Genomic DNA, 57,671 nt, shown 5'->3' with positions numbered 1-57,671 from the left:
CTTTCCTGGCAGTAGATAACCACAAGCAGGTAGCGGTGTTGGTGCCTACCACCCTTCTTGCGCAGCAGCATTACGACAACTTCCGCGACCGTTTCGCCAACTGGCCGGTACGTATCGAAATGATCTCCCGTTTCCGCAGCGCCAAAGAGCAGACGCAAATCCTTGCGGAAGTGGCGGAAGGGAAAATCGATATTCTGATCGGTACGCACAAACTGCTGCAAAGTGACGTCAAGTTTAAAGATTTAGGCCTGCTGATTGTCGATGAAGAACACCGCTTCGGGGTGCGTCATAAAGAGCGCATTAAAGCGATGCGCGCGAACGTGGATATTCTGACGCTTACTGCAACGCCGATCCCACGTACGCTGAATATGGCAATGAGCGGAATGCGTGACCTGTCGATTATCGCCACGCCGCCCGCCCGTCGTCTGGCAGTTAAAACCTTTGTCCGTGAGTATGACAGCCTGGTGGTCCGGGAGGCGATCCTGCGTGAAATTTTGCGCGGAGGACAGGTTTATTATCTCTACAATGATGTGGAAAACATTCAGAAAGCCGCCGAACGGCTGGCAGAACTGGTGCCTGAAGCACGGATTGCCATCGGTCACGGGCAGATGCGCGAGCGCGAACTGGAACGGGTGATGAATGATTTCCATCATCAACGTTTCAACGTGCTGGTTTGTACCACCATTATCGAAACCGGGATCGACATCCCGACAGCCAACACCATTATCATTGAACGTGCGGATCACTTCGGTCTGGCGCAGCTGCACCAGTTACGCGGTCGCGTCGGACGTTCACATCATCAGGCATATGCATGGCTGCTGACGCCGCATCCAAAAGCGATGACTACCGATGCACAAAAACGTCTTGAAGCGATTGCCTCGCTGGAAGATCTCGGGGCAGGTTTTGCGCTGGCAACGCACGATCTGGAGATTCGCGGCGCGGGTGAACTGCTTGGCGAAGAACAAAGCGGCTCAATGGAAACCATCGGTTTCTCGCTGTATATGGAGTTGCTGGAAAACGCCGTCGATGCACTGAAAGCCGGACGCGAGCCGTCGCTGGAAGATCTCACCAGCCAGCAAACAGAAGTCGAGCTGCGGATGCCGTCGCTATTGCCAGATGATTTCATCCCTGACGTGAACACGCGTCTGTCGTTCTACAAACGTATTGCCAGCGCCAAAACGGAAAACGAACTGGAAGAGATCAAAGTCGAGCTTATCGATCGCTTCGGCCTGCTGCCAGATCCGGCGCGTACCCTGCTGGATATTGCCCGTCTGCGCCAGCAAGCGCAGAAACTGGGGATCAGGAAGCTGGAAGGTAATGAGAAAGGCGGGGTGATCGAATTTGCCGAGAAGAATCACGTTAATCCGGCCTGGTTGATTGGTTTGCTGCAAAAACAGCCGCAGCATTACCGCCTTGATGGTCCGACGCGCCTGAAATTTATTCAGGATTTGAGTGAGCGGAAAACGCGTATCGAATGGGTACGCCAGTTTATGCGTGAACTGGAAGAGAACGCGATCGCTTAATGTAAATCGGGGGCGTTTCTGCGCCCCCATCTGCAACATTTACAAATTCTTTGCACTTTCCTGCACTATCCGACACTGTCACCATCCATAATTCAGGCTTATCTGTTTATTACAATAACCTTATATTTATTATGTATTTTTGGTGATGATCAAAACGCGTTTTTCTCGCTGGCTAACGTTTTTTACGTTCGCCGCTGCCGTGGCGCTGGCGCTACCGGCAAAAGCCAACACCTGGCCGCTGCCGCCAGCGAGCAGTCGTCTGGTTGGCGAAAACAAATTTCATGTGGTGGAAAATGACGGTGGTTCTCTGGAAGCCATCGCCAAAAAATATAACGTCGGCTTTCTCGCTCTGTTACAAGCTAACCCCGGCGTTGATCCTTACGTACCGCGCGCGGGCAGCGTGTTAACGATCCCGTTGCAAACCCTACTTCCAGACGCGCCGCGCGAAGGCATTGTGATCAACATTGCGGAGCTGCGTCTCTATTACTACCCGCCGGGTAAAAATTCGGTAACCGTGTATCCAATAGGTATTGGTCAGTTAGGTGGTGACACGCTGACACCGACAATGGTGACCACCGTTTCAGACAAACGTGCAAACCCAACCTGGACGCCAACGGCAAACATCCGCGCCCGTTATAAAGCACAGGGAATTGAGTTGCCTGCGGTAGTGCCGGCTGGACCGGATAACCCAATGGGCCATCATGCGATTCGTCTGGCGGCCTATGGCGGCGTTTATTTGCTTCACGGTACGAACGCCGATTTCGGCATTGGCATGCGGGTAAGTTCTGGCTGTATTCGTCTGCGGGATGACGATATCAAAACACTCTTTAGCCAGGTCACCCCAGGCACCAAAGTGAATATCATCAACACTCCGATAAAAGTCTCTGCCGAACCAAACGGTGCGCGTCTGGTTGAAGTACATCAGCCGCTGTCAGAGAAGATTGATGACGATCCGCAGCTGCTGCCAATTACGCTGAATAGCGCAATGCAATCATTTAAAGATGCAGCACAAACTGACGCTGAAGTGATGCAACATGTGATGGATGTCCGTTCCGGGATGCCGGTGGATGTCCGCCGTCATCAAGTGAGCCCACAAACTCTGTAAATCCTGGATAAAAAAAATCCCCGCGACACGGCATGTCGCGGGGAAAAAATCAGCAGTAGCAGGCATTAATGAGGGTTAATGCTTATTTATAAATTACTGCTGTTCCATGGAGGGTATTCGGACCGGTTACAGAAGTAATACGGAAAGATTTTGCGCCCATCTCATCCGCTTTTTGCGCCAGCTGCTCTTCCAGCGATCCCAGATTTGTCCCCGCGTTAGCACTGATAGTACCGACTTTTTGTTGGCCTTCTGGCGTTGACTGAACTTCGACAGCCGCAAAGTTGGCAAATGACATGGAGCTTAAAATCGCCGCAGCGATGAGGTTTTTACGTTTTTCATAATAGTGGCCTTATGCAGATGAATGACGTCGCAAGAAATTACTTAACGATCGATAACTAAATGATAGATGTGATCTGGATCACATACAAGATATTTTTTATAACAATCATTAATTAATTTAAAAATCTTTAAATTTCAGTCAAATAGAAAGCAATTATTTTTATGGGATCTGGACTGGTGAACGGAGGTGATTATTTTTATAATAACCTTTCATTCACAGTCACCAGGTACAACGGCATCATGGCAACTGACTCAACACAATGTGTAAAAAAAAGCCGTGGCCGCCCAAAAGTGTTCGACAGGGATGCCGCGCTTGATAAGGCCATGAAATTGTTCTGGCAACACGGTTATGAAGCGACTTCTCTTGCGGACCTCGTCGAAGCAACCGGAGCCAAAGCGCCCACGCTATACGCGGAATTTACCAACAAAGAGGGGTTATTTCGTGCCGTTCTCGACCGCTATATCGATCGTTTTGCCGCTAAGCATGAAGCACAGCTGTTTTGTGAAGAGAAAAGCGTGGAGTCTGCGCTGGCTGACTATTTTGCTGCCATCGCCAACTGCTTTACCAGCAAAGACACCCCGGCAGGCTGCTTCATGATCAACAACTGCACCACCCTCTCCCCAGATTCAGGAGATATAGCCAATACGTTGAAATCACGCCATGCGATGCAAGAGCGCACTTTGCAGCAGTTTTTATGTCAACGACAAGCGCGCGGGGAAATCCCGACCCACTGTGACGTGACACATCTGGCAGAATTCCTTAATTGTATTATTCAGGGGATGTCGATCAGCGCACGCGAAGGTGCATCGCTGGAAAAACTGATGCAGATTGCCGGAACGACTTTGCGTTTATGGCCCGAACTGGTGAAATAAGTCGCAAAAAAGGCCCCTCAGCCTGAGCGAATGAGGGGCCAAATTGCAGAGTACAGCCTTGTTATACTTTGTTATTCAAAATCAGTTGCCCGTTACTATCTAGCGGGATCTGCGTACCCGGATCGCGGTCCATGCGGATTTTGCCCTGCTGATCGCCAATCTTATAGGTCACATCATAACCGAGCATTTTTTCTGACTTGTCATACACCGTTTTACAACGCTGTTGCGTAGTCGTGTAAGTATCGCTTTCCTGGAGAGAGCCCTGGATCTGGTTACCGGCATATCCACCACCCAGCGCCCCCACAACAGTGGCGACATCTTTACCGCGACCACCACCAAACTGATGCCCTATCACGCCACCAGCAACAGCGCCGAGCACCGACCCGGTAATGCGATTTTCATCCTGCACCGGTCGACGATGGGTCACTGTGACGTTGCGACACTCCTGACGCGGTGTTTTAACCGTTTCCTTGATTGGGGTTGCAGAAACAACCTGAGCGTATTGCGGGCCCCGTTCAAACACGTTCAGACTGGCCACTGCCGCTACGCCCAACGCAGCTGCGACACCAATCCCGATACCCGCCAACATTGATTTATTCACGGGAACACCTCCTTCTTTGCAGTTATGCCAATCATGCAAGCGAAGGAGAAAAGCAGCTATCAGACAGAAGATGAAAAGCGCGGGAATGACTGGAAATACTTAAGGATTCGGAGGAGTCTGAAGGAATGCCTGATGCGACGCTTAACGCGTCTTATCAGGCCTACCGCTCGTACCATTTGTCCAGGGCGGATAAGGCGTTTATACCACATCCGCCAGTGTACGTCGATTAATGCAACTTCAAACGCGGACGGATAACGCGGTTAATACTCCCCACCAGCATCATTAATCCGGTTTTAAAGTAACCATGCAGCGCAATCTGATGCATTCGGTATAGCGAGATATATACAAAGCGCGCAATTCGTCCTTCAATCATCATTGAGCCGCGCGTCAGGTTACCCATCAGGCTACCAACGGTGGAGAAGTTCGACAGCGATACCAGCGAACCATGATCTTTATACTGATAATTTTTCAGCGGCTTACCGTTCATCTGCGCCAGAATGTTGTTCATTGCGCAAGTCGCCATCTGGTGTGCAGCCTGAGCACGCGGCGGAACAAAGCCCCCTTCCGGACGCGGGCATGACGCGCAGTCGCCAATAGCGTAAATGTCTGGATCGCGAGTGGTTTGCAGCGTCGGTTCCACCACCAGCTGGTTGATACGGTTAGTTTCAAGACCACCGATATCTTTCAGGAAGTCTGGCGCTTTGATCCCGGCTGCCCATACCATCAGATCAGCCTCAATATATTCGCCATCTTTAGTGTGCAGGCCGCCTTCATCAGCACTGGTGACCATGGTTTGCGTCAGCACGCGAACGCCAAGTTTCGTTAGCTCGTTGTGGGCCGCAGCAGAGATACGTGGCGGTAATGCAGGCAAAATACGTTCTCCCGCTTCTACCAGCGTTACGTTCAGGGCTTCGTTGGTCAGGCCTTTGTAACCGTAGCTGTGCAGTTGCTTGATCGCGTTGTGCAATTCAGCGGAGAGTTCTACACCCGTCGCGCCGCCGCCGACAATCGCAATGTTCACTTTGCCATTTGCGCCCAGGTTGGCAGAGTATTTCAGGAACAGATTCAGCATCTCCTGGTGGAAGCGACGCGCCTGGTGCGGGTTATCGAGGAAAATGCAGTTCTCTTTGACGCCTGGCGTATTGAAATCGTTAGAGGTGCTACCCAGCGCCATGACCAGGGTGTCATAGGCGATTTTACGTTCCGGAACCAACAGTTCACCTTTCTCGTCGCGTAGTTCTGCAATAGTGATTGTTTTCGCTTCACGATCAATATCAATGACGGAACCCAACTGGAACTGGAAACCATGATTGCGCGCATGGGCCAGATAGCTCAACGCATCGACGCCTTCATCAAGCGAGCCAGTCGCCACTTCGTGCAGCAGTGGTTTCCACAGGTGGCTGTGGTTACGATCGACCAGCGTAATTTTGGCTTTTTTCTTACGTCCCAGCTTATGCCCCAGCTGTGTTGCCATTTCCAGCCCACCAGCACCGCCGCCGACAATCACAATCTTTTTCAATGGCGTAGTCAACGTGCCCCCCTTAAATTTATTAACCAATTGTTAATTAATGGTTATTAACATAGCTCTTAATTAACAACAGGTTACAGCAATGAAAATGTTCTTCGCTATTGAGAATAACATGAATGGTGCATTGGTCATACCAAAATTGATGTTAATCAAGTTTTGTTGCTTAAAAGATAGGCAACTTTACCGGGGGAGATCAAAAAATAGAGTTTATTGTTTATTATTTGAGCAAATTCGGAAGGGTAATATAGGGTGAAGCGTATATCGAGGGCGTTTGGTCGTCCTGATAAGATGCGCAGCATCGCATCAGGCATTGATGCTCGACTGTCGGATGCGGCGTGGACGCCTTATCCGACTTACAGAATTCGGAGCGCATCAGGTACCGGCAAGGTTACCTGATGCGACGAGGGCATTTACCCGAGGGTTTTGAACGCTTTAATGCGCTGTAAATGCGGGGAGATATTCTTGAATTTGTGCGTCTGCTCTTCGTCCCAGACAATCTCGTAATAATGATGCAACTCTTCAGATGTCCGCTGGCTGTTAAGTGCTTCATCATTACGCGACAAAATAACCAGACAACGATCGCGATTCTTCTCGCGGAAGTTGGTCACACACTTAGTGGCAATATCGGCATACTCTTCCGGGCGATCAATCTTGCCTTCCATGTTCTCATAAGGGAACAAATTAGGGTTGAAGATCACCTGGCGGATATCGCAAAGAAAACCAATCCGTTCCGCCCAGTATCCGCCCAGGCCAACGCCGCAAATTAGCGGACGCTCGTCAACGTTCAGTTGCAACATTTTGTCCACTTCTTTAAGCAGATGCTGCATATCATGTTTCGGATGCCGCGTACTGTAGCTTATCAAGCGTACATCCGGGTCAATAAACTGCAATTGTAAGACTTTCTCGTGGTTACCCGGACTGTTAGAGTCAAAACCGTGTAAATAGATAATCATCGCTTCCTCACATAAGCCAGGGTTAGTGACCTACTTTCTCTTCCTGCCAGCGTTCATGTAACTGATTCAGACGGGTGCTGATCGCTTTCCAGCGAGCCGAGTCCATCAGTTCCTGTCGCGAAAATGAACCTTTATGATACAAACGTGTAACACGTTCTGCCTTGATCGGTGACAGATTATCTAACACGCTGACGGCCCCTTTACGATTATTGCAGACCAGGATCATATCGCAACCCGCATCCAGTGATGCCTGCCCGCGTTCGGCATAACTGCCCATAATCGCGGCACCTTCCATCGATAAATCGTCAGAGAAAATCACGCCGTCAAACCCCAGTTCCTGACGCAAAACGGTTTTCAGCCAGTAGGGAGAACCGCTCGCCGGACGCGGATCAACATCACTGTAGATCACATGCGCAGGCATAATGGCGTCGAGTTTATTTTCGCGGATTAAGGAACTGAAGACCGACATATCTTTAGCGCGAATCTCCGCTTGTGGACGTGGATCGCACGGTGTTTCTTTGTGTGAGTCTGCCGTTACTGCACCGTGTCCTGGGAAGTGTTTCCCGGTCGTTTTCATTCCGGCTTCATGCATACCATCAATAAACCGGCTGGCAATTGCCAGGGCTTTTTGTGGATCGGCATGATAAGAACGCTCGCCAATCGCCGCGCTGATATGCCCGACATCCAGCACTGGCGCAAAGCTGATATCAATATCCATAGCGATCATTTCGCTGGCCATCAGCCAACCCGCCTCTTGCGCCAGTTTGCCGCCCTCTTCCATTCCCAACAGCGCAGCAAAGGATTGTGCTGCCGGTAAGCGGGTAAAACCTTCGCGAAAACGCTGCACGCGTCCACCTTCCTGATCTACCGCCACCACCAGATGATTGCGCGATGCTGCGCGGATCTGGCGCACCAGTTCACGTAACTGGGCAGGATCATGATAGTTACGCGTAAAGAGAATCAGCCCTCCCACCAGCGGATGCGCCAGTATTTCACGCTCTTCCGCGTCCAGTTCGTAACCTTCGACATCCAACATTACTGGACCCACACTGCTCTCCTTATTGTTTTATTAATAGCTGCCGCCAGGTGTCATCGGCCAGCCTGATAAATTGTTGATCGCCGGTTTGTCGCCAGCGGTACTCAAACCACCCTCCTTTGAGCATCAGCAGCCAGGGAAACCATCGCCTGACCTGACGCCATAATTGCGCCGGATAAATCTTCGCGCGAGTGGCATAGTCATTGACCAATTGCCGGTGCTGTTCAGTATTTTCCACCCACACCGCCGCCAGTTCCAGCGCGATATCACCATCTCCAGCATACTCCCAGTCGATGAGTTTTAACCCTGATGCGCTATGCACTAAATTTCCGGCGTGGACATCCATATGCAATGGACTTAAGCGTAAAGGTCGTGGTTCCCGCGCTTTGCGCAGACGTTTTAACATTCGCAGCCAACCCACAGTCCGCCGCGCCGGATCGCTTTGCTGCCAGTACAGTTCCAGTAAGGGCAACAGCGTTATTCGCCAGCCAAAACGTGGTTGTTGATGTAGATAATACAGCAAGCCTGCCAGTTCGTTGGTATCCGGCAAATACGTTTTTACCGCACCGGGCAGATAGTCGACTACCATCCAGTCACGGAGATATAAATGCGGCTTCGGTGCAATGCTTGCGGGTAGTTGTGATAAAGCCCGATACTGGCGCAAGAACGCGGACTGCGGCGCATCAGGATCGTGCGGCTGACGCACAACAAAACGCTGGCCCTGATGTTCAATGAGAAAACTACCGCCACTAAGCCCACTATTAAACGTCGTGACGGGATGAAACTGCGGGAAAAAGCGCGACAGCAATTCGTCGCGCGTGATGGGATTATTGCTGCGAAACGGCACCTTTACCTGACCAGATAATTTCGCCCGTCTGCACCAGCATCAGCTGCATTTGTAGGGTCGGAGCGTTAACGTTGCCAGAGGCGCAGGAGTACAGCACGTAATGAGCGCCGACATTGCGGGCAATGCCTATGGCTTTACTACGGGTGCCTAAACTGTCCTGCGGCGACAAACCTAACTGTTGCTTAGCCATCGACAGTTGCTGGGCGGAAACCAGGGTAAATTTCCCGTTATTAGCCAGCGCATTTCGCAGCGTTTCGGTCGCTTCTGCGGCATTCAGCGAACCGTTAGTACGGTTGTTAACGCTATCAACCAGCAGGACGCTACCCGCAGTCACCCCGTCAGCCCCAAGCATCTTACTGACCATCGGCTGCATTGCGCCATTCCAGTCATAATGGCGAATATGCGGCGCAGGCGGTGCCGTTCGATCTTCGTGCTCAATTGGGCCTGGCTGCTGCGGGATCGTCGGCACCGAGGGCACTGTGGGGACAGGCTGTTGTGGCTCGGCTGGTTGTTCCGGCGCTGGTTTCACTTCTTCTACCGGTGCAGGTTCACGTTGCCCCACACACCCGGCGAGAAACATCGCCAGCGCGGTAATCAAGGCGTAGCGACTCATTTTTGTCATCAAGATTCACCCCTTTACAAATATAGATAAAGTCTGACTTTGTGCGCCCCCAGAAAATTGGCGCTGCCGTACAGCGTTACCGCCGAATGTGCGGGAATGGTAACGCTGCGTGGCCTTTCCAGAGGATGCATCTCCAGCCCTCTGGCGTCATACCAGTAAAAACGATAATGAACGGTAACGGGTTCTTGCCTTTCGTTATAAATCGTTGAGGATGCTGAAGGTTGAATATCAGACGTCGAAAGGACGGGCTTTTCTGCACTGATGCCCGCAGCCAATAAAGATGACTCCATCACCAGCGATTGCTCATCATTCACCGGAATTTCCGGATGTGAACGACAGCCCACCAGCAGTAACAACACCAGAGACACCAGCCCAAAGCATCCTTTTCTCATCGTTACAGACCTTTATGCGCCAGCATTGGTCCCAGCGGACGGCCACCCAACAAGTGCATATGGATGTGGTAAACCTCTTGTCCGCCATGGCGGTTGGTATTCATGATCAGACGATAGCCATCTTCGGCAATACCTTCTTGCTCAGCAATTTTTGCCGCTACGGTGATCATGCGTCCCAGCGCCTGCTCATGCTCAGCTGACACGTCGTTCACAGTCGGAATGAGAATATTCGGAATGATCAGAATATGCGTTGGCGCTTGCGGCGAAATATCGCGAAACGCCGTTACCAGATCATCCTGGTAGACGATATCGGAGGGGATCTCACGACGAATAATTTTGCTGAATATAGTTTCTTCTGCCACGACATTTTCCTTTTTCAAATAGCCATGCGTTGCGCCATGCTACGCCGCGCCACACTGCGAGTATAGAGTATGGTCGAGTTAAACCTGCTCTTTCAATCTTAACTCACGATTTCTTAAGCAAAAAATCGTTTTGCTGCCGTATATATCGCCATTATTCCCATTTCTGCCTGCGAATGCGCTGAAAAGACATTCTCTGTTTGGTTTACACGACAAATATGAATGCGTATATTTCTCATTTGCATTTGCAGCAAAATTATTCGCACACTAAATATAACCGCTCATCACCCTCCTCCGGCATGAGCCTGACGACAACATAAACCAAGAGATTTCAAATGCTTTCAACACAATTTAACAGGGATAATCAATATCAAGTCATCACCAAACCGTCACTACTTGCCGGTTGCATAGCACTGGCACTATTACCTTCTGCCGCTTTTGCTGCACCAGCCACTGAAGAAACGGTGATTGTTGAGGGTTCAGCCACAGCTCCAGATGATGGCGAAAATGATTACAGCGTAACGTCTACCTCTGCGGGTACCAAAATGCAGATGACTCAACATGATATTCCTCAGTCGGTCACTATTGTTAGCCAGCAGCGGATGGAAGATCAGCAGTTACAAACGCTGGGCGAAGTGATGGAAAACACGCTGGGGATCAGCAAAAGTCAGGCGGATTCCGATCGTGCTCTTTATTATTCCCGCGGATTCCAGATCGATAACTATATGGTTGATGGTATCCCCACCTATTTTGAATCGCGCTGGAATCTGGGCGACGCACTTTCTGATATGGCACTGTTTGAACGCGTAGAAGTAGTGCGTGGCGCGACAGGACTCATGACCGGGACGGGTAATCCATCTGCGGCAATTAATATGGTTCGAAAACACGCGACCTGTCGTGAATTTAAAGGCGATGTCTCGGCGGAATACGGTAGCTGGAACAAAGAACGGTATGTGGCGGATTTACAAAGCCCACTCACCGAAGACGGTAAAATCCGCGCGCGAATTGTCGGCGGCTACCAGAATAACGACTCATGGCTGGACCGCTACAATAGTGAAAAGACCTTCTTCTCGGGCATTGTCGATGCTGATTTAGGCGATCTTACGACGCTTTCAGCCGGTTACGAATATCAGCGCATTGATGTTAATAGCCCAACCTGGGGCGGTTTACCGCGCTGGAATACTGATGGCAGCAGCAACAGTTACGATCGCGCACGCAGTACCGCACCTGACTGGGCGTACAACGATAAAGAGATCAACAAGGTCTTTATGACCCTGAAGCAGCGGTTTGCTGATACCTGGCAAGCGACACTGAATGCCACCCACTCTGAAGTCGAATTTGACAGCAAAATGATGTATGTCGATGCCTATGTAAACAAAGCGGATGGTATGCTGGTTGGGCCATACAGTAATTATGGACCTGGCTTTGATCATGTCGGCGGCACCGGTTGGAACAGTGGCAAACGTAAAGTTGATGCGCTGGATTTGTTCGCTGACGGTAGTTATGAATTGTTTGGTCGTCAGCACAATCTAATGTTTGGTGGCAGTTACAGCAAACAAAACAATCGTTCAGTTCATGGGCCAACATCTTCCCGGATGAAATTGGCAGTTTCTACAACTTTAATGGCAATTTCCCACAAGCCGACTGGTCATCACAGAGCCTGGCGCAGGACGATACCACACATATGAAATCGTTATATGCTGCCACTCGTGTCACCCTTGCCGATCCGCTGCATCTGATCCTCGGCGCACGTTATACCAACTGGCGGGTTGATACGCTGACTTACAGCATGGAGAAAAACCACACCACGCCTTACGCTGGTCTGGTGTTTGACATCAATGACAACTGGTCGACCTACGCCAGCTATACCTCTATTTTCCAGCCGCAAAATGATCGTGACAGTTCAGGCAAATATCTGGCTCCAATCACCGGTAACAACTACGAGCTGGGTCTGAAATCGGACTGGATGAATAGCCGTCTGACCACCACGTTAGCCATCTTCCGTATTGAGCAGGATAATGTCGCTCAGTCCACCGGTACACCTATCCCCGGCAGCAACGGCGAAACCGCCTATAAAGCGGTGGATGGGACAGTCAGTAAAGGGGTGGAATTTGAACTCAACGGCGCAATTACCGACAACTGGCAGCTGACATTTGGCGCAACGCGCTATCTTGCAGAGGATAACGAAGGAAACGCCGTTAATCCTAATCTGCCACGCACCACGGTTAAAATGTTCACCAGCTATCGGTTGCCTGTCATGCCAGAGTTGACAGTCGGCGGTGGTGTTAACTGGCAAAATCGCGTGTATACCGACACCGTGACACCGTATGGCACCTTCCGCGCCGAGCAAGGTAGCTACGCGCTGGTGGATCTCTTCACCCGCTACCAGGTGACGAAAAACTTCTCGTTACAGGGGAACGTCAATAACCTGTTCGACAAAACCTACGATACCAACATGGAAGGTTCTATCGTCTACGGCGCACCGCGTAATTTCAGCATTACCGGCACGTATCAATTCTGAATAACACCTGTAAAAAAGGCAGCCATCTGGCTGCCTTAGTCTCCCCAACGTCTTACGGATTAGTGGTTACGGATGTACTCATCCATCTCGGTTTTCAGGTTATCGGATTTAGTACCGAAAATAGCCTGAACACCAGAACCAGCAACCACTACGCCCGCTGCGCCCAGTTTCTTCAGGCCAGCCTGATCCACTTTAGACACATCAGCAACGCTGACGCGCAGACGGGTAATACATGCGTCGAGGTTAGTAATGTTTTCTTTACCACCAAATGCAGCAACCAGAGCCGGTGCCATTTCGCTGGTACCTGTTGCTTTTGCATCTTCAGTCGCGTCTTCACGACCCGGCGTTTTCAGATCCAGTGCTTTAATCAGCACGCGGAAGATGGTGTAGTAAACAATCGCATAACCGATACCGACGATCGGTAACAGCCACAGTTTGCTGCTGTTACCAGACAGAACGATGAAGTCGATCAGACCGTGCGAGAACGACGTACCGTCACGCATCCCCAGAAGAATACAGATTGGGAATGCCAGGCCTGCCAGAATCGCGTGGATGATGTACAGGATCGGCGCAACGAACATGAAGAAGAACTCGATCGGCTCGGTGATACCGGTCAGGAACGAGGTCAGCGCCGCGGAGATCATAATACCGCCCACTTTCGCGCGGTTTTCTGGTTTAGCAGAGTGCCAGATAGCAATTGCGGCAGCTGGCAGACCGTACATTTTGAACAGGAAGCCACCAGACAGTTTACCCGCAGTCGGGTCACCCGCCATATAACGCGGAATGTCGCCGTGGAAAACCTGACCTGCTGCGTTGGTGTATTCACCAATCTGCATCTGGAAAGGTACGTTCCAGATGTGGTGCAGACCAAACGGTACCAGGCAACGTTCGATGAAACCGTAAATGCCAAACGCAACTACCGGGTTCTGGTAAGCAGCCCACTGAGAGAAGGTCTGGATTGCAGAACCAATCGGCGGCCAAATGAAGGACAGCACAACGCCAGTAAAGATGGCAGCCAGGCCAGAAATGATCGGCACAAAGCGTTTACCGGCAAAGAAGCCAAGATACTCAGGCAGCTTAATACGGTAGAAACGGTTAAACATGTACGCTGCAATCGCACCGGAGATAATCCCTCCGAGTACGCCAGTATCCGCCAAGTGTTTAGAGGCGATTTCTTCAGCAGGTAAATGCAGTACCAGTGGCGCAACCACGGCCATGGTTTTAACCATGATGCCATAGGCAACAACTGCGGCCAGCGCGGATACGCCATCGTTATTGGTAAAGCCGAGGGCGACACCGATCGCAAAAATCAGTGGCATGTTTGCAAAGACGGAACCGCCTGCTTCTGCCATAACATGCGATACAACGGCGGGCAGCCAGCTGAAATTCGCGGAACCGACGCCCAGCAGAATACCTGCGATAGGTAGTACGGATACCGGCAGCATCAGCGATTTACCGACCTTTTGCAGGTTAGCAAATGCATTCTTAAACATAATTGAGAGTGCTCCTGAGTATGGGTGCTTTTTTTACGTTCTCACGCGTGGCAAGGGGGGAGAGCCTCGCCGTGTACAGGGCATCTAAGCGCCCTTTATTTATTACACAGAGTAAAATAATTCAGTGCCAATTTGTTTGACGGCTATCACGTTTCAACTTCAGATCATTGGAGAAGTTGCACATTTTGACAAAACATATGTCACAATATTTCAAACGCGGTTATTCACCGCCCAATTTTCGGCGGTGAACTTTACTCGTTTTAGCCATTAATTACGAGCTTTAAAAAAACTCATTCAACGGATGGATTGAAGGCGGGAAGCGTCGATGTGAAACAGACGGGCGAAGTTATCGGTGGTTACCTGCGCCAGTTCTTCAACGGCAACACCTTTCAACACAGCCATGTATTCTGCAACGTCACGAACCATCGCAGGTTGATTCTCTTTTCCTCGATGCGGTACCGGCGCAAGGTAAGGTGAGTCAGTTTCCACCAGTAATCGATCCAGGGGGACATAACGCGCAGCATCGCGCAGTTGCTCCGCATTACGGAAGGTCACAATGCCGGAAAAGGAGATGTAAAATCCGAGATCCAGTAATTTACCCGCCGTTTCTCTGTCCTCTGTAAAACAGTGTAGTACGCCACCGCAATCCGTCACTTTTTCTTCGCGCAGAATTGCCAGCGTATCGGCACGGGCGTCACGGGTATGGACGATAACCGGCTTGTTCAGTTCACGACCAATCTGGATATGATGGATGAAGGACTCTTGCTGACGTACTTTAGTTTCCGGTGTGTAATAATAATCCAGCCCGGTTTCACCCAGCGCTACAACACCCTCTTCTGCCGCCAGACGGCGTAAATCTTCTACATCGTAGGGATCATTCTGGTTGAGTGGATGCACGCCACAAGAAAATACGACGTTGTCACGTTCGCCTACCAGATCCCGCATATGTAAATAACCCGGTAATGTTGTGGCGACTGCCAGACAAAATTTCACATCGCGTGCGGCGGCTTTCGCCAGAACGTCATCCACGTCCTTATGCAAAGATTCATAATCCAGACCATCGAGATGGCAGTGTGAGTCGACTAAAAACATGATGTCTCTCTTAAAGATGAGGAACCGGTAACACAACGCCCGGTTGCAGGTAATGCTCAATACGCAGTAAAAGATCGGTGATGAGAAGCTCGCGGTTGATGCCTGTGACAGACATTAACTGTTCACGAATGTGGCAAACATCCCCCAGTATAGCCTGCAGGCACGAGGGAGAAAGATGGTTTGCCAGTTCGGCGACCAGGCCCGGCACATCAACATTGGTCACCTGCGCAGCGCCATGATGGCGTTTTAGCGCATCCATCAGCAACGTTGCCAGCCAGTGTAAACGCGCCGGAGCTTGTTCATGATTAAGGGCCGCCAGCAGCGAATACCAGTCGCCCGATGGCACGCTATATGCCAACGCCTGACACAATGTTTCACGAGCCTGCCAGTTATCTCCCTGAAACAACGCCAGTGCCGCGCCAGGCGAACCGGCGCTTAAGCGCAATGCGGCAAGTAATGCATCCTGTGACATTGTCACTTCGCGTGAAAGCCAAGTCACGGCGTACTGTTCTGGAGGCGGCGCAAGGTAATGTAACCGACAACGACTACGTAATGTTGCCAGTAAACGTTCAGGCTCGCGGGTAGCCAGGAAAAACCAGGTTTCTGCTGGTGGCTCTTCAAGCGTTTTCAGCAATGCGTTAGCCGCGGCGTCGGTCAGTAAGGCAGCATCGGTTACCCAGACAACTTTCGCACCACCTAGGCGTGCGTGCTCATTCAGCTTTTCGGTGACCTCACGTACCGCATCAATGCCCAGCGTATTTTTCCCTTTTTCGGGAGCCAGGGTGTAGTAATCGGGATGCGTGCCAGCCTGCATCAACTGACATCCACGACAGTGACCGCAACTTTTGTGGCCCTGCGGTTGTTGGCAGAGTAAATAACGGCTCAGGGCGTAGATTAAAGCATCATCGCCCATGCCCGGTAACGCCTGAATGAGTAGCGCATGGTGACCTCTTCCGGCCTGATAGCTGGCTACCAGTTTTTCGAAATCAGGTCGTAACCATGGATACCATCTCATGCGTCCAACTCCTTCACCCAGTGGGTCACGGTAGTGCGGATTGCATCCATCACGGCCTCCAGCGGCTGGGTGGCATCAATGGTATGAATACTTTTATCTTGTGCAGCCAGTTCCAGATAGCGGGCGCGGGTGCGATTAAAGAAATCGAAAGACTCTTGCTCAATACGATCCAGCTCGCCGCGCGCACGCGCGCGTTTTAAGCCAACTTCCGGGGTAACATCGAGATAGAGCGTTAAGTCTGGGCGAAAATCCCCGAGAACAGCATCACGCAGTGTTGCCAGCATATGTTGGTCAATACCACGTCCTCCGCCCTGATACGCCTGAGTGGAAAGATCGTGGCGATCGCCAATCACCCAGGTGCCGTTAGCCAGCGCAGGTTTGATGACCGTTTCTACCAGTTGAACGCGCGCGGCATAAAACATCAGAACTTCGGCTTTATCGGTAATGACTTCATCGCCTACCGATTTGATATCCAGCACCAGGCTTCTTAACTTTTCGGCAAGTTGCGTACCGCCAGGTTCCCGAGTGAAAACCATGTCGCGGATACCCAGTTGCTCGAGCGTCTCAACCACCACATTACGCGCGGTAGTTTTGCCTGCGCCTTCCAGCCCCTCAATGACGATATACTTACTGCGCATTTTTTTCCTTAAGCACTTTCAGATAATCCTGCACAGACTTGTTATGACTGGCAAGATTGGTATTAAACGTGTGACCACCTTTACCATCGGCCACAAAATAGAGATACGGCGTTTTTGCCGGATGCGCAGCAGCCTTCAGCGAATCCGCCCCCGGCGTAGCTATCGCACCCGGCGGCAAACCGGTAATGGTATAGGTGTTATACGCTGTCGGCGTTTCCAGGTCTGCACGAGAAAGTTTGCCATTATAACGCTCTCCCATCCCGTAAATCACGGTTGGGTCGGTCTGCAGGCGCATACCAATGCGTAAACGGTTGATAAATACCGAGGCAACCTGATCGCGTTCACTGGCAACGGCGGTTTCTTTTTCGATAATTGATGCCATCGTCACCAGCTGATTTTTATCTTTATAAGGCAGACCGTCCGCACGCCCTTCCCAGGCGCTATCGACCGCTTTCACCATTTTCTTGTGAACTCGCTTGAGTAACGCGACATCGGTGGTATTGGCGGTATACATCAAGGTGTCTGGCCAGAACCAACCTTCAATCCACTCCGGGTTTTCCAGTTCAAGTGCCTGCGCTACGGTGGCGTACTTATCGTCACTCAGCGTGTGCTTGATATACGGAGCCTCACGCAATTGCTTGAGGTAGTCGCTCAGACGCATCCCTTCTACCAGTCGCAGCGGGAACTGTGCTTCTTTACCGCTTTCCAACAATTTCAGCATCTCGCGCACGGTCATCTGCGGTGTAAAGCGGTAAGTCCCGGCTTTAAAGTGAGAAAGATCCGGTTCGATACGCAGCAGCCATTGAAAAACCCGTGGGCGATTGATGATCTTATCAGCATAAAGCTGTTCACCGAGCGCCAGACGTCCGGTCCCTGGCTTCAGGGTAAATATCGTCTCTTCTTTGATAAGCAATTTGCTGTCGGCAAGATGGCGAACCTTCCAGACGCCCACACCAGCGGCGATACCCAGTACCACCAGCAATAACAAGATAATCAATAACACTTTTTTCATGACTAATTCGGGCGCTCACAAAGTGGGGCTAAATATTCATATAACGTTGCTGACGAAAAGGTGACATCGCCACAGGCACGTACGGGCATCACTGGCATTAACGCATTACAAATAACCATCTCATCTGCCTGCAACGCCTCCTCCAGCGAGGCTTGCACTTCGACAAGCTGATAAGAGGATTGTGCCAGTAAACGGATACAGAATTGTCGCATAATGCCGTTAACACCTGCCTGATCCAGTCGCGGCGTATAAACTACATTGCCCTTCCGCCAGAACAAATTAGCCGCACAGCATTCCGTAACCCACCCTTCGCTGTCAAGGACCAGCGCCTCATCAGCGTTTGTCTGCTCAAGATGAGAGCGAATCAATACTTGCTCAAGCCGATTAAGATGTTTAATACCTGCAAGATGAGGATTGCGCCCCAGCCGCACCGGGCTTAGCGCCAACGTCATCCCTTCGTTACGCAAACGGTCGTAATGTGCAGGATAAGCCGTAACGGAGAGAATCCGCGTTGCTGGTCCGCTGTTCAATGTGCTGTACCCTCGCCCGCCACTACCGCGACTGATCACGACTTTCAGCACACCATTTTGCTGTTCTGCTGCCAGCGTTTTCATCTCTTGTTCAAGCTGAGGCCAGAAGTCACAGGAAATCATCAACCGCTGACAAGCATCCTGTAGTCGCAGGATATGCGCCGATAACAAACTGACTTTACCGTCGATAACTCTGGCGGTGGTAAAACAACCATCACCAAACTGCGTTGCCCGATCGCTTACTGCCAGCGATTCCTGCTTATAACCGTTAATTAAGAACATACCGGCTCCTTATCAGAGAATTGTTAGTGTGGCAGCATGTTCACTACGGAACAAGTCGGAATAAAAGCTAAGAAAAAAGGCCCGCAAGCGGACCTTTTATATGGGTGGAAAATGACAACTTAGATCTTTTTAAAGATCAAAGAACCATTAGTGCCACCGAAGCCGAAGGAGTTACACAGCGTGTATTCCATTCCGCTGACCTGACGTGCTTCATGCGGTACGAAATCCAGATCGCAACCTTCATCCGGGTTATCCAGGTTGATGGTTGGCGGAACAGCCTGATCGCGCAGCGCCAGGATGGAGTAGATAGATTCTACTGCACCCGCCGCACCTAACAGGTGACCGGTCATAGATTTCGTGGAGCTTACCAACACACGGCTTGCAGCTTCACCGAAGATGGTTTTCACCGCCTGCGCTTCAGCTTTATCGCCAGCCGGCGTAGAAGTACCGTGCGCGTTAACGTAGCCAATCTGACTCGCTTCAATGCCTGCATCACGCAGAGCATTTGCCATTGCCAGAGCTGCGCCTGCGCCATTTTCTGGCGGTGACGTCATATGATAAGCATCGCTGCTCATACCAAAGCCGACGAGTTCAGCGTAAATTTTCGCACCGCGTTTTTTCGCGTGTTCGTACTCTTCAAGTACCAGCATACCGGCACCATCGCCCAGTACGAAGCCATCACGCTCTTTATCCCACGGGCGGCTCGCCGCTTGCGGGTTATCATTGCGGGTAGATAATGCACGTGCCGCGCCAAAACCACCAACGCCCAGCGGCGTACTGGCTTTCTCTGCGCCACCTGCAACCATCACGTCAGCATCGCCATACGCGATAATACGCGCAGCATGGCCAATGTTGTGCACGCCGGAAGTACAGGCGGTCGCGATAGAGATGCTTGGGCCACGCAGGCCATACATGATAGTCAGATGACCTGCCACCATGTTCACAATCGTTGACGGAACGAAGAATGGGCTGATCTTACGTGGACCACCGTTCATCAGAGATGTGTGGTTTTCTTCGATCAGTCCGAGGCCGCCAATCCCGGAGCCAATTGCGGCACCAATGCGGGTTGCGTTCTCTTCCGTTATTTCAAGGCCAGAATCCTGCATGGCCTGAACGCCAGCGACAATTCCATATTGAATGAAGGCATCCATCTTGCGCTGTTCTTTGCGCGAGATAATGTCCTCACAGTTAAAATCCTTTACTAAGCCAGCAAATTTCGTTGCATAGGCGCTAGTATCGAAATGGTCGATTAGGCTGATGCCACTCTGACCGGCAAGCAGAGCTTTCCAGGTAGACTCTACGGTATTGCCGACAGGAGACAACATGCCCAGTCCGGTCACAACTACACGACGCTTAGACACGTTTGTCCTCCAAGGAGGGAAAAATGATTCTAGTGGGACAAAAAGATAAAACTCAGGCGGTCGAACGACCGCCTGGAGATGTTCACTTACGCCTGGTGGCCGTTGATGTAATCAATGGCAGCCTGAACGGTGGTGATTTTCTCAGCTTCTTCGTCCGGAATCTCAGTATCAAACTCTTCTTCCAGAGCCATTACCAGCTCAACGGTGTCAAGAGAATCCGCGCCCAGGTCTTCAACGAAAGAAGCATTGTTGGTAACTTCTTCCTGCTTAACGCCCAGCTGTTCGCCGATAATTTTCTTAACGCGTTCTTCGATAGTGCTCATACTCTTAAATTTCCTATCAAAACTCGCTTTCGCGATGGTTTTCGTAGTGTATAAAATGTTGAAAAATTTGCAACTAAATCCCGGCAGGTCTTACCACGATTTTACGTTATTTTGAGGCCTTACCCCCCAATAACGCAAATCATTTTGCACTAATTATTACTCATAACCACGCAGACTGCGCGCAACATGAGCATTTTGTGCAAATCGCGGTCAGACCATGTACATCCCGCCGTTCACATGCAAAGTTTCACCCGTGATGTAAGCTGCTTCGTCGGATGCCAGGAATGCAACCGCGTTGGCGATTTCCTGTGCGCCGCCGAGGCGACCCGCAGGAACCTGCGCCAGGATACCCGCACGCTGGTCATCGCTCAGCGCACGTGTCATGTCCGTTTCAATAAAGCCCGGAGCAACAACGTTTACAGTAATACCGCGTGACGCAACTTCGCGCGCCAGTGATTTACTGAAGCCGATCAAGCCCGCTTTCGCCGCAGCGTAGTTGGCCTGACCGCCATTTCCCATGGTACCAACCACAGAACCGATAGTGATAATACGACCATGACGCTTTTTCATCATAGCGCGCATTACCGCTTTTGACAGACGGAAAACAGATGAAAGGTTAGTTTCGATAATATCGTTCCACTCTTCATCTTTCATTCGCATTAACAGGTTATCACGAGTGATACCGGCATTATTGACCAGGATATCCACTTCACCAAATTCTGCGCGAATTTTTTCCAGAACAGATTCGATAGATGCCGGGTCGGTCACATTCAACATCAGACCTTTGCCGTTGGCACCTAAATAATCACTGATCGCCTGAGCGCCATTTTCACTGGTCGCAGTGCCAATAACTTTCGCGCCACGGGCTGCGAGCGTTTCAGCAATTGCGCGGCCAATTCCGCGGCTTGCACCGGTTACCAGTGCGATTTTTCCTTCAAAATTCATGATTTTCCTCTTTTAAAGCTCGAGCGCCGCTGCCATCGCTGAAGGTTCGTTCAGCGCCGAGGCGGTCAGGGTGTCGACAATGCGTTTCGTCAGGCCAGTAAGCACCTTGCCCGGGCCGACTTCATAGAGATGTTCTACGCCTTGCGCTGCCATGTACTCAACAGACTTCGTCCACTGAACCGGGTTATACAACTGACGTACCAGTGCGTCACGGATGGCATCACCATTGGTTTCGCATTTCACATCAACGTTATTCACAACAGAAACTGTTGGTGCGTTAAAGGTGATTTTCGCTAATTCTACTGCCAGTTTGTCGGCTGCTGGTTTCATCAGCGCACAGTGAGACGGTACGCTCACTGGTAACGGCAGCGCGCGTTTTGCGCCAGCAGCTTTACAGGCAGCGCCAGCACGCTCAACCGCTTCTTTATGACCGGCAATAACCACCTGTCCCGGAGAGTTAAAGTTTACCGGAGAAACGACCTGACCTTCTGCAGCTTCTTCACACGCTTTCGCAATAGGCGCATCATCCAGACCGATGATTGCCGCCATAGCGCCCGTGCCTTCCGGTACGGCTTCTTGCATGAACTTACCGCGCATCTCAACCAGACGCACCGCATCAGCGAAATCAATCACGCCAGCGCAAACCAGCGCGGAGTATTCCCCCAGGCTGTGACCGGCCATCATTGCCGGTGCTTTACCGCCCTGCTGCTGCCATACGCGATACAGCGCAACAGATGCAGTCAACAGCGCTGGCTGGGTTTGCCAGGTTTTATTCAGTTCTTCAGCTGACCCCTGCTGGGTCAGCGCCCACAGGTCGTAGCCCAGCGCCGCAGAAGCTTCAGCAAACGTTTCTTCGACAATTGGATAGCTCGCCGCCATATCAGCCAGCATTCCAACGGTTTGAGAACCCTGTCCAGGGAACACAAATGCAAATTGCGTCATGTTTTAATCCTTATCCTAGAAACGAACCAGCGCAGAGCCCCAAGTGAATCCACCGCCAAAGGCTTCAAGCAGAACCAACTGCCCCGGCTTAATGCGCCCGTCGCGTACAGCTTCATCCAGCGCGCACGGGACAGAGGCCGCAGAGGTATTACCGTGGCGATCCAGCGTCACCACGACATTGTCCATCGACATACCGAGTTTTTTCGCCGTTGCACTGATAATACGCAGGTTAGCCTGATGCGGAACCAGCCAGTCCAGTTGAGAACGGTCAAGATTATTCGCCGCCAGCGTCTCATCAACGATGTGCGCCAGTTCCGTTACCGCAACCTTGAAGACTTCGTTGCCCGCCATCGTCAGATGAATTGAATTCTCTGGATTCACGCGGTCGGCGTTTGGCAGCGTCAGCAATTCACCATAACTACCGTCGGCATGCAGATGGGTGGAAATGATTCCCGGCTCTTCAGAGGCAGCCAGCACCGCAGCGCCCGCGCCATCGCCAAAAATAATAATAGTCCCACGATCTGTTGGATCGCAGGTGCGCGCCAGTACATCGGAACCGACGACCAGAGCATACTTCACCGCCCCAGATTTCACGTATTGATCGGCTACGCTTAATGCATAGGTGAAACCTGCACAGGCTGCTGCAACGTCAAATGCCGGGCAACCTTTAATGTCCAACATGCTTTGAATCTGACAAGCTGCGCTCGGGAAAGCGTGCGTAGCAGAAGTCGTTGCCACAACGATCAGGCCAATCTGGTCTTTCTCAATGCCCGCCATCTCAATTGCGCGTGTCGCCGCTTCAAAGCCCATGGTTGAAACGGTTTCGTTTGGCGCGGCAATGTGGCGTTCGCGGATACCGGTACGAGTGACAATCCACTCGTCAGAGGTGTCCACCATTTTTTCCAAATCGGCGTTTGTCCGCACTTGTTCGGGCAGATAGCTGCCAGTACCAATAATCTTCGTATACATGTACGCTCAGTCACTTTTCGGTTATATACCGTCACTTGCAAACTGCGAGTTCGCTGGCAGCGTCCTGCTACCGCAGAGTTCCGCTTTTGCCACCGTCCAGCAGCTCAAAACCAGCTGGGTATACAGATTCCAGGCGAGCGGCAATTCGCTGAGGAACTTGTCGCTGCACCGCCTGCACTGCCTGTTCAATCGCGACCGCAAAAGCTCGCTGATTGGCTGCACCATGACTTTTTATCACCGTGCCGCGCAATCCTAACAGACAGGCGCCGTTATACTGGTCGGGGTTGAGGTGACTGAATCGCCTCGTCAGGCTCTTTTGTAGCCAACGCTTTAATAACAGTAGCCACCACGACCGTTTTTTCCCTTCACCCTGAGATTTCAGCAGAGAAAGGAACATCCTGACAACACCTTCCATCGTCTTTAACGTGACATTTCCTGTAAAGCCGTCACAAACCAGCACATCTGTCTTGCCAGTTAACAACTCATTGGCTTCAAGATAGCCGATATAATTGATAGAAGGGATTGTTTTAAGCACCGCTGAGGCATCCCGAATACTGTCAAGACCCTTTACTTCTTCTTCACCAATATTGAGCAACGCCACGCGAGGATTGGGAATTTCCACCACCTCTTCAGCCAGAACTGAGCCCATAATGGCAAATTGCACCAACATTGTGCTGTCACAATCGACGTTGGCCCCTAAATCGAGGACCACCGTTTTGCCCTTTTGCTGATGTGGTAATACCGTCACCAGCGCCGGACGCTCAATCCCCTCCAGGGGCTTGAGTAATAATTTTGCCAGCCCCATCAGTGCCCCGGTATTACCGGCACTGACACAGGCTTGCGCTCGACCTTCTTTCACCAGCTCCAGGGCCATACGCATTGAACTCCCACGGCTGGCGCGGATAGCTTGCGAAGGCCGGGCATCACTGGCGATAACTGACTGCGCAGGAATAATCTGCAGACGCGAACGTTGTTCAAAGTCAGCTTTAGCAAGTAATGGCGTGATGGCGTCGGGATTGCCGACTAAAAGAAGAGTGAGTTGCGAATTAGAATTCAGTGCCTGCAATGCTGCAGGCACTGTCACGGAAGGGCCAAAATCCCCTCCCATGACATCTAACGCCAGGGTTAGACGTGTCAAGGTATCGTCGCCGCCCGGTTTGGTCTTTCCCCAGTTGCCTGGGGAAAATCCTCACTAAGCTTCATCACGCAGACGCGTGATTACTTAGCGATGACCTTGCGGCCGCGGTAGTAACCGTCGGCAGTGATGTGGTGACGCAGGTGTTTTTCACCAGAAGTTTTGTCTACAGACAGGCTGGTGACTGCGGTCAGCGCGTCATGGGAACGACGCATGCCACGTTTGGAACGGGTTGGTTTATTCTGTTGTACGGCCATGGACCTTACTCCTCAATTACGGTTTATCCCCGATCCAACGGGGAGCACCAATTACTTACGCTTTAAGCTGGCTAATACGGCAAATGGGTTTGGCTTTTGCACTTCTTCAGGCAGTTCACCAAAGACCATGTCCGCTTCGGACACTTCACAGTGTTCAGAATCATGCACCGGAACTACCGGCAAGGCGAGGATGATTTCATCTTCAACCATTGCAAGCAGATCGATTTCACCGAATTCGTTAACCTCAATCGGTTCATACGCTTCCGGCAGTGCTTCAGCCTGTTCGTCTGAACGCACAGGACTAAAACAATACGTTGTGTAGACCTGATGAGTAAACGGCTTCCCGCAACGCTGACACTCGAGCGTTACCGTCACCTTCGCATCGCCGTTTAACACTGCGAGACGTTGGTTATCGATAGCGAACGACATGGAGCATTCCACATCACTGTCCACACTGACTACGGATTCGGCGACGCGCTCAACCTGATCAGGGGTATAGATACCCTGGTAATCAAGGCGTTTTTGAGCCGTACGAACCGGATCGAGAGTCAGGGGTAATTTTACCTTTTGCATAGGGCGCGCATATTAACTTTGTAACGTCATAGAGTCAAAGAAAAAGGCAGCCTGTGGTTGCCTTTTGCCAATAATTCGCACACATTGCGGGTTACTGCTTTATTTTCGTTCAGTGCTGATAACGAACATCAACCTGCAAAACGAAGCGCATAGTTTAAAATGGCTATCATCAATACGCTATATCTGATGGAAAAAAATATGCCTAAACTTATTTTAGCCTCCACCTCGCCATGGCGTCGCGCTCTTCTGGAAAAACTGCAAATCTCTTTTGAATGTGCAGCACCTGAGGTCGACGAAACCCCACGCAGCGACGAATCACCGCGACAGTTGGTGCTTCGACTGGCACAAGAAAAATCGCAATCTCTGGCGTCACGTTATCCGGATCATTTAATTATTGGTTCAGACCAGGTATGTGTTCTTGATGGCGAAATCACCGGTAAACCGTTAACGGAAGAAAATGCCCGTCTGCAATTACGCAAAGCCAGCGGCAATATCGTCACCTTCTATACTGGACTGGCGTTGTTTAATTCGGCGAATGGGCATCTACAAACAGAAGTGGAGCCTTTTGACGTCCATTTCCGTCACCTAAGCGAGGCGGAGATTGATAATTACGTGCGTAAGGAGCATCCCCTGCACTGCGCGGGTAGCTTTAAGAGTGAAGGATTTGGCATTACGCTGTTTGAGCGTTTAGAGGGACGTGACCCTAACACGCTGGTTGGTTTACCGCTAATCGCGCTGTGTCAGATGTTACGTCGGGAAGGGAAAAACCCGCTGATGGGATAGTTGTTTGCGCCGGATGCGGTTACGTCGCATCCGGCAATCGGTGCAGGCGGCCTGATGCGGCGTAAACGCCTTATCAGGCCAACCGCCCATTATCAGGCTTATATGCTTGTATTAGCGCGCGTTACGCAGCTTTTGCAAACAACGCTTCAAACCTTCATCCATCGGCGCTTCGATACGCATCACCTCACCGGTCCCCGGATGGGTAAACTTCAACGCTGCGGCGTGCAGGAACAGACGATTTAATCCCGTGCCTGCTTCAGTGAGCTGTCTGTCAAATTCACGGTCACCGTAGCGATCGTCAAAGGCAATCGGATGACCCGCATACTGTGTATGCACACGGATCTGATGAGTACGTCCGGTTACCGGGCTACAACGCACCAGGGTGGCAAATGCATAGCGTTCTTCCACTTTAAAGCGTGTTTCCGACGGTTTGCCTTCCTGACTGACACGCACGATACGTTCGCCGCTTTGCAGAATATTTTTCAATAACGGCGCTTGAACGCTCTTCACATGCGACTGCCACTGACCGCGCACCAGCGCCAGGTAATCTTTTTGCATTCCTTTTTCACGTAATTGCTCATGCAGAGAACGCAACGCCGAGCGTTTTTTCGCTACCAGCAACACACCTGAAGTGTCCCGGTCGAGACGATGAACCAGTTCAAGGAACCGCGCTTCCGGGCGCAACGCCCGCAAACCTTCGATAACGCCGAAGCTTAAACCACTGCCGCCATGTACCGCCGTACCGGAAGGTTTATTCAGCACCAGGATATGATCATCTTCATATAAGATGACGTCCGCCAGCGCCGCCACCTTTTGCAGATGTGGCGAAACCGCCTCTTCTTCCCGCTCAGCAACGCGAACCGGTGGGATACGCACCTCATCACCCGCTTCGAGTTTATATTCAGGCTTAATACGTTTTTTGTTCACCCGCACTTCACCTTTACGCAAAATACGGTAAATCATACTTTTTGGTACGCCTTTCAATTGGGTACGCAAAAAGTTATCGATACGTTGCCCCGCTTCGTCAGCGGTGATAGCAACAATTTTTACGGATGGAGTCTCTGTTTTCATGGTGGGCGATTCTAATTAGCCAACAGGATTCGCGCCACTCATTTTTCTATGCTTATTTTTAGTTTTGCACCTTATTACTTCACTACGTGATCACTTTATTGATGGTTATTAAACCAATCACCAGCAAGAAGTGAAAAAACTGTGAGTAAGCGGGTGATAAATGGTAAAAGTCATCTTGCTATAACAAGGCTTGCAGTGGAATAATGAGGCCGTTTCCGTGTCCATCCTTGTTAAAACAAGAAATTTTACGGAATAACCCATTTTGCCCGACCGATCATCCACGCAGCAATGGCGTAAGACGTATTGATCTTTCAGGCAGTTAGCGGGCTGCGGGTTGCAGTCCTTACCGGTAGATGGAAATATTTCTGGAGAGTAATACCCAGTCTGTTTCTTTGATAATTGCGCTGTTTTTCCGCATGAAAAACGGGCAACCGACACTCTGCGCCTCTTTGAGCTGACGATAACCGTGAGGTTGGCGACGCGACTAGACACGAGGCCATCGGTTCACACCCGGAAAGGCGTTACTTTGCCCGCAGCTTAGTCGTCAATGTAAGAATAATGAGTAAGTTACGATGAAAAGAATGTTAATCAACGCAACTCAGCAGGAAGAGTTGCGCGTTGCCCTTGTAGATGGGCAGCGTCTGTATGACCTGGATATCGAAAGTCCAGGGCACGAGCAGAAAAAGGCAAACATCTACAAAGGTAAAATCACCCGCATTGAACCGAGTCTGGAAGCTGCTTTTGTTGATTACGGCGCTGAACGTCACGGTTTCCTCCCACTAAAAGAAATTGCCCGCGAATATTTCCCTGCTAACTACAGTGCTCATGGTCGTCCCAACATTAAAGATGTGTTGCGTGAAGGTCAGGAAGTCATTGTTCAGATCGATAAAGAAGAGCGCGGCAACAAAGGCGCGGCATTAACCACCTTTATCAGTCTGGCGGGTAGCTATCTGGTTCTGATGCCAAATAACCCGCGCGCAGGTGGCATTTCTCGCCGTATCGAAGGCGATGACCGTACCGAATTAAAAGAAGCACTGGCAAGCCTTGAACTGCCGGAAGGCATGGGGCTTATCGTGCGCACCGCTGGCGTAGGCAAATCTGCTGAGGCGCTGCAATGGGATTTAAGCTTCCGCCTGAAACACTGGGAAGCCATCAAAAAAGCCGCTGAAAGCCGCCCGGCTCCGTTCCTGATTCATCAGGAGAGCAACGTAATCGTTCGCGCCTTCCGCGATTATTTACGTCAGGATATCGGCGAAATCCTTATCGATAACCCGAAAGTCCTCGAACTGGCACGTCAGCATATCGCTGCATTAGGTCGCCCGGATTTCAGCAGCAAAATCAAACTGTACACCGGCGAGATCCCGCTGTTCAGCCACTACCAGATCGAGTCGCAGATCGAGTCCGCCTTCCAGCGTGAAGTCCGTCTGCCATCCGGTGGTTCCATTGTTATCGACAGCACCGAAGCGTTAACAGCCATCGACATCAACTCCGCACGCGCGACCCGCGGCGGCGATATCGAAGAAACTGCGTTTAACACCAACCTCGAAGCCGCCGATGAGATTGCTCGTCAGCTGCGCCTGCGTGACCTCGGCGGCCTGATTGTTATCGACTTCATCGACATGACGCCAGTACGCCACCAGCGTGCGGTAGAAAACCGTCTGCGTGAAGCGGTGCGTCAGGACCGTGCGCGTATTCAAATCAGCCATATTTCTCGCTTTGGCCTGCTGGAAATGTCCCGCCAGCGCCTGAGCCCATCACTGGGTGAATCCAGCCATCACGTCTGCCCGCGCTGCTCCGGTACCGGTACCGTGCGTGACAACGAATCGCTGTCGCTCTCTATTCTGCGTTTGATCGAAGAAGAAGCGCTGAAAGAGAACACCCAGGAAGTTCACGCCATTGTTCCTGTGCCAATCGCTTCTTATCTGCTGAATGAAAAACGTTCTGCGGTGAATGCGATTGAAACGCGTCAGGACGGTGTTCGCTGCGTGATTGTGCCAAACGATCAGATGGAAACCCCGCACTACCACGTGTTGCGCGTGCGCAAAGGGGAAGAAACGCCGACCTTAAGCTACATGCTGCCGAAGCTGCATGAAGAAGCGATGGCGCTGCCGTCTGAAGAAGAGTTCGCTGAACGTAAGCGTCCTGAACAACCTGCACTGGCAACCTTTGCCATGCCGGATGTACCGCCAGCGCCAACCCCAGCTGAACCTGCCGCGACTGTCGTAGCCCCAGCACCGAAAGCTGCAACGGCAACACCAGCAGCTCCTGCACAACCTGGGCTGTTAAGCCGCTTCTTCGGCGCACTGAAAGCGCTGTTCAGCGGTGGTGAAGAAGCCAAACCGACCGAGCAACCAACACCGAAAGCAGAAGCGAAACCGGAACGTCAACAGGATCGTCGCAAACCTCGTCAGAGCAACCGCCGTGACCGTAATGAGCGCCGCGACACCCGTAGTGAACGTACTGAAGGCAGCGATAATCGCGAAGAAAACCGTCGTAATCGTCGCCAGGCACAGCAGCAAACTGCCGAGACGCGTGAGAGCCGTCAGCAGGCTGAGGTAACGGAAAAAGCACGTACCACCGACGAGCAGCAAGTGCCGCGTCGTGAACGTAGCCGCCGCCGTAACGATGATAAACGTCAGGCGCAACAAGAAGCGAAGGCGCTGAATGTTGAAGAGCAATCTGTTCAGGAAACCGAACAGGAAGAACGTGTACGTCCGGTTCAGCCGCGTCGTAAACAGCGTCAGCTCAATCAGAAAGTGCGTTACGAGCAAAGCGTAGCCGAAGAAGCGGTAGTCGCACCGGTGGTTGAAGAAACTGCCGCTGCCGAACCAATTGTTCAGGAAGCTCCAGCTCCACGCACAGAACTGGTGAAAGTCCCGCTGCCAGTCGTAGCGCAAACTGCACCAGAACAGCAAGAAGAGAACAATGCTGATAACCGTGACAACGGTGGCATGCCGCGTCGTTCTCGCCGCTCGCCTCGTCACCTGCGCGTGAGTGGTCAGCGTCGTCGTCGCTATCGTGACGAGCGTTATCCAACCCAGTCGCCAATGCCGTTGACCGTAGCGTGCGCGTCTCCGGAACTGGCCTCTGGCAAAGTCTGGATCCGCTATCCAATTGTACGTCCGCAAGATGTACAAGTTGAAGAGCAGCGCGAACAGGAAGAAGTACAAGTGCAGCCGATGGTGACTGAGGTCCCTGTCGCCGCCGCTGTCGAACCTGTTGTTAGCGCGCCAGTTGTTGAAGAAATGGCTGAAGTCGTAGAAGCCCCCGTACCGGTTGCCGAACCGCAACCGGAAGTGGTTGAAACGACGCATCCTGAAGTGATTGCCGCCGCGGTAACTGAACAGCCGCAGGTGATTACCGAGTCTGATGTTGCCGTAGCCCAGGAAGTCGCAGAACACGCAGAACCGATGGTTGAACCGCAGGAAGAGACGGCAGATGCAGATATTGAAGAAGTTGCCGAAACTGCTGAGGTTGTGGTTGCTGAACCTGAAGTTGTTGCTCAACCTGCCGCGCCAGTCGTCGCTGAAGTCGCAGCAGAAGTTGAAACGGTGGCCGCGGTTGAACCAGAGATCACCGTTGAGCATAACCACGCTACCGCGCCAATGACGCGCGCTCCGGCACCGGAATATGTTCCGGAGGCACCGCGTCACAGTGACTGGCAGCGCCCTACTTTTGCCTTCGAAGGTAAAGGTGCCGCAGGTGGTCATACGGCAACGCATCATGCCTCTGCCGCTCCTGCGCGTCCGCAACCTGTTGAGTAATAATTAGCTCAAAGTAATCAAGCCCTGGTAACTGCCAGGGCTTTTTTATTTCATGTTTGAATCAACATATTAAAATTCATCAAATGGCATCCTTGCTAACCAACAATGCAAAATAGGCAAAAAAAATGCCCGCCCCGGCGATCCCAGAGCGGGCAGACAAAACATACCCAGTTTCATGATATGTTTTAAAGCGAGCTTATTTGTTGAGCTGGAAGAGCGACAATCCCTGCATATCGGTAAATGCTTTATACGATGCCTGCAATGCCGTTTGCTGCATGATGTAAGATGAAATAGTTGCATTCCAGTCCACATCAACCAGATCGCTCATCTGCTGCGTTTGCCCTAAAGCGCGATCGCTACCTAAGGAATCCAGCGACTCCAGTTTGTTCAGCTGCGTGCCTAATTCCGCGCGAACGGCAAGGACATTATTCAGCGAGTTTTTCAGTCCACGGTTGGTTTTATCCAATGCCGCAGCGGCGATTTCTTTATCCGCTTCGCTATCCGCGACCGGCGTTTTCAGGGCTGCGATGGCGCTATCCAGCATGGCAAAAAGATTGGTTTCAGAAGCGCTACCGTCTGGTTCCGCTACCGCGTTACTGGTAATACTGTCGAAAATTTTGTCGCCCGTATGTCCTATCACCATCGAACGCGAAGCATCGACCTGTTGCTTAATACTTTCTGTTCCGCCAACATAATCACCGTTAGCCTCACTAAACGGCGCAGTCTCTGTTTTATATGTAGCGCCCATTACCGTCAGTGGTGTTCGCCAGATTCAGCAACTGGTCACGAAGCCCCTGAATATCCGTAGCCAGCGAGGCCCGGTCATCGTCACTCAAGGTGCCATTGCTGGCGTAGACAATTTTTTCCTGAGCATTCTGGATAGCAGTGGTGACCTGGCTAAGTACACTCTCTTCCAGTGACACTTTTTGAGTGGCGAAAGTACGTGCCAGCGTGTACTGGCTGTTTTGCGCCTGTGCCTGGGAGAGAACAACAGCTTGTGATGCAGCAATGGGATCGTCTGAAGGGTTAACGACTCGCTTACCCGTCGACATCTGCTCGCCGTACTTCATCCATTCTGCCTGAGAATTGGTGATGCCGCGCATGTTTTGCTGGTACATCATCTGGGTACTGAAACGCATTTTATCTCCCCTTAGCGAATGTTAATCAGCGCATCAAAAATCGCGTTTGCCGTCTGCAGAACCTGCGCATTCGCCAGGTAATACTGCTGAAAACGTTGCAGATTTCCGTACTCCTCATCGAGATTGACACCGGAAATCGACTGCTGCTGATTGGAAAGCTGCGTCACCACATTACCTTGCGTGGTGCTACTGGTTTTCAACGTCGCGGTTTTATTACCGATATCACTCACTAACGAGGCATAAGCGTCGTTAAAGGATTTCGCACCGCCCACCGTTTTACTGTTGCTTTGCAGATCCAGCAGGGCCTGACCGTTGCGGTTGTCGCTATCACCCGCATCTTCTTCGCTCGCCATCGCGATTTTCGCTTCGTCGGTGATTAATACATCCATGTTGACGATGGCGTCACTTACTGGTTTCAGCGTGAAGCTGTCGTTAACGGCAGGCGTTCCTGTAAACGTCAACTCCAGACCATCAAATGCCACTTTACCGTTGGCATCTGGTGTCGCCGTAAAAGTGGTATTGCTGGCAAGGCGGGTGACCTGCCACTGATTATTATCGAACGAGATTTTGTAATCTGTCGCCAGTACCACGGAGGCATCAGTTACCGTGGCACCGATCGCAACGTCACCTTTGTTTTTCGTGTTTTGCAGAACCGCGGGCTTACCGATAGTAAAGAAATCTTCACCAGCATCGCCGTTAGCATCAAATCCGGCTTTGTGTTGGCTGTTGAAAGCCTCGGCAAATGCCAGCGCCAGTTGTCCAAGCGTATTACGCGTCTGGTCCAGATCCTGAGAACGGAATGTCAGAATGCCGCCCAGCGACCCGGTATTCAGTAATTTCTCCGGGATCTCAATATTGCCTGCCGTCCCATCAACGTAAGCGACAGTCGTACGAGAAGGGTCGGCGCTGGAAGGAACTGCCGCCAGTTGCCGCGCCGTACTTCCCTGAACCAGTGAGTAACCATTGGCATCGTGATGTTATAAGTACCGCCATCCTGAACGCTGACTTCTACGCCAACAATCTGGTTTAATTCGCTCACCAGTTGATCGCGTTGATCCAGCAGATTGTTAGGTGACGCCCCTGCCCCCACGCCTGTCAGGCGCGAGATTTGATCGTTCAGGCTGGCAATTTGTTTAGCGTAATTGTTGATCTGATCAACGCTGGCACCTATCGCGATATTGACCTGTTTGTCCTGGTCGCGCAGATATTGATCGGTGGTTTTAAACTGATTCACCAACCCTTCTGATTTCCCAATCAGCGCCTGGCGCGCCGCCGGGTCTTCCGCGTTACTCACCAGCGTTTGCAGGCTGGTGAAGAAATCCTGCATCTGTGTTGCCAGCGAAGAGGTACTGGTGGAGAGCATATTGTCGATTTTCGACATCTGCTCATAGCGGGCGGTCAGGCCGCTACTTTGCGTCTGCGCAGCACGTAACTGGTTGGTAATAAACGTATCATACTCACGCTGCACACCAGAAACGTAGACGCCATTGCCAACCCAGCCGCCAGCGCCCAACGTGCTATTGGCCTGCGCCATAATAGTGGTTTGGCGGGTATATCCGGCAACGTTATAGCTGGAGATATTATTACTTGCCGTATTTAACGCCGCCTGGGCCGCGTTCAGTCCGCTCATGGCGTTATTGATCAAGCTGGACATGGAGGTTCCTTATAAGCCTTCAATTACAGAGTATTATCGGCAGCGACCCGCCGGACTTGAGTTATTCAGAACAGATTATCAATGTTCATGCTGTAGGTTTTGCTCACCTTGTCGCTTATCGATTTCATCTGCTGGATCATGTTGGTGAGTTTACGGGCATAGTGAGGATCGGTAGCATAGCCCGCGTCCTGTAGGACCTGCGCCCCCTGTTCCGCACTCGCGGCGGTCGTCACGGCGGCGTAGCGCGGGTTACGTGTTAACAGCCCAACGTAATCCGACAATGCTTCCAGATACGAGCTGTAGACCCGAAACTTCGCTTTTACTTTCTTCGCTTCGCCGTTTTCATATTCAGTCGTGGTGATTTCAGTGACTTGCCCTTTCCAGTTGCCAGAGGCTTTGACACCAAACAGGTTATAGCTTGGCTCGCCGTTTTCGCGGCGGATTTGCCGTTGCCCCCAACCAGATTCAAGCGCAGCCTGAGCGAGGATCAAATGATGTGGCACACCGCTTTGCTGGCTTGCCAGTTGGGCGGGCAGCGAGAGTTGCGCGAGGAATGCTCTACTGTCACCCGGCAGCGAATCATCGTAGTTACGTGGTACGGCCTTTTGCACCAGCTGCGAAAGCGTCTGGTTTTGATAACGCACCACGGTTTCGAGCGGGAATTTCATCGGTGCTGCTGGCGTGGACTCCTCTGGCAATGGTTGTTCTGGCGTCATCTGTTTAACCATCATCTCTGCAAGCCCCAGACCTTTGCCCGCCGTCATCTGTTGGGCAATTTGCTGGTCATACATACTGGTATACAGACGAGTGTGCTCGCTGCTGAACAGGCCATCTTTTGGTAAAGCGTCGCGCATGCTTTTCAACATCATCTGCACGAACATCCCTTCCACCTGACGGGCCACCGGACGGATATTTGCCGCCGGATCTTCGCTCGCTTTCGCCTTTAGTTCGTTGAGTGATTGCGCATCCCAGGCCGCACTTGCCAGTAGTTTGCTGTCGCTGATCATCAGATGATTTCCAGTTTTGCCCGCAGACATCCCGCACTTTGCATTGATTGCAAAATAGACATCAGATCCATCGGCGTAGCGCCCAGCGCATTGAGCGCACGCACCACGTTATTGAGGCTGGCGCTGGAACGTACGCTTTGCAGCGAACCGCCGCTCTGGCGTAAATCGATCTGCGTTTGTGGAGTAACAACAGTCTGTCCACCACCAAACGGTGTATCTGGCTGGCTGACATTGGCCTGACGATTAACTGTTACTGAGAGATTTCCCTGCGCTACCGCGCAGCTGTCGAGGGTCACTTCGCGATTCATCACCACCGAACCGGTGCGCGAGTTAATCACTACTTTAGCGTCCTGCGGGGTGACATTAACCTGCATATTCTGGATATCGGCAAGGAAACGGACCTGGGAACTGTTGCCACTTGGTACGCGCACCTGAATAGTCCGCGCATCTAACGCGGTGGCGCTGCCATATCCACGCACGCGGTTGATGGTGTCAGCGATTTGCTGCGCCATGCTGAAATCTTCGTCGTTAAGTTGCAAATTAAGGGTATTCCCGACGCCAAACTGGCTGGGCAATTCACGTTCAATAACCGCACCATTGGTGATCCGTCCACCGTTCAGTTGGTTAACCTGAACACTGCTACCGCCTGCGGAGGCTCCTGCGCCGCCAACCAGAATATTGCCCTGCGCCAGCGCATACACCTGACTGTCAACGCCCTTAAGCGGAGTCATCAACAACGTACCTCCACGCAAGCTTTTGGCATTACCCATGGAAGAAACCACCACATCGATGGTTTGCCCCTGACGTCCAAACGGAGGAAGTGACGCTGTCACCATTACCGCAGCGACGTTTTTTAGCTGCATATTGGTGCCCGTCGGAACGGTAATTCCCAGCTGTGAGAGCATGTTATTAAGCGTTTGTGTGGTAAACGGCGTCTGGGTTGTCTGGTCACCAGTGCCATCCAGCCCCACTACCAAGCCATAGCCAATCAGTGAGTTTTGCCTTACCCCCTGAACACTGGTGAGATCGCGAATACGCTCAGCCTGAGCCGCCGTCGTAACCAGTAGAAGAATTAATGCAGAGAGAAATTTAATCACCACAGCCTCACTTACATTGGCGACAGGTTAAGGAAGAAACGCTGCAACCAGCCCATATTTTGCGCTTCGTTAATGTAGCCATTGCCTACGTATTCAATACGCGCATCCGCCACCTGAGTAGACGGTACGGTATTGCTGCCGCTGATAGTGCGTGGATTAACCACGCCCGAGAAGCGAATAAATTCGGTACCCTGATTAATGGCAATCTGTTTTTCACCCACCACATGCAGGTTGCCGTTGACCAGTACCTGGTCAACCGTCACCGTCAACGTGCCGCTAAAGGTATTGCTGGCATTGGCCCCGCCCTTTCCGTTGAACGTGTTACCACCGGAGGCTTCGACATCGGCACGAGCGTTACCAAACAGCCCCTGCAAATAGCGCGGCACAGTATCAAAGCCAAAATTAGTTTTACCGTCACGGCTGGCATTCGCAGAGGAGCTTTTGCTGGCGCTGACGTTCTCCTGCAACACGATGGTCAGCGTATCGCCAATATTGCGTGGTCGACGATCTTCAAACAGCGGTTGATAGCCATAGTTAATCGGCTGAGCAGACTGGAAAATAGAACCGTTGGCGACGGGCGTCGGACCGGGAACCGGTTGTGCACTGGTCGCCCCCTGCACCAGCGGCGTGGAGGGTATCCAGGCGCAGCCGGTTAGTGAAAGCACCAACAAGCTGGAAATGGCATAAGTATGCGCAGCGTTTTTTTGCATGGCTATCATCTTCAAAAATCAGTAAACCGGTGAACCTGCCACCGGTTATGCCTTAGAGTTGCGTCAGTTTTTGCAGCATCTGATCGGTGGTGGACACCGCTTTACTGTTGATTTCGTAAGCGCGTTGCACCTGAATCATATTGACCAGTTCTTCCGCCACGTTGACGTTAGACGTTTCAACATACCCTTGATACAGCAGTCCCGCGCCGTTCAGGCCCGGCGTGCTTTCGTTCGGTGCACCGGAGGATTGCGTTTCGGTGTAGAGGTTTTCGCCAATGCTCTCCAGTCCGGTATCATTCATAAAGGTGGTGAGATTGAGCTGCCCAACCTGAACCGGAGCTGCCTGGCCTTGTTGGGTTACGCTGACCACGCCATCACGACCGATGGTGATACTTAACGCATTCGCCGGAATGGTGATCGCTGGCTGCACCTGAAAACCACCAGCCGTCACCAGCTGCCCGTTCTGATCCACCTGGAAAGAGCCGTCACGGATATAGGCTGATGAGCCATCTGGCAACATTACCTGGAAAAAGCCCTGCCCTTTAATCGCGACATCTTTGCTGTTATTGGTCTGCGACAGATTGCCCTGGCTGTGTAAGCGTTCAGTGGCGACCGGGCGTACCCCCGTGCCGATTTGTAATCCGGAGGGTAAGGTGGTTTGTTCGGAAGACTGTGCCCCCGGCTGGCGAATGGTTTGATAAAGCAGATCTTCAAACACCGCGCGCTGACGCTTAAAACCGTTAGTACTGACGTTTGCCAGGTTGTTGGCAATGACGTCCATATTGGTTTGCTGGGCGTCAAGGCCCGTTTTGGCGATCCATAATGAACTGATCATATAATGTCCTGTAGTGGATTGCTGACAAGCAGAGCAGAAGCACGCGACAGTGTGAATTTCCCCTCACCCTAACCCTCTCCCCAAAGGGGCGAGGGAATAGTCCGCGCGCTTTTATTGCAATGTCATCAATCGTTCAATTAACTCATCGACAGCAGTTGGTTGGCACGGCCTGCGTTATCATCGACGCTGCTGATCACCTTCATCTGCATTTCAAAACGCCGCGCGCTGGCAATCATGTCGCTCATTGCCGCAACGGCATTGACGTTACTGCCTTCCAGAACCCCCGACATCACACGCAAGGTTGGATCTGCCTGCAGTACCGGCCCTCGCGTGGCCTGGGTTTCTGCGCTTAAACGAAAAATGCCGTCGTCACCGCGCTGCACTTCGCTGCCCGTGGCTTTCACCAGTTTCAGACGCCCTACTGGCGCAACTGTATTTGCCGGATCGCCCGGATTGAGCGCCGAGATTGTGCCATCGGCAGCAATCGTGATTTCCGCCCCTTCCGGCACAGCAATTGGCCCCGCCTCGCCTATCACCGGATGCCCCTGAATTGTCAGTTGCCCGGTGGGATCAACCTGAATGCTGCCATTACGCGTATACCCTTCGCTGCCGTCAGCGGTCTGCACGGCCAGCCATCCTGCTGCAACGCAACGTCCAGCGGGCGAGAGGTGTAATCCATCTTGCCGGGCGTCATGTCTGCACCCGGTGTTGACGCCGTTACCAGCGTGCGCGTGGGCAGTGAAAGCCCTTCCACCGGCACTGCGCGCAAGGCGTTTAACTGCGCGCGAAAACCGGGCGTAGAGGCATTGGCCAGATTACTGGCGGTTACCGCCTGTTGATTCAGCGTCTGGCTGGCTGCTCCCATCGCAGTATAAATTGCGTGATCCATTGAGCTATCCCGTCAGCGATTAGCGTAAGTTAACCCGCGTGTTGAGGATCTGGTCCTGGGTTTTGATGGTCTGGGCGTTAGACTTATAGTTACGCTGGGCAACGATCATATTGACCAGTTCTTTACTGAGATCGACGTTGGACGCTTCCAGCGCACCGTTGGTCAGAGTGCCAAAGTTTCCCGTCCCGGCTGTCCCCAACAGCGCCACGCCAGAAGATTGCGTCGCAGACCAGACGTTGTCGCCTTCGGATGCCAGACCTTCGTTGTTGGCAAAGTTCGCCAGTACAATCTGCCCCAGCAGTTGGGTTTGTTCGTTGGAATTGTTGCCGACAACCGTACCGTCATCATTGATTTGATAACTCACCAGATCGCCCGGTTTGTAGCCATTCTGGGTGGTTGCCACAATGTTGTTAGCGCCGGTTGCGATATTATTCGCCATCGCACCATCCACTAATGTGCCATTAGCATTAAATTCCAGTGTTGTCGCTGTCTTCGCAATGCTGTTTGGATCACTGCTATCCTGGGTGTAGACCTGCCAGTTATTATCCCCGGTCTTCACAAAATAGACGCTCATGTCATGAGCATTACCCTGACTGTCGAAAACAGTCACCGAACCTTTTTTGTTATAGCTATCCGCATTGCTGGCGCTGAATGGCGTAACAGTAGGAAGCGGATCACTGGAATTCAGGTTGATCTGCATCGACGCCGTGGTGGTAGTTTTCGCTGCCATCAGGGTATTCGGGATCGAAATATTGGTCGGATTCGCCCCTTGCTGAATAGTCGGCGGCGTACCGGTTACCGGGTAACCCGTCAGCTGTAAACCTTGCGTATTCAACAGGTTACGGTTTTCATCCAGCTTAAATTGTCCGTTACGGCTGTAGAACACCGAACCGTTGCTGTCTACCAGACGGAAAAAACCGTTCTGGCTGATAGCAACGTCCAGACCTCGCCCGGTGTTGGTGGTCGTGCCATCGGTAAAGTCCTGAGTGATACCGGCAACTTTTACCCCCAGTCCCACTTTCGAACCGGCAAACATATCGGCAAAAGAGGCCGTGCCTGATTTAAAGCCGTAGGTGGCGGAGTTGGCGATATTGTTGCCAATAACATCGAGGTTGGTGGCGGCAGCGTTTAATCCGCTAACCGCTTGAGAAAAGGCCATGACTGACTCCTGAAATGTGAAGGCTTAAATTATCTGCCGTACTTCGTCGAGGGTGGTGGTGCCGTAAGTGCCGAGATCCAGCGTATTACCGCTGTTGCCGCGGATCACACCCTGCACCAGAGCAAACTGCAGCGGCTGGGCAACCAGTTGTGTACCACCGTTACTGGCGCTAATCGCTACATTGTAAGAACCGTTCGGCGCAGTGCTGCCATCAGTCAACGAACCGTCCCAGGTGAAACTGTGAACTCCGGCGGTCAGTTCACCAATATCAATGGTGCGCACAACCGCGCCATTTTTATCGGTGATGGTGGCCGTAACTTTGTCTGCCGCCTGTTGCAGCTCAACACCAAACGGCGTGGTCGTGGTCACAGCCCCTTCTTCACTGCCGGTTCCCGCAAGAACAGTTGTGCCGGGGATCATCACGCCGTGACCGATCAGGTTACTGGCCTGTAACGACTGGCTGTTATCAATCTGTCCGGAAATAGATCCGAGCGTGGTATTGAGTTTTTCAATCCCGCTGACCGTGCTGATTTGTGCCAATTGCGACGTCAGCTCGTTGTTTTCCATTGGATTGGTCGGGTCCTGGTTTTTCAGCTGCGCCACCAGCAAAGTCAGAAAACTGCTTTGTAAATCTGCGGCGTTGCTGCCCGTGAGCGAACTACTGCTGGTGGTACTGACGCCGGTATTTGTCGGATCGGTGGTGGTTACCGCAATGGACATAGCTTTCTCCTTTATTGACCGAGCGTAAGGGTTTTCAGCATCATGCTTTTCACCGTGTTGAGCACTTCAACATTGGCCTGATAGCTGCGTGACGCCGACATGGTGTTAACCATCTCCCCGACGACATCAACGTTCGGCATTTTTATGTAGCCCTTTGCATCTGCCAGCGGATTACCTGGTTCATAAACCAGTTTGTCCGGGGCCTGACTTTCTTAACATCGGCAACCTTTACGCCGCCTGTCGCAGCACCTGGTGCAGCGTTAACCTGGAATACCACCTGTTTTGCCCGATATGGCTGTCCATCAGGACCGGTCACGCTATCAGCATTTGCCAGATTACTGGCCGCCACGTTCAGGCGCTGGGACTGGGCAGTTAACGCCGACCCGGCGATATCAAAAATATTCAGCAGTGCCATCCGTTAATTTCCGCTCTGTAAAACGTTCATCATGCCTTTGATTTGCCCGCTCAACGCGCTAAGGCTCATCTGGTATTGCAGGCTGTTATCGGCAAACTGGGTGCGTTCGCGATCCATATCGACGGTATTACCGTCAAGCGAAGGCTGGTCCGGAATACGGTATTGCAGTTCTGCGGTAGGAGGCGTCAGCGCCTGCGCCGGGATGTGCTGCGTTGAGGTCATCGTCAGTGCAACCACACTGGTTGCATCCCGTCCACGTTGCATGACTTTTTTAAGTTCACTGGCAAAATCGATATCGCGCGCCTGATAACCAGGGGTATCGGCATTGGCGATGTTTGCTGCCAGCACTTCCTGACGCTGGGCGCGCAGATTGAGCGCCTCTTGTTGAAAACGTAAGGCGGCGTCGAGCTTATCGAGCATATCTCCTCCGCAGGTATCAAAATTCTGCCATCAGCTTAAATGCCTTTACGCGCGCGTTATCGGCGGAATAAACGCAAAATGGGTCGCTATTTATGCCGTTGATGGTCATTGCGGACAGGTACAATTCACGTTGTAGAAATGGCTGGGGGCGAAAATGCTGACAATAAAACGTAGCGTGGCGATCATCGCGATACTGTTCAGTCCGTTAAGTACGGCGAGCAATCTCACATCGCAATTGCACAACTTTTTTAGCGCCCAACTCGCGGGGGTAAGTGATGAGGTTCGTGTTTCTATTCGTACAGCGCCCAATCTACTACCGCCATGCGAGCAGCCATTGCTTTCGATGAGCAATAATTCCCGCCTGTGGGGCAATGTGAATGTGTTGGCACGCTGCGGTAACGACAAACGATATTTACAGGTTAATGTGCAGGCCACAGGAAATTATGTGGTTGCCGCGATGCCTATTGTGCGGGGAGGAAAGCTGGAAGCTGGCAATGTCAAACTGAAACGTGGACGCCTGGATACCCTGCCACCGCGTACGGTGCTGGATATCAATCAACTTGTTGATGCCGTTAGCCTGCGCGATCTATCACCCGATCAACCTATCCAGTTAACCCAGTTTCGCCAGGCATGGCGGGTAAAAGCGGGACAACGCGTCAATGTGATCGCCAGCGGTGATGGGTTTAGCGCCAACGCAGAAGGTCAGGCGCTGAACAATGCAGCCGTCGCACAGAATGCGCGGGTGCGCATGGTATCGGAACAGGTAGTCAGCGGCGTTGTTGATGCAGATGGGAATATTCTTATAAACCTGTAAGCTGTTAAAGATTACCCGTCCCTTGCCGATAAATAAGCAACACATGATAAAAGCGCCCTCAATGAGGAATAAACCATGAGTATTGATCGCACTTCGCCTCTGAAGCCTGTAAGCACCGTTCAACCGCGCGAAACCACCGACGCGCCGGTAACGAACAGCCGGGCGGCAAAAACAACCGCCTCCACCAGCACCAGTGTGACGTTAAGCGACGCGCAAGCAAAACTGATGCAACCCGGCAGCAGTGATATCAATCTTGAACGTGTCGAAGCGTTAAAACTGGCGATTCGTAACGGTGAACTAAAAATGGACACCGGCAAAATTGCCGATGCGCTGATCAACGAAGCGCAGCAAGACTTGCAGAGTAACTGATCGTATGACACGTCTTGCAGAGATCCTCGACCAGATGTCCGCTGTGCTTAACGATCTCAAAACGGTAATGGATCAAGAGCAGCAACATCTCTCTATGGGGCAGATCAACGGCAGCCAGTTGCAATGGATTACAGAACAAAAAAGCTCACTGCTGGCGACGCTGGATTACCTCGAACAGTTACGCAAGAAAGAACCCAATACAGCAAATAGCGTTGATATTAGTCAACGCTGGCAGGAAATTACTGTGAAAACGCAGCAACTACGCCAAATGAATCAACATAACGGCTGGTTACTGGAAGGACAGATTGAGCGCAATCAACAGGCGCTGGAAATGTTGAAACCGCATCAGGAACCGACGCTATATGGGGCGAACGGTCAGACCTCAACACCCCATCGCGGCAGTAAAAAGATTTCGATCTGAATATTATCTCCGGCCTGCACTGCAGGCCGGAATGCATTGTTACACCGTCCGGCGGGCAAATTCTTTAACTTTGAAGCCCAGTACCGCCAGTGCAGCGAAGTACGCGGCAATCCCCGCCAGCACGACCGCCATTAAACGCAGTAAGCGCCAGGGCATGGTACCCAATGACCACTCCGGCATGATATGTAACATACCTAAAAGCACGCCAGACATCACCAGTACCGCCACCACCAGACGCAACAGAAACGCCATCCAGCCGGGTTGCGGAGTAAAGATTTTCTGCTTACGCAACTGCCAGTAAAGCAGCGAAGCATTCAGACACGCCGCCAGACCAATAGAAAGTGACAGCCCGGCATGTTTCAACGGACCAATAAACGCCAGGTTCATCAATTGCGTTAAAATCAGCGTAACGATGGCAATTTTCACTGGCGTTTTAATGTCCTGGCGGGAATAAAAGCCAGGAGCCAACACTTTCACTACAATCAGGCCAATCAAACCCACCGAGTAGGCAATTAACGCCCGCTGGGTCATCAGCGCATCAAACGCGGTAAATTTACCGTACTGGAACAGCGAAACGGTTAACGGACCTGAAAGAATGCCCAACGCAACCGCACTCGGCAGTGCCAACAGGAAACAAAGACGCAACCCCCAGTCCATCAAACGGTTGTATTCATCATGATTGCCACTGGCAAAACTTTTCGACAGCGACGGCAGCAAAATGGTGCCAAGCGCCACGCCCAGCACACCGGAGGGAAACTCCATTAAGCGGTCGGCGTAATACATCCAAGACACCGAACCGGAAGCAAGAAACGAGGCAAAAATGGTGTTGATGATTAAGGAGATCTGGCTCACAGAGACGCCAAGGATCGCCGGTCCCATCTGTTTCACCACGCGCATTGCTCCAGCATCGTGGAAGTTAATGCGCGGCAGGACCAGCATGCCGATCTTCTTCAGGTGCGGTAGCTGATACACCAGCTGCAGAATGCCGCCGACCGTAACAGCCCACGCCAGCGCCAGCACCGGTGGGTTAAAGTACGGTGCGGCAAACAGCGCGAAACCAATCATGCTGATGTTAAGCAGTGTTGGCGCAAACGCCGGAATCGAGAAGCGGTTCCACGTATTCAGAATCGCTCCCACCAGCGACGCCAGGGAGATCAGCAAGATATAGGGAAAGGTAATCTTTAGTAGCTGGCTGGTCAGGGCAAATTTGTCAGCTGTGTCAGCGAAGCCTGGCGCGGTCACCATGATCACCCACGGTGCGGCGAGCATGCCAGCGACCGTCACAACCGCCAGCGCAAGTGTCAGCAGGCCAGAAACATAAGAGACAAAGACCCGCGTGGCGTCTTCACCCTGCTTACTTTTATATTCCGCCAGAATCGGTACAAATGCCTGGGAAAATGCCCCTTCGGCAAAGATACGGCGTAACAAGTTAGGAAGTTTAAAAGCGACGAAAAAGGCGTCGGTTGCCATCCCTGCGCCAAAGATTCTGGCGACAATTGCGTCTCGTGCGAAGCCAAGCACACGCGAAAACATGGTCATCGAGCTGACGGCGGCCAGCGATTTTAATAAATTCATCGGTGTTCTAATCCGGACCCACGGGCAAAACGCCTGCAAGGCAGGCGCTGAAAGAGGCGAATAGTCTACCTAGATTATGGTGAATTGCTACCGCCAGATGTTACAGGGTTTATTCACTCATCGCATCGCGCCAGATCTTGTCAACGATACGTTGCGCCAGCACTGCCTATTCGCCGGCGGTTTGCGGAACTGTCTGATTTTACACGCATTCAATGAAGTGCCGCGCACAGCCGACAAATCCACGTTGCTCAAGAGTGCTCTGCCAACCAGGAATCGGTTTATTCACTACACCCTGCCCGCGCTCCTCACGCCATTCGCGCATATCCGTAATGTCGATGAGCGCACCGTCAGTCACGGCCTGCACGGTTTCACGCTGACTTCCGGCACGGCGATGCATACAAGTGGTGATCTGCAAAGGACCGGCCGAAAAATGGTGCTCGGCAAACAGCATTTCGCCAGCGTCGTTAGTCAGTAGCGTACCGCCATCCAGAGAGGCTTTGCCGCCCGACAACCACAGCGCGGTATCCACCACATGCAGATAATCATCCAGCAACGTGAAATAAAGATCGTGTGGCCCGACGCTATTGCTACGATGTTTATCCATTCTTAGCGAGGCTGCGGTGGCGAGTTGCGTTTTTAACTCACCGTAGAGTGGTGCGAAACGACGGTTAAAACCGACCATCAACGTCAGTTTTTTCCGCGCCGCCAGTTCCACCAGCCTTTCAGCATCGCGCAGATTTTCTGCCAGCGGTTTATCGACACAGACATGTACCCCCGCATTGAGTAACGTACTGACCACGTCAAAGTGGCTGGCGGTGCTGGAGTGCACAAAAACCGCATCACAACTGGCGGCAAGGCTGGATAACGAATCGGCATAAGGAATGCGCCAGCTGTCACAAATTGGCAGGGCTTTGGCGCGCGTAGGCGACCAGGCTCCTTGTAACGTCCAGTCAGACGCTGCCGCCAGCACCGGTAACCACGCTTTTTGCGCAATGCCGCCTAATCCCACTACGCCGATACGTAATTTTTTCACTTTAATCTCCCAGATGGGCCAGCAACGAATCAAGACGTTGTTTCAGTTCTGCCACTTCGATTTCCAGGGCTTCGACGCGGGTCTGTAAATCACCGTCAACCATGTTCGACATAGCCGTTACCGCCGGCTGATCTTCAACCTCACCACTGAAAAGATGCATGTAGCGGCTTTCGCGTTTACCCGGTTCGCGGGCCAGACGCACCACAAAAGGACCATCTTCGCGATTCGCCAGTTGTTCCAGCGTCGACTCCACTTCCGCCATATCGCTGAATTCATACATTCGCGCGGCGCGGCTGCGCAGTTCACCCGGCGTCTGGGCACCACGCAATAACAACGTGGTGATTAACGCCACTTCTGCGGCGCTCAGTTTCAGATCGCCAAATTCTGAATTACAAAAACGTTGCTCATATTTGGTGACCCGATTACCAAAACCGCTCACTGTGCGTAGATAATGACGTTTGACCAGATTATCCAGCTGTTCCTGCACTTCGGATTCACTCAGATTCATGACCGGTTCACGGTTCGTTTTCTGATTACAGGCCGTGACTACACCATTGACTGAGAGCGGGTATTGCTCCGGCGTGGTCACCTGCTTTTCCAGCAAGCAACCAATTACGCGAGCTTCCAGGGCAGTAAGTTGATATTTCATGAGATTCTCCTTAGCGGCCGGGCGTCCAGTCTGGGGTAGTTAATGCCGTCAGTACGTGATCGCGCCATTGTCCATCAATCAACAGATAGTCTTTCGCATAGCCTTCTTTTTCAAAACCCAGTCGCGCCAGTAAATCACCGCTGCGTTTATTGTGCGGCATATAATTAGCCATAATGCGATGAATATGTTGGGTGCGCTGCATATAACGAATGGCTGCGGTCAGGGCTTCAAACATGAGTCCTTTGCCCTGCCATTTTTGCCCAATCGAATAACCGAGATAGCAGGCATGAAAAGAGCCGCGAACAACATTGGAAAAATTGGCAACGCCAATAATCTCTTTTTCGTCCGGGTCGAATAAGCCAAAGTAGAAAGCTGAACCTTGTTTATGAAATTCGTTAATCATCCCTAGCCTGGCCTGCCAGCCTGATGGATAACAGTGGCTTTCGTCGCGCACTGGCTCCCAGGGCTTGAGGAAATGGCGATTCTCTGCGTAATAATCCGCCAGACGCCAGGCATCACGATCATGCACCAGACGCACGACCAGTCGGTCTGTGGTTAAGCGCACTTTTGGCACGTTACTGCGATAGCCAAACATTCTATACCTACTCCTTCCCGTAACGTCTTTAATACGCTGTAAGTATTACTATACCTGCGCAACCAGACCCTGTGAAAAGTCCAAAATGCCATTTTCTGCATTATTCACATATTTGATAAAAACTCTCTATCAAAGCGACGTTTTGATAAAAAAATACTGTCCCCGAAGTGATGGGAAAAGTCTTAGCGGCAATGCAGAATAGAAAGTGCTCATCTTTTATTTCCCGGGAGGGGAAATGTCCCGCGTATCGCAGGCGAGGAACCTGGGTAAATATTTCCTGCTCATCGATAATATGCTGGTCGTGCTGGGGTTCTTTGTTGTCTTCCCGCTGATCTCTATCCGCTTCGTTGATCAAATGGGCTGGGCCGCCGTCATGGTCGGTATTGCTCTCGGTCTACGCCAGTTTATTCAGCAAGGTCTGGGTATTTTCGGCGGCGCAATTGCCGACCGCTTTGGTGCCAAACCGATGATTGTTACCGGTATGCTGATGCGCGCCGCCGGATTCGCCACAATGGGTATCGCCCACGAACCGTGGCTATTGTGGTTTTCATGCCTGCTCTCGGGACTCGGCGGCACGTTGTTTGATCCGCCGCGTTCGGCGCTGGTGGTGAAACTAATCCGTCCACAACAACGTGGTCGTTTTTTCTCGCTGTTGATGATGCAGGACAGTGCCAGTGCGGTCATTGGCGCATTGTTGGGGAGCTGGCTGTTGCAATACGACTTTCGCCTGGTCTGCGCCACAGGGGCCGTTTTGTTTGTGCTATGTGCGGCGTTCAATGCGTGGTTGTTACCGGCATGGAAACTCTCCACCGTACGCACGCCCGTTCGCGAAGGCATGACCCGCGTGATGCGTGACAAGCGTTTTGTCACCTATGTCCTGACGCTGGCGGGTTACTACATGCTGGCTGTACAAGTGATGCTGATGCTGCCAATTATGGTCAACGACGTGGCTGGCGCGCCCTCTGCCGTTAAATGGATGTATGCCATTGAAGCGTGTCTGTCGTTAACGTTGCTCTACCCTATCGCCCGCTGGAGTGAAAAGCATTTTCGTCTGGAACACCGGTTGATGGCTGGGCTGTTGATAATGTCATTAAGCATGATGCCGGTGGGCATGGTCAGCGGCCTACAACAACTTTTCACCCTGATTTGTCTGTTTTATATCGGGTCGATCATTGCCGAGCCTGCGCGTGAAACCTTAAGTGCTTCGCTGGCGGACGCAAGAGCTCGCGGCAGCTATATGGGGTTTAGCCGTCTGGGTCTGGCGATTGGCGGCGCTATTGGTTATATCGGTGGTGGCTGGCTGTTTGACCTGGGCAAATCGGCGCACCAGCCAGAGCTTCCGTGGATGATGCTGGGAATTATTGGCATCTTCACTTTCCTTGCGCTGGGTTGGCAGTTTAGTCAGAAACGCGCCGCGCGTCGTTTGCTGGAACGCGACGCCTGATTTGATACTCCCCCCTGACTCCTCCATACTGAAAGTGAACTGACAGCCAAATGGAGGAGTCACGTGAAGCTATACATTTACGATCACTGCCCTTACTGCCTCAAAGCCCGCATGATTTTCGGCCTGAAAAATATCCCCGTCGAATTACATGTTCTGCTCAACGACGACGCAGAAACACCCACCCGGATGGTCGGTCAAAAACAGGTTCCCATTCTGCAAAAAGATGACAGCCGCTATATGCCAGAAAGCATGGATATCGTTCACTATGTCGATAAACTCGACGGCAAACCGTTACTGACCGGCAAACGTTCCCCTGCCATTGAAGAGTGGCTGCGCAAGGTCAATGGCTACGTCAACAAACTGCTGTTGCCGCGTTTTGCCAAATCGGCATTTGATGAGTTTTCTACTCCCGCCGCGCGCAAATATTTCGTCGACAAGAAAGAGGCCAGCGCGGGTAATTTTGCCGACCTGCTGGCCCACTCTGACGGTCTGATTAAGAATATCAGCGATGATTTGCGTGCGCTGGACAAACTGATCGTCAAACCGAACGCCGTGAATGGCGAACTTTCGGAAGATGATATTCAGCTATTTCCGCTACTGCGTAATCTGACGCTGGTAGCCGGAATCAACTGGCCAAGCCGCGTTGCTAATTACCGCGATAATATGGCGAAACAGACACAAATCAATTTGTTATCATCAATGGCGATTTAATCCTGACCCGCCGCGGCAGCCTGTATTCGCGGGTTGCCGCCGTTTTCAGTTTTTTCTGCTGGCGAGTTTATCGCTGGTGACACATGCTGCGTTGTGTCAGGATATTGACGCAGATTTCATGTCGAGGACTACCATGAACAAGTTTTTATTTGCCGCTGCATTGATCGTCAGTGGCCTGCTCGTTGGCTGTAATCAACTCACCCAATACACCATCACCGAACAAGAAATTAACCAGTCGCTTGCGAAACATAATAATTTCTCAAAAGATATCGGTTTACCCGGCGTGGCTGACGCCCATATTGTTCTGACAAACTTGACCAGCCAAATTGGTCGCGAAGAGCCGAATAAGGTTACCCTAACCGGAGACGCCAATCTGGACATGAACTCCCTGTTCGGTAGTCAGAAAGCGACCATGAAACTGAAGCTGAAAGCGCTGCCCGTGTTTGATAAAGAAAAAGGTGCGATCTTCCTGAAAGAGATGGAAGTGGTCGATGCGACGGTACAACCGGAAAAAATGCAAACGGTGATGCAAACGTTGCTTCCCTATTTGAACCAGGCATTACGCAATTACTTTAACCAGCAACCTGCTTACGTCCTGCGCGAAGATGGCAGTCAGGGCGAAGCAATGGCGAAAAAACTGGCGAAAGGCATTGAAGTGAAGCCAGGCGAAATTGTCATTCCGTTTACGGATTAATGACGAGGGCGCATTCGCGCCCTTTATTTTTCGTGCAAAGGAAAACGTTTCCGCTTATCCTTTGTGTCCGGCAAAAACATCCCTTCAGCCGGAGCATAGAGATTAATGACTGCACCATCCCAGGTATTAAAGATCCGCCGCCCAGACGACTGGCACCTTCACCTCCGCGATGGCGACATGTTAAAAACTGTCGTGCCGTATACCAGCGAAATTTATGGACGGGCTATCGTAATGCCCAATCTGGCTCCGCCCGTGACCACAGTTGAGGCTGCCGTGGCGTATCGCCAACGTATTCTTGACGCCGTACCTGCCGGGCACGATTTCACCCCATTGATGACCTGTTATTTAACAGATTCGCTGGATCCTAATGAGCTGGAGCGCGGATTTAATGAAGCCGTGTTCACCGCTGCAAAACTTTACCCGGCAAACGCAACCACTAACTCCAGCCACGGCGTGACGTCAATTGACGCAATCATGCCGGTACTTGAGCGCATGGAAAAAATCGGTATGCCGCTACTGGTGCATGGTGAAGTGACACATGCAGATATCGACATTTTTGATCGTGAAGCGCGCTTTATAGAAAGCGTGATGGAACCTCTGCGCCAGCGCCTGACTGCGCTGAAAGTCGTTTTTGAGCACATCACCACCAAAGATGCTGCCGACTATGTCCGTGACGGAAATGAACGGCTGGCTGCCACCATCACTCCGCAGCATCTGATGTTTAACCGCAACCATATGCTGGTTGGTGGCGTGCGTCCGCACCTGTATTGTTTACCCATCCTCAAACGCAATATTCACCAACAGGCATTGCGTGAACTGGTCGCCAGCGGTTTTAATCGAGTATTCCTCGGTACGGATTCTGCGCCACATGCACGTCATCGCAAAGAGAGCAGTTGCGGCTGCGCGGGCTGCTTCAACGCCCCAACCGCGCTGGGCAGTTACGCTACCGTCTTTGAAGAGATGAATGCTCTGCAGCACTTTGAAGCATTCTGTTCTGTAAACGGCCCGCAGTTCTATGGCTTGCCGGTCAACGACACATTCATCGAACTGGTACGTGAAGAGCAACAGGTTGCTGAAAGCATCGCACTGACTGATGACACCCTGGTGCCATTCCTCGCCGGGGAAACGGTACGCTGGTCCGTTAAACAATAAAAATCGTAGCTTCCTGTTGTCATTAGGTTATTTTACCTGTATAAATAACCAGTATATTCAACAGGGGGCTATTATGCGAATTGAAGTCACCATAGCGAAAACTTCTCCATTGCCAGCTGGGGCTATTGACGCCCTGGCTGGCGAACTTTCCCGCCGTATTCAGTATGCGTTTCCTGATAATGAAGGCCACGTATCGGTACGTTATGCCGCAGCGAATAATTTATCGGTTATTGGCGCAACAAAAGAAGATAAACAGCGCATTAGCGAAATTCTCCAGGAAACGTGGGAAAGCGCCGATGACTGGTTTGTCAGCGAATAATATGCAGTGATTTTTGTTTTTGCCGGATCGCCCCGGCTTTTTTATTTTACTTACGAATTTTGAGTACAAAATTTCTACACTTCCTCAAAATAATTGCACAATATGCTAAAAAAATATGAATGACATGCTGTTTTATTGTTCATATAAATCTTAAAAGCAGAAATTTATCTGTTCCCCCCTTTAAAAATTCGGTGAATACCCTTACTTATTGGTATACTGAAGTTGCTTCAGATAAAAACGCATTGAACCTCGAATAACGTTGTCTAGTAACACGAATTAGGGGGCCATGATGGAAAAAAATAATGAAGTCATTCAGACTCATCCGCTCGTAGGGTGGGACATCAGCACCGTTGATAGCTATGATGCGCTGATGTTGCGTTTGCACTACCAGACCCCAAATAAGTCCGAGCAGGAAGGGACTGAAGTTGGTCAGACGCTCTGGTTAACCACTGATGTTGCCAGACAATTTATTTCGATATTAGAAGCAGGAATCGCCAAAATTGAATCCGGTGATTTCCCGGTAAACGAGTATCGGCGTCATTAACATGACATGACCATCCACCCAAAAGGCACCTCACCGGTGCCTTTACCATTTCTGGGTTGTATATCTGCATTCAGTTAATTACTCTGCTTAAACCATGAGAGCAGAGAGAAAAAAATGAAATACGATCTCATCATTATTGGCAGCGGTTCCGTAGGCGCTGCCGCCGGGTATTATGCAACCCGCGCCGGTTTAAACGTGCTAATGACCGACGCCCATATGCCACCGCATCAACACGGCAGCCACCACGGCGATACGCGATTAATTCGCCATGCTTATGGTGAAGGCGAAAAGTATGTCCCGTTGGTCCTCCGCGCGCAAACGCTGTGGGATGAACTTTCCCGCCACAACGAAGATGATCCCATTTTTGTACGCTCTGGTGTCATTAACCTCGGCCCGGCTGACTCCGCATTTCTCGCCAACGTCGCCCACAGCGCCGAACAGTGGCAACTCAACGTTGAAAAGCTCGATGCGCAAGGGATTATGGCCCGCTGGCCAGAAATACGCGTCCCGGACAACTACATCGGCTTATTTGAGACTGATTCCGGTTTTTTGCGCAGCGAACTGGCGATTAAAACCTGGATCCAACTGGCGAAGGAAGCGGGCTGTGCGCAACTGTTCAACTGCCCGGTCACCGCAATTCGTCATGACGATGATGGCGTAACTATTGAAACGGTTGACGGTGAGTATCAGGCGAAAAAAGCGATTGTCTGCGCGGGAACATGGGTAAAAGACCTGCTCCCGGAGCTGCCTGTCCAGCCCGTACGTAAAGTATTTGCCTGGTATCAGGCCGATGGCCGCTATAGCGTGAAGAATAAATTCCCGGCGTTTACCGGTGAACTGCCCAATGGCGATCAATATTATGGTTTTCCGGCAGAAAACGACGCGTTGAAGATTGGCAAACATAACGGAGGCCAGGTTATCCATTCAGCGGATGAACGTGTTCCGTTTGCGGAAGTGGCCAGTGATGGGTCAGAAGCCTTCCCGTTCTTGCGCAATGTATTGCCGGGTATCGGTTGCTGCCTGTACGGCGCTGCCTGCACCTATGATAATTCGCCTGACGAAGATTTTATTATCGATACCCTACCCGGCCACGATAATACACTGCTCATTACCGGCCTGAGTGGGCACGGTTTTAAATTTGCGTCAGTTTTAGGGGAAATAGCTGCCGATTTTGCGCAAGACCAAAAAAGCGATTTTGATTTGACGCCATTCAGGCTTTCCCGCTTCCAATAATCATCATTACGGCCTCCAGAATGAGGCCGTTTTTACAGGAGTATTTAATGCGTCGGCTGTTGCACTATCTCATCAATAATATTCGCGAGCATCTGATGCTTTATCTTTTTCTCTGGGGATTGTTGGCAATTATGGATCTGATCTATGTGTTTTATTTTTAGTTTTCCGCACTGACATAAACTGACAAATATTTAATCTCCCTTTCATTTAGCGTGAAAAATTGAATGAGATTATTCCTGCTTCTACAGCACTCACCAGACATCTCTGATGCTGAACCCACTAAACTTATGAAGATTCTTTCATTATTAATTCAAAATTATTGAAATAAAAATAAATATCATTCAATTTGTTATTTTTGTGTTGCAATTCATTCTCCGACACGCCATTTTCTTTCTCTCGCAAATTCGTATTGGATGCACTTATGTCATTCACAAATACCCCTGAACGCTATGGTGTTATATCTGCGGCCTTCCATTGGCTAAGCGCAATTATTGTCTACGGCATGTTTGCTTTAGGTCTGTGGATGGTCACGCTCAGTTATTACGATGGCTGGTATCACAAAGCACCCGAACTGCATAAAAGCATCGGTATTTTGTTAATGATGGGGCTGGTTATTCGCGTTCTGTGGCGTGTCATATCTCCACCGCCGGGTCCGCTGCCGAGTTATTCGCCCATGACTCGTCTTGCCGCAAAAGCTGGACATCTCGCATTGTGCCTATTGCTGTTCGCCATCGGCATCAGCGGCTATCTGATCTCAACTGCCGATGGTAAACCGATCAGCGTTTTTGGCTGGTTTGACGTCCCCGCGACCCTTGCCGACGCTGGCGCACAGGCAGACTTTGCCGGTGCCCTGCATTTTTGGCTCGCGTGGAGCGTCGTAGTACTGTCTGTTATGCACGGATTTATGGCCCTGAAGCATCATTTCATCGATAAAGACGACACTCTGAAGCGCATGCTGGGAAAGTCGTCATCTGACTATGGAGTATAAAAAATGAAAAAAAGCCTGCTTGGTTTAACCTTCGCGTCCCTGATGTTCTCTGCCGGTTCAGCGGTTGCCGCCGATTACAAAATTGACAAAGAAGGTCAGCACGCCTTTGTTAACTTCCGCATACAGCATCTTGGCTATAGCTGGTTATATGGCACCTTTAAAGATTTCGACGGTACTTTTACCTTTGATGAAAAAAATCCGGCTGCCGATAAAGTGAATGTGACAATTAACACCACCAGCGTCGATACTAACCACGCCGAACGCGATAAACATCTTCGCAGTGCGGATTTTCTCAATACCACAAAATATCCACAGGCAACATTCACCTCCACCAGCGTGAAGAAAGACGGTGACGAACTGGATATTACCGGCGATCTGACGCTGAATGGCGTAACCAAACCCGTCACGCTGGAAGCGAAATTAATTGGTCAGGGCGACGACCCATGGGGCGGTAAACGTGCAGGCTTTGAGGCCGAAGGCAAAATTAAGCTCAAAGACTTCAATATCAAGACAGATTTAGGTCCAGCTTCTCAGGAAGTGGATCTGATTATTTCAGTGGAAGGCGTACAGCAGAAGTAAGAGTGAAATGTTGCCGGATGGCACGCATCCGGCAATGATATTTATTCTGTTGGATCAGGAATACCCAGTGTTGTATTCAGACGTCCACGAGACTTATTAAAGATCTTATTGCCATTTTCACGTCCTGCCCGACGGCGTCGCTGTTCTTCTGGCGGTAACGCGCTTTCTTCGCAGCAAATCTCACTACAACAACCTTTGTATTTTTCCGCGCATACTGGACACTGAATAAACAGCAGGTGGCAGCCATCATTTTTACAGTTGGTATGGCTGTCGCACGGCGCGCCGCACTGGTGGCAATGCGCGATAATCTCATCCGATATACGTTCGCCCATCCGCTCGTCAAAAACAAAATTTTTGCCAATAAAACGCACCGGCAAGCCCTGCTCGCGCGCCTTACGGGCGTATTCAATAATTCCGCCCTCGATATGCCAGACTTTGTTGAATCCGTTATGTTTCATCCAGGCACTGGCCTTTTCACAACGAATGCCGCCGGTGCAGTACATGACGATTTTTTTATCTTTATGTGCCTGCATCATCTCGACTGCTTTTGGCAGCTGCTCACGGAAGGTATCTGCCGGAATTTCGAGCGCGTTTTCAAAGTGCCCCACTTCATACTCATAGTGGTTACGCATGTCGATAAATAGTGCATCGGGATCGTCAAGCATGGCGTTCACTTCCGCCGCTTGCAGATACTCACCAACATTGCTGGCATCAAAGTGAGGATCGTCAATACCGTCGGCAACAATGCGATCGCGTACCTTCATGCGCAGTACCCAGAAGGATTTCCCGTCATCATCCAACGCGATATTCAGGCGTAAACCCTCTAAAGCCGGGTCGAAGGCATAGAGCTGCGCGCGAAATGTTTCAACATTGCTCGCAGGTACGCTGATTTGCGCGTTAATGCCCTCATGCGCCAGATACACTCGCCCAAAAACATTCAGCGCGGTAAACAGCTGATATAAAGCGTCACGGGTCGCCTTAGGATCGGCGATGTGGAAATACTTGTAAAACGAAATGGTGGTTCGCGGTTCGCTCTCAGCCAACATTTTGGCTTTTAACGCGTCGTTGGAAATGCGGTTGTGTAACACTGGCATGGTGTACGGTTCCTGCGAGATGGGAAAGTAAAAATCCGCGGCATGATATAGCAATTATCGATAATTAACATCCACACATTTTACGCTACATTTGCGCATTAAAAATTATTTGTTATTTACAAGCGCGGCAATTTCGCCCAGTCTTCAGCCACAAATTTTGGTTGCGGGCGAAAAAATGCGACAATACATACAATTGCCCGTATAGGTTGAAAAACAGGATTGATATGACGAATCTACCCAAGTTCTCCACCGCACTGCTTCATCCGCGTTATTGGTTAACCTGGTTGGGTATTGGCGTACTTTGGTTGGTCGTGCAATTGCCCTACCCGATTATCTACCGCCTCGGTTGTGGATTAGGAAAACTGGCGTTACGTTTTATGAAACGACGCGCAAAAATTGTGCATCGCAACCTGGAACTGTGCTTCCCGGAAATGAGCGAACAAGAACGCCGTAAAATGGTGGTGAAGAATTTCGAATCCGTTGGCATGGGCCTGATGGAAACCGGTATGGCGTGGTTCTGGCCGGACCGCCGAATCGCCCGCTGGACGGAAGTGATCGGCATGGAACACATTCGTGACGTGCAGGCGCAAAAACGCGGCATCCTGTTAGTTGGCATCCATTTTCTGACACTGGAGCTGGGCGCGCGGCAGTTTGGTATGCAGGAACCGGGGATTGGCGTTTACCGCCCGAACGATAATCCACTGATTGACTGGCTACAAACCTGGGGCCGTTTGCGCTCAAATAAATCGATGCTCGACCGCAAAGATTTAAAAGGCATGATTAAAGCCCTGAAAAAAGGCGAAGTGGTCTGGTACGCACCAGATCATGATTACGGCCCGCGCTCAAGCGTTTTCGTCCCGTTATTTGCCGTTGAGCAGGCTGCGACCACGACCGGAACCTGGATGCTGGCACGGATGTCCGGCGCATGTCTGGTGCCCTTCGTTCCACGCCGTAAGCCAGATGGCAAAGGGTATCAATTGATTATGCTGCCACCAGAGTGTTCTCCGCCACTGGATGATGCCGAAACTACCGCCGCGTGGATGAACAAAGTGGTCGAAAAATGCATCATGATGGCACCAGAGCAGTATATGTGGTTACACCGTCGCTTTAAAACACGCCCGGAAGGCGTTCCTTCACGCTATTAAATCTCCCATGCCGGATGCTTCAGAATGGCATCCGGCATTACCACAGCAAATCCCCCTGATTTAGCGATAAAAGCTCTCTGGATTGCGCCCCCTGGAAGTCGGGCGCATAATTAGTGTGTTTATCTTTTCTTCTTATGTTCACCGCGCCTGGCGCACCAACAGCGGATTGCTATGTCACCCTGTGAAAATGACACCCCTATAAACTGGAAACGAAACCTGATCGTCGCCTGGCTAGGCTGTTTTCTTACCGGGGCCGCCTTCAGTCTGGTAATGCCCTTCTTACCCCTCTACGTTGAGCAGCTTGGTGTTACCGGCCACTCCGCCCTGAATATGTGGTCCGGTATTGTCTTCAGTATAATGGGTTCCTAAACACATCATTTTAGGTATTGAATATGAGACGGGCAATCAGCTACATCAGATTTTCAAGTGAACGACAACTGAAAGGGGACTCTGTACGCCGACAATCTAAGCTGGTTACTGACTGGCTTGATAAGAACCCTGAGTTTTACTTGGATTCATCCTTGAGCTTTAAAGATTTGGGGAAAAGTGCTTTTAGTGGTAAGCACCTGAAAGGTGGTCTAGGTGACTTTTTAACCGCTATCGAGAAAGGGCTTGTTAAAGCTGGTGATACGCTACTAATCGAGAGTTTAGACCGTCTGTCACGTCAGGATATTGATATTGCTTCTGAGCTATTACGCCGTATCTTAAGGGCTGGTGTAGATGTAGTCACACTGAGCGATGGAGAACATTACACACGAGAAAGTTTAAAAGACCCGTTAGCCCTGATTAAAAGCATTCTGATAATGCAGCGGGCGCATGAGGAAAGTTTGAGAAAGTCTGAGCGTGTCCAAGCTGCATGGAACCGTAAAAAAGAACTCATCTCCGAAGGTATCAAGGTATCTAGGCGTTGTCCTGCATGGTTAAGGCTGAATGATGACCGTCGAACATTCACAATCATTCCTGATAAAGTGGAAGTTGTTAAACGAGCATTTGACCTGAGATTACAGGGTTTAAGCTTTTGGGCTATCACCAGAACTTTAAACGATGAAGGTCACTTGTCATTGAATCAATACACACCCAAACAAAAGGGGTGGTCTGATACTGCTGTAAAGAAACTGCTCAGAAATCGTGCTGTGATTGGATGTTTCACACCTGCTGGACGTGAAGAAGTTCAGGGTTACTACCCCGCAATAATCAGTGAGTCACTATTCTATCGAGTACAGCAACTGAACACAGGGCAATATGGTAGGGCTTCTGTATCAAGTAATCCGCTATCAGTCAACTTGTTCAGGGGTATCATCAAATGTGAGGTGTACTGGCAATAGCGGACACTACCATTTGTTCTTTTTTTAAGCAGCCATCTGATGATATTTTTCCCTGAAG

The 57,671-nt window shown here is 51.2% G+C and carries 53 protein-coding genes and 9 pseudogenes (1 of these 62 running past the window's edge); 22 read left to right on the top strand and 40 right to left on the bottom strand.

Going from position 1 to position 57,671, the window contains the following annotated elements:
* Both mfd and ldtC read left to right on the top strand, forming a co-directional pair.
* Window positions 1-1,523 carry the 3' portion of a transcription-repair coupling factor gene (gene mfd / locus ABZJ92_RS00975; protein ID WP_005048053.1) on the top strand. Its footprint begins 1,924 nt before the window's first position, so only the last 1,523 of its 3,447 coding nucleotides appear in the window; the start codon falls outside the window, past its left edge; its stop codon occupies window positions 1,521-1,523.
* Between the two features lie 142 nt (window positions 1,524-1,665).
* Window positions 1,666-2,628 carry a L,D-transpeptidase LdtC gene (gene ldtC / locus ABZJ92_RS00970; protein ID WP_005098471.1) on the top strand — a complete coding sequence of 321 codons (963 nt, stop codon included), beginning with the start codon at window positions 1,666-1,668 and terminating at the stop codon, window positions 2,626-2,628.
* An 82-nt stretch (window positions 2,629-2,710) separates the two neighbouring features.
* Here the strand turns inward: ldtC and bhsA are convergent.
* Window positions 2,711-2,967: pseudogene (gene bhsA / locus ABZJ92_RS00965) on the bottom strand (multiple stress resistance protein BhsA).
* Window positions 2,968-3,207: 240 nt separating this feature from the next.
* Here bhsA and comR point away from each other — a divergent pair.
* Window positions 3,208-3,840, top strand: coding sequence for a TetR family copper-responsive transcriptional repressor ComR (gene comR / locus ABZJ92_RS00960; RefSeq protein ID WP_000179805.1), 633 nt, complete (start codon window positions 3,208-3,210; stop codon window positions 3,838-3,840).
* Window positions 3,841-3,901: 61 nt separating this feature from the next.
* Here comR and ABZJ92_RS00955 read toward each other — a convergent pair whose 3' ends face one another.
* The 8 genes from ABZJ92_RS00955 to hinT form a co-directional block, all read right to left on the bottom strand.
* Window positions 3,902-4,441: a glycine zipper 2TM domain-containing protein gene (locus tag ABZJ92_RS00955; protein ID WP_001043459.1), complete on the bottom strand. Its 540-nt coding sequence runs from the start codon at window positions 4,439-4,441 to the stop codon at window positions 3,902-3,904.
* Between the two features lie 226 nt (window positions 4,442-4,667).
* On the bottom strand, window positions 4,668-5,972 hold the full coding sequence (gene ndh, locus ABZJ92_RS00950) for an NADH-quinone dehydrogenase (protein ID WP_005048063.1): 1,305 nt from the start codon (window positions 5,970-5,972) through the stop codon (window positions 4,668-4,670).
* A gap of 407 nt (window positions 5,973-6,379) precedes the next feature.
* Window positions 6,380-6,922 carry an alpha/beta hydrolase YcfP gene (ycfP, locus tag ABZJ92_RS00945; RefSeq protein ID WP_000587933.1) on the bottom strand — a complete coding sequence of 181 codons (543 nt, stop codon included), beginning with the start codon at window positions 6,920-6,922 and terminating at the stop codon, window positions 6,380-6,382.
* 22 nt (window positions 6,923-6,944) lie between these two features.
* Complete coding sequence (gene nagZ, locus ABZJ92_RS00940) at window positions 6,945-7,970, bottom strand: beta-N-acetylhexosaminidase (protein ID WP_000529301.1); 1,026 nt, start codon at window positions 7,968-7,970, stop codon at window positions 6,945-6,947.
* Window positions 7,971-7,980: 10 nt separating this feature from the next.
* Window positions 7,981-8,805: a thiamine kinase gene (gene thiK / locus ABZJ92_RS00935; RefSeq protein WP_001116580.1), complete on the bottom strand. Its 825-nt coding sequence runs from the start codon at window positions 8,803-8,805 to the stop codon at window positions 7,981-7,983.
* Entirely contained in the window at window positions 8,786-9,427 is a 642-nt protein-coding gene (gene lpoB, locus ABZJ92_RS00930) for a penicillin-binding protein activator LpoB (protein WP_000164448.1), read from the bottom strand. The genes thiK and lpoB overlap by 20 nt, the downstream gene beginning before the upstream one ends.
* A 14-nt stretch (window positions 9,428-9,441) precedes the next feature.
* Window positions 9,442-9,819 (bottom strand): YcfL family protein, encoded by a 378-nt coding sequence (locus ABZJ92_RS00925; protein WP_001225296.1) that lies wholly within the window; start codon window positions 9,817-9,819, stop codon window positions 9,442-9,444.
* A 2-nt stretch (window positions 9,820-9,821) separates the two neighbouring features.
* Window positions 9,822-10,181, bottom strand: a complete 360-nt coding sequence (hinT, locus tag ABZJ92_RS00920; protein ID WP_000807125.1) for a purine nucleoside phosphoramidase — start codon at window positions 10,179-10,181, stop codon at window positions 9,822-9,824.
* Between the two features lie 332 nt (window positions 10,182-10,513).
* Here hinT and fhuE point away from each other — a divergent pair.
* Window positions 10,514-12,699: pseudogene (fhuE, locus tag ABZJ92_RS00915) on the top strand (ferric-rhodotorulic acid/ferric-coprogen receptor FhuE).
* 59 nt (window positions 12,700-12,758) lie between these two features.
* Here the strand turns inward: fhuE and ptsG are convergent.
* The 14 genes from ptsG to yceD all read right to left on the bottom strand — a co-directional run bounded on the left by ptsG (window position 12,759) and on the right by yceD (window position 25,266).
* The gene (gene ptsG / locus ABZJ92_RS00910) at window positions 12,759-14,192 is read right to left on the bottom strand and encodes a PTS glucose transporter subunit IIBC (protein ID WP_000475711.1); all 1,434 of its coding nucleotides are present in this window, start codon (window positions 14,190-14,192) and stop codon (window positions 12,759-12,761) included.
* A gap of 294 nt (window positions 14,193-14,486) precedes the next feature.
* A complete protein-coding gene (locus ABZJ92_RS00905; protein WP_000480245.1) occupies window positions 14,487-15,284 on the bottom strand; it encodes a metal-dependent hydrolase in 798 nt (265 codons plus the stop codon).
* Between the two features lie 10 nt (window positions 15,285-15,294).
* Window positions 15,295-16,299, bottom strand: coding sequence for a DNA polymerase III subunit delta' (gene holB, locus ABZJ92_RS00900; protein WP_001267940.1), 1,005 nt, complete (start codon window positions 16,297-16,299; stop codon window positions 15,295-15,297).
* A complete protein-coding gene (tmk, locus tag ABZJ92_RS00895; protein ID WP_001257000.1) occupies window positions 16,296-16,937 on the bottom strand; it encodes a dTMP kinase in 642 nt (213 codons plus the stop codon). Before tmk ends, holB begins: the two co-directional genes overlap by 4 nt.
* Window positions 16,927-17,949 (bottom strand): cell division protein YceG, encoded by a 1,023-nt coding sequence (gene yceG, locus ABZJ92_RS00890; RefSeq protein WP_000756822.1) that lies wholly within the window; start codon window positions 17,947-17,949, stop codon window positions 16,927-16,929. The genes tmk and yceG overlap by 11 nt, the downstream gene beginning before the upstream one ends.
* A 2-nt stretch (window positions 17,950-17,951) precedes the next feature.
* The gene (gene pabC / locus ABZJ92_RS00885; RefSeq protein WP_000478698.1) at window positions 17,952-18,761 is read right to left on the bottom strand and encodes an aminodeoxychorismate lyase; all 810 of its coding nucleotides are present in this window, start codon (window positions 18,759-18,761) and stop codon (window positions 17,952-17,954) included.
* 119 nt (window positions 18,762-18,880) lie between these two features.
* On the bottom strand, window positions 18,881-20,122 hold the full coding sequence (gene fabF / locus ABZJ92_RS00880) for a beta-ketoacyl-ACP synthase II (protein ID WP_000044679.1): 1,242 nt from the start codon (window positions 20,120-20,122) through the stop codon (window positions 18,881-18,883).
* 86 nt (window positions 20,123-20,208) lie between these two features.
* A complete protein-coding gene (gene acpP / locus ABZJ92_RS00875) occupies window positions 20,209-20,445 on the bottom strand; it encodes an acyl carrier protein (RefSeq protein WP_000103754.1) in 237 nt (78 codons plus the stop codon).
* Between the two features lie 210 nt (window positions 20,446-20,655).
* Entirely contained in the window at window positions 20,656-21,390 is a 735-nt protein-coding gene (fabG, locus tag ABZJ92_RS00870; protein WP_001008535.1) for a 3-oxoacyl-ACP reductase FabG, read from the bottom strand.
* Between the two features lie 12 nt (window positions 21,391-21,402).
* Window positions 21,403-22,332, bottom strand: a complete 930-nt coding sequence (gene fabD, locus ABZJ92_RS00865) for an ACP S-malonyltransferase (RefSeq protein ID WP_000191387.1) — start codon at window positions 22,330-22,332, stop codon at window positions 21,403-21,405.
* Window positions 22,333-22,347: 15 nt separating this feature from the next.
* Window positions 22,348-23,301: a beta-ketoacyl-ACP synthase III gene (gene fabH, locus ABZJ92_RS00860; RefSeq protein WP_000288128.1), complete on the bottom strand. Its 954-nt coding sequence runs from the start codon at window positions 23,299-23,301 to the stop codon at window positions 22,348-22,350.
* Window positions 23,302-23,368: 67 nt separating this feature from the next.
* Window positions 23,369-24,439 (bottom strand): phosphate acyltransferase PlsX, encoded by a 1,071-nt coding sequence (plsX, locus tag ABZJ92_RS00855; protein WP_000197568.1) that lies wholly within the window; start codon window positions 24,437-24,439, stop codon window positions 23,369-23,371.
* Window positions 24,440-24,519: 80 nt separating this feature from the next.
* The gene (gene rpmF, locus ABZJ92_RS00850) at window positions 24,520-24,693 is read right to left on the bottom strand and encodes a 50S ribosomal protein L32 (protein WP_000290727.1); all 174 of its coding nucleotides are present in this window, start codon (window positions 24,691-24,693) and stop codon (window positions 24,520-24,522) included.
* A 51-nt stretch (window positions 24,694-24,744) separates the two neighbouring features.
* Window positions 24,745-25,266 carry a 23S rRNA accumulation protein YceD gene (yceD, locus tag ABZJ92_RS00845; RefSeq protein WP_001174482.1) on the bottom strand — a complete coding sequence of 174 codons (522 nt, stop codon included), beginning with the start codon at window positions 25,264-25,266 and terminating at the stop codon, window positions 24,745-24,747.
* A gap of 198 nt (window positions 25,267-25,464) precedes the next feature.
* On the opposite strand from yceD, the gene yceF reads away from it, so the two are divergent.
* A complete protein-coding gene (gene yceF / locus ABZJ92_RS00840; protein WP_001125203.1) occupies window positions 25,465-26,049 on the top strand; it encodes a 7-methyl-GTP pyrophosphatase in 585 nt (194 codons plus the stop codon).
* Window positions 26,050-26,160: 111 nt separating this feature from the next.
* Here yceF and rluC read toward each other — a convergent pair whose 3' ends face one another.
* Window positions 26,161-27,120, bottom strand: coding sequence for a 23S rRNA pseudouridine(955/2504/2580) synthase RluC (rluC, locus tag ABZJ92_RS00835; RefSeq protein ID WP_000846343.1), 960 nt, complete (start codon window positions 27,118-27,120; stop codon window positions 26,161-26,163).
* Between the two features lie 572 nt (window positions 27,121-27,692).
* Here rluC and rne point away from each other — a divergent pair.
* Window positions 27,693-30,884, top strand: a complete 3,192-nt coding sequence (rne, locus tag ABZJ92_RS00830) for a ribonuclease E (RefSeq protein ID WP_000827425.1) — start codon at window positions 27,693-27,695, stop codon at window positions 30,882-30,884.
* Window positions 30,885-31,080: 196 nt separating this feature from the next.
* Here rne and flgL read toward each other — a convergent pair.
* The 11 genes and pseudogenes from flgL to flgB all read right to left on the bottom strand — a co-directional run bounded on the left by flgL (window position 31,081) and on the right by flgB (window position 40,929).
* Window positions 31,081-32,023: pseudogene (gene flgL / locus ABZJ92_RS00825) on the bottom strand (flagellar hook-associated protein FlgL).
* An 11-nt stretch (window positions 32,024-32,034) separates the two neighbouring features.
* Window positions 32,035-33,677, bottom strand: a pseudogene (flgK, locus tag ABZJ92_RS00820) (flagellar hook-associated protein FlgK).
* Between the two features lie 65 nt (window positions 33,678-33,742).
* Window positions 33,743-34,684: a flagellar assembly peptidoglycan hydrolase FlgJ gene (gene flgJ / locus ABZJ92_RS00815; protein ID WP_005048129.1), complete on the bottom strand. Its 942-nt coding sequence runs from the start codon at window positions 34,682-34,684 to the stop codon at window positions 33,743-33,745.
* Entirely contained in the window at window positions 34,684-35,781 is a 1,098-nt protein-coding gene (gene flgI / locus ABZJ92_RS00810; protein WP_000589326.1) for a flagellar basal body P-ring protein FlgI, read from the bottom strand. The genes flgJ and flgI overlap by 1 nt, the downstream gene beginning before the upstream one ends.
* A gap of 11 nt (window positions 35,782-35,792) precedes the next feature.
* On the bottom strand, window positions 35,793-36,491 hold the full coding sequence (flgH, locus tag ABZJ92_RS00805) for a flagellar basal body L-ring protein FlgH (protein ID WP_001295442.1): 699 nt from the start codon (window positions 36,489-36,491) through the stop codon (window positions 35,793-35,795).
* A gap of 52 nt (window positions 36,492-36,543) precedes the next feature.
* Window positions 36,544-37,326, bottom strand: a complete 783-nt coding sequence (flgG, locus tag ABZJ92_RS00800; RefSeq protein WP_000625826.1) for a flagellar basal-body rod protein FlgG — start codon at window positions 37,324-37,326, stop codon at window positions 36,544-36,546.
* 137 nt (window positions 37,327-37,463) lie between these two features.
* Window positions 37,464-38,051, bottom strand: a pseudogene (flgF, locus tag ABZJ92_RS00795) (flagellar basal body rod protein FlgF); the annotation flags it as partial.
* 183 nt (window positions 38,052-38,234) lie between these two features.
* A complete protein-coding gene (locus tag ABZJ92_RS00790) occupies window positions 38,235-39,374 on the bottom strand; it encodes a flagellar hook protein FlgE (protein ID WP_000885835.1) in 1,140 nt (379 codons plus the stop codon).
* Between the two features lie 24 nt (window positions 39,375-39,398).
* Window positions 39,399-40,094, bottom strand: a complete 696-nt coding sequence (gene flgD, locus ABZJ92_RS00785) for a flagellar hook assembly protein FlgD (protein WP_000020476.1) — start codon at window positions 40,092-40,094, stop codon at window positions 39,399-39,401.
* Window positions 40,095-40,105: 11 nt separating this feature from the next.
* Window positions 40,106-40,509 (bottom strand): annotated as a pseudogene (gene flgC / locus ABZJ92_RS00780) (flagellar basal body rod protein FlgC).
* A 3-nt stretch (window positions 40,510-40,512) separates the two neighbouring features.
* On the bottom strand, window positions 40,513-40,929 hold the full coding sequence (gene flgB, locus ABZJ92_RS00775) for a flagellar basal body rod protein FlgB (RefSeq protein ID WP_000884702.1): 417 nt from the start codon (window positions 40,927-40,929) through the stop codon (window positions 40,513-40,515).
* Window positions 40,930-41,083: 154 nt separating this feature from the next.
* Here flgB and flgA point away from each other — a divergent pair, with 154 nt between their 5' ends.
* The 3 genes from flgA (at window position 41,084) to flgN (ending at window position 42,533) form a co-directional block, all read left to right on the top strand.
* Window positions 41,084-41,743, top strand: a complete 660-nt coding sequence (flgA, locus tag ABZJ92_RS00770) for a flagellar basal body P-ring formation chaperone FlgA (protein WP_000955722.1) — start codon at window positions 41,084-41,086, stop codon at window positions 41,741-41,743.
* A 75-nt stretch (window positions 41,744-41,818) separates the two neighbouring features.
* Window positions 41,819-42,112, top strand: a complete 294-nt coding sequence (gene flgM, locus ABZJ92_RS00765) for a flagellar biosynthesis anti-sigma factor FlgM (RefSeq protein ID WP_000020880.1) — start codon at window positions 41,819-41,821, stop codon at window positions 42,110-42,112.
* Window positions 42,113-42,116: 4 nt separating this feature from the next.
* The gene (gene flgN, locus ABZJ92_RS00760) at window positions 42,117-42,533 is read left to right on the top strand and encodes a flagella biosynthesis chaperone FlgN (RefSeq protein WP_000197338.1); all 417 of its coding nucleotides are present in this window, start codon (window positions 42,117-42,119) and stop codon (window positions 42,531-42,533) included.
* A 39-nt stretch (window positions 42,534-42,572) separates the two neighbouring features.
* Here the strand turns inward: flgN and murJ are convergent, their stop codons facing one another.
* The 4 genes and pseudogenes from murJ to rimJ all read right to left on the bottom strand — a co-directional run bounded on the left by murJ (window position 42,573) and on the right by rimJ (window position 46,385).
* Window positions 42,573-44,108 (bottom strand): murein biosynthesis integral membrane protein MurJ, encoded by a 1,536-nt coding sequence (gene murJ, locus ABZJ92_RS00755; protein ID WP_001050672.1) that lies wholly within the window; start codon window positions 44,106-44,108, stop codon window positions 42,573-42,575.
* A gap of 166 nt (window positions 44,109-44,274) precedes the next feature.
* A pseudogene (locus ABZJ92_RS00750) lies at window positions 44,275-45,141 on the bottom strand (Gfo/Idh/MocA family protein).
* A gap of 1 nt (window position 45,142) precedes the next feature.
* Window positions 45,143-45,790: a YceH family protein gene (locus tag ABZJ92_RS00745; protein WP_000877111.1), complete on the bottom strand. Its 648-nt coding sequence runs from the start codon at window positions 45,788-45,790 to the stop codon at window positions 45,143-45,145.
* A gap of 10 nt (window positions 45,791-45,800) precedes the next feature.
* The gene (gene rimJ, locus ABZJ92_RS00740; protein WP_000468186.1) at window positions 45,801-46,385 is read right to left on the bottom strand and encodes a ribosomal protein S5-alanine N-acetyltransferase; all 585 of its coding nucleotides are present in this window, start codon (window positions 46,383-46,385) and stop codon (window positions 45,801-45,803) included.
* 235 nt (window positions 46,386-46,620) lie between these two features.
* On the opposite strand from rimJ, the gene mdtH reads away from it, so the two are divergent.
* The 10 genes from mdtH to ABZJ92_RS00690 all read left to right on the top strand — a co-directional run bounded on the left by mdtH (window position 46,621) and on the right by ABZJ92_RS00690 (window position 54,049).
* On the top strand, window positions 46,621-47,829 hold the full coding sequence (gene mdtH / locus ABZJ92_RS00735) for a multidrug efflux MFS transporter MdtH (RefSeq protein WP_000092218.1): 1,209 nt from the start codon (window positions 46,621-46,623) through the stop codon (window positions 47,827-47,829).
* 63 nt (window positions 47,830-47,892) lie between these two features.
* Entirely contained in the window at window positions 47,893-48,540 is a 648-nt protein-coding gene (gene grxB, locus ABZJ92_RS00730) for a glutaredoxin 2 (protein ID WP_000780921.1), read from the top strand.
* 133 nt (window positions 48,541-48,673) lie between these two features.
* Window positions 48,674-49,234 carry a lipoprotein gene (locus ABZJ92_RS00725; RefSeq protein WP_001295443.1) on the top strand — a complete coding sequence of 187 codons (561 nt, stop codon included), beginning with the start codon at window positions 48,674-48,676 and terminating at the stop codon, window positions 49,232-49,234.
* 105 nt (window positions 49,235-49,339) lie between these two features.
* Window positions 49,340-50,386 carry a dihydroorotase gene (gene pyrC / locus ABZJ92_RS00720; protein ID WP_000126530.1) on the top strand — a complete coding sequence of 349 codons (1,047 nt, stop codon included), beginning with the start codon at window positions 49,340-49,342 and terminating at the stop codon, window positions 50,384-50,386.
* Between the two features lie 73 nt (window positions 50,387-50,459).
* A complete protein-coding gene (gene dinI, locus ABZJ92_RS00715; RefSeq protein WP_001217754.1) occupies window positions 50,460-50,705 on the top strand; it encodes a DNA damage-inducible protein I in 246 nt (81 codons plus the stop codon).
* 289 nt (window positions 50,706-50,994) lie between these two features.
* On the top strand, window positions 50,995-51,249 hold the full coding sequence (gene bssS, locus ABZJ92_RS00710) for a biofilm formation regulator BssS (RefSeq protein WP_000414437.1): 255 nt from the start codon (window positions 50,995-50,997) through the stop codon (window positions 51,247-51,249).
* A 114-nt stretch (window positions 51,250-51,363) separates the two neighbouring features.
* Window positions 51,364-52,482, top strand: a complete 1,119-nt coding sequence (gene solA, locus ABZJ92_RS00705) for an N-methyl-L-tryptophan oxidase (RefSeq protein ID WP_000872813.1) — start codon at window positions 51,364-51,366, stop codon at window positions 52,480-52,482.
* Between the two features lie 47 nt (window positions 52,483-52,529).
* The gene (locus tag ABZJ92_RS00700) at window positions 52,530-52,643 is read left to right on the top strand and encodes a YceO family protein (RefSeq protein WP_001253418.1); all 114 of its coding nucleotides are present in this window, start codon (window positions 52,530-52,532) and stop codon (window positions 52,641-52,643) included.
* Between the two features lie 260 nt (window positions 52,644-52,903).
* Complete coding sequence (locus tag ABZJ92_RS00695) at window positions 52,904-53,470, top strand: cytochrome b (RefSeq protein ID WP_000011102.1); 567 nt, start codon at window positions 52,904-52,906, stop codon at window positions 53,468-53,470.
* A gap of 3 nt (window positions 53,471-53,473) precedes the next feature.
* Complete coding sequence (locus tag ABZJ92_RS00690) at window positions 53,474-54,049, top strand: YceI family protein (RefSeq protein WP_000749269.1); 576 nt, start codon at window positions 53,474-53,476, stop codon at window positions 54,047-54,049.
* 41 nt (window positions 54,050-54,090) lie between these two features.
* Here the strand turns inward: ABZJ92_RS00690 and trhO are convergent, their stop codons facing one another.
* Complete coding sequence (gene trhO, locus ABZJ92_RS00685) at window positions 54,091-55,143, bottom strand: oxygen-dependent tRNA uridine(34) hydroxylase TrhO (RefSeq protein ID WP_001144616.1); 1,053 nt, start codon at window positions 55,141-55,143, stop codon at window positions 54,091-54,093.
* Between the two features lie 224 nt (window positions 55,144-55,367).
* On the opposite strand from trhO, the gene lpxL reads away from it, so the two are divergent.
* The 3 genes and pseudogenes from lpxL to ABZJ92_RS00670 all read left to right on the top strand — a co-directional run.
* A complete protein-coding gene (lpxL, locus tag ABZJ92_RS00680; protein ID WP_005062003.1) occupies window positions 55,368-56,288 on the top strand; it encodes a kdo(2)-lipid IV(A) lauroyltransferase in 921 nt (306 codons plus the stop codon).
* Window positions 56,289-56,459: 171 nt separating this feature from the next.
* Window positions 56,460-56,645: pseudogene (locus ABZJ92_RS00675) on the top strand (hypothetical protein); the annotation flags it as partial.
* A 35-nt stretch (window positions 56,646-56,680) separates the two neighbouring features.
* Window positions 56,681-57,595, top strand: a pseudogene (locus ABZJ92_RS00670) (recombinase family protein); the annotation flags it as partial.
* Window positions 57,596-57,671 lie beyond the last annotated feature (76 nt).

Origin of the sequence: Shigella sp. FJ200513 (genome assembly GCF_040495915.1) — a bacterium.
Lineage (GTDB): Bacteria > Pseudomonadota > Gammaproteobacteria > Enterobacterales > Enterobacteriaceae > ECMA0423.
This window is presented reverse-complemented; position numbering and strand designations above follow the sequence as displayed.

Coding starts and splice junctions, on each gene's coding strand:
- comR (WP_000179805.1), top strand. CDS start 3,208: ATGGCAACTGACTCAACACAATGTGTAAAAAAAAGCCGTGGCCGCCCA.
- ycfP (WP_000587933.1), bottom strand. CDS start 6,922: ATGATTATCTATTTACACGGTTTTGACTCTAACAGTCCGGGTAACCAC.
- lpoB (WP_000164448.1), bottom strand. CDS start 9,427: ATGACAAAAATGAGTCGCTACGCCTTGATTACCGCGCTGGCGATGTTT.
- ABZJ92_RS00925 (WP_001225296.1), bottom strand. CDS start 9,819: ATGAGAAAAGGATGCTTTGGGCTGGTGTCTCTGGTGTTGTTACTGCTG.
- ptsG (WP_000475711.1), bottom strand. CDS start 14,192: ATGTTTAAGAATGCATTTGCTAACCTGCAAAAGGTCGGTAAATCGCTG.
- ABZJ92_RS00905 (WP_000480245.1), bottom strand. CDS start 15,284: ATGTTTTTAGTCGACTCACACTGCCATCTCGATGGTCTGGATTATGAA.
- holB (WP_001267940.1), bottom strand. CDS start 16,299: ATGAGATGGTATCCATGGTTACGACCTGATTTCGAAAAACTGGTAGCC.
- tmk (WP_001257000.1), bottom strand. CDS start 16,937: ATGCGCAGTAAGTATATCGTCATTGAGGGGCTGGAAGGCGCAGGCAAA.
- yceG (WP_000756822.1), bottom strand. CDS start 17,949: ATGAAAAAAGTGTTATTGATTATCTTGTTATTGCTGGTGGTACTGGGT.
- pabC (WP_000478698.1), bottom strand. CDS start 18,761: ATGTTCTTAATTAACGGTTATAAGCAGGAATCGCTGGCAGTAAGCGAT.
- acpP (WP_000103754.1), bottom strand. CDS start 20,445: ATGAGCACTATCGAAGAACGCGTTAAGAAAATTATCGGCGAACAGCTG.
- fabG (WP_001008535.1), bottom strand. CDS start 21,390: ATGAATTTTGAAGGAAAAATCGCACTGGTAACCGGTGCAAGCCGCGGA.
- fabD (WP_000191387.1), bottom strand. CDS start 22,332: ATGACGCAATTTGCATTTGTGTTCCCTGGACAGGGTTCTCAAACCGTT.
- fabH (WP_000288128.1), bottom strand. CDS start 23,301: ATGTATACGAAGATTATTGGTACTGGCAGCTATCTGCCCGAACAAGTG.
- rpmF (WP_000290727.1), bottom strand. CDS start 24,693: ATGGCCGTACAACAGAATAAACCAACCCGTTCCAAACGTGGCATGCGT.
- yceD (WP_001174482.1), bottom strand. CDS start 25,266: ATGCAAAAGGTAAAATTACCCCTGACTCTCGATCCGGTTCGTACGGCT.
- yceF (WP_001125203.1), top strand. CDS start 25,465: ATGCCTAAACTTATTTTAGCCTCCACCTCGCCATGGCGTCGCGCTCTT.
- rluC (WP_000846343.1), bottom strand. CDS start 27,120: ATGAAAACAGAGACTCCATCCGTAAAAATTGTTGCTATCACCGCTGAC.
- rne (WP_000827425.1), top strand. CDS start 27,693: ATGAAAAGAATGTTAATCAACGCAACTCAGCAGGAAGAGTTGCGCGTT.
- flgJ (WP_005048129.1), bottom strand. CDS start 34,684: ATGATCAGCGACAGCAAACTACTGGCAAGTGCGGCCTGGGATGCGCAA.
- flgH (WP_001295442.1), bottom strand. CDS start 36,491: ATGCAAAAAAACGCTGCGCATACTTATGCCATTTCCAGCTTGTTGGTG.
- flgG (WP_000625826.1), bottom strand. CDS start 37,326: ATGATCAGTTCATTATGGATCGCCAAAACGGGCCTTGACGCCCAGCAA.
- ABZJ92_RS00790 (WP_000885835.1), bottom strand. CDS start 39,374: ATGGCCTTTTCTCAAGCGGTTAGCGGATTAAACGCTGCCGCCACCAAC.
- flgD (WP_000020476.1), bottom strand. CDS start 40,094: ATGTCCATTGCGGTAACCACCACCGATCCGACAAATACCGGCGTCAGT.
- flgB (WP_000884702.1), bottom strand. CDS start 40,929: ATGCTCGATAAGCTCGACGCCGCCTTACGTTTTCAACAAGAGGCGCTC.
- flgA (WP_000955722.1), top strand. CDS start 41,084: ATGCTGACAATAAAACGTAGCGTGGCGATCATCGCGATACTGTTCAGT.
- flgM (WP_000020880.1), top strand. CDS start 41,819: ATGAGTATTGATCGCACTTCGCCTCTGAAGCCTGTAAGCACCGTTCAA.
- flgN (WP_000197338.1), top strand. CDS start 42,117: ATGACACGTCTTGCAGAGATCCTCGACCAGATGTCCGCTGTGCTTAAC.
- murJ (WP_001050672.1), bottom strand. CDS start 44,108: ATGAATTTATTAAAATCGCTGGCCGCCGTCAGCTCGATGACCATGTTT.
- ABZJ92_RS00745 (WP_000877111.1), bottom strand. CDS start 45,790: ATGAAATATCAACTTACTGCCCTGGAAGCTCGCGTAATTGGTTGCTTG.
- rimJ (WP_000468186.1), bottom strand. CDS start 46,385: ATGTTTGGCTATCGCAGTAACGTGCCAAAAGTGCGCTTAACCACAGAC.
- mdtH (WP_000092218.1), top strand. CDS start 46,621: ATGTCCCGCGTATCGCAGGCGAGGAACCTGGGTAAATATTTCCTGCTC.
- ABZJ92_RS00725 (WP_001295443.1), top strand. CDS start 48,674: ATGAACAAGTTTTTATTTGCCGCTGCATTGATCGTCAGTGGCCTGCTC.
- pyrC (WP_000126530.1), top strand. CDS start 49,340: ATGACTGCACCATCCCAGGTATTAAAGATCCGCCGCCCAGACGACTGG.
- dinI (WP_001217754.1), top strand. CDS start 50,460: ATGCGAATTGAAGTCACCATAGCGAAAACTTCTCCATTGCCAGCTGGG.
- bssS (WP_000414437.1), top strand. CDS start 50,995: ATGGAAAAAAATAATGAAGTCATTCAGACTCATCCGCTCGTAGGGTGG.
- solA (WP_000872813.1), top strand. CDS start 51,364: ATGAAATACGATCTCATCATTATTGGCAGCGGTTCCGTAGGCGCTGCC.
- ABZJ92_RS00700 (WP_001253418.1), top strand. CDS start 52,530: ATGCGTCGGCTGTTGCACTATCTCATCAATAATATTCGCGAGCATCTG.
- ABZJ92_RS00695 (WP_000011102.1), top strand. CDS start 52,904: ATGTCATTCACAAATACCCCTGAACGCTATGGTGTTATATCTGCGGCC.
- ABZJ92_RS00690 (WP_000749269.1), top strand. CDS start 53,474: ATGAAAAAAAGCCTGCTTGGTTTAACCTTCGCGTCCCTGATGTTCTCT.
- trhO (WP_001144616.1), bottom strand. CDS start 55,143: ATGCCAGTGTTACACAACCGCATTTCCAACGACGCGTTAAAAGCCAAA.
- lpxL (WP_005062003.1), top strand. CDS start 55,368: ATGACGAATCTACCCAAGTTCTCCACCGCACTGCTTCATCCGCGTTAT.